The organism is Pseudomonas sp. NFACC51, assembly GCF_900103575.1.
Lineage (GTDB): Bacteria > Pseudomonadota > Gammaproteobacteria > Pseudomonadales > Pseudomonadaceae > Aquipseudomonas > Aquipseudomonas fluorescens_Q.
This window is the reverse complement of record NZ_FMXH01000016.1, coordinates 97,459-155,129: the sequence shown is the minus strand read 5'-3', so window position 1 is coordinate 155,129 and position 57,671 is coordinate 97,459. Positions and strand designations below refer to the sequence as shown.

At 59.3% G+C, this 57,671-nt stretch carries 46 protein-coding genes (1 of these 46 running past the window's edge); 21 read left to right on the top strand and 25 right to left on the bottom strand.

Translation table 11 applies throughout. From position 1 onward, the window contains the following. Both BLT00_RS25790 and BLT00_RS25785 read left to right on the top strand, forming a co-directional pair. A protein-coding gene (locus BLT00_RS25790; RefSeq protein ID WP_092142783.1) for an aldehyde dehydrogenase crosses the window boundary here: on the top strand, window positions 1–1,208 show its 3' portion. 241 nt of this gene lie to the left of the window's left edge; only the last 1,208 of its 1,449 coding nucleotides appear in the window; the start codon falls outside the window, past its left edge; it ends in the stop codon at window positions 1,206–1,208. Window positions 1,209–1,349: 141 nt separating this feature from the next. Continuing rightward, complete coding sequence (locus BLT00_RS25785) at window positions 1,350–3,227, top strand: feruloyl-CoA synthase (RefSeq protein ID WP_063325054.1); 1,878 nt, start codon at window positions 1,350–1,352, stop codon at window positions 3,225–3,227. A gap of 168 nt (window positions 3,228–3,395) precedes the next feature. On the opposite strand, the gene BLT00_RS25780 is transcribed toward BLT00_RS25785, so the two are convergent. Next, window positions 3,396–3,713 carry an ElaB/YgaM/YqjD family protein gene (locus tag BLT00_RS25780; protein ID WP_092142788.1) on the bottom strand — a complete coding sequence of 106 codons (318 nt, stop codon included), beginning with the start codon at window positions 3,711–3,713 and terminating at the stop codon, window positions 3,396–3,398. A 160-nt stretch (window positions 3,714–3,873) separates the two neighbouring features. Between BLT00_RS25780 and BLT00_RS25775 the strand changes: the two genes are divergently transcribed. Continuing rightward, window positions 3,874–4,128, top strand: coding sequence for a hypothetical protein (locus BLT00_RS25775; protein ID WP_003181187.1), 255 nt, complete (start codon window positions 3,874–3,876; stop codon window positions 4,126–4,128). Between the two features lie 3 nt (window positions 4,129–4,131). Here BLT00_RS25775 and BLT00_RS25770 read toward each other — a convergent pair whose 3' ends face one another. Further along, window positions 4,132–5,040, bottom strand: a complete 909-nt coding sequence (locus BLT00_RS25770; RefSeq protein ID WP_092142790.1) for a LysR substrate-binding domain-containing protein — start codon at window positions 5,038–5,040, stop codon at window positions 4,132–4,134. Window positions 5,041–5,126: 86 nt separating this feature from the next. Between BLT00_RS25770 and BLT00_RS25765 the strand changes: the two genes are divergently transcribed. Next, the gene (locus BLT00_RS25765) at window positions 5,127–6,050 is read left to right on the top strand and encodes a carbon-nitrogen hydrolase family protein (protein WP_092142793.1); all 924 of its coding nucleotides are present in this window, start codon (window positions 5,127–5,129) and stop codon (window positions 6,048–6,050) included. A gap of 1 nt (window position 6,051) precedes the next feature. Here the strand turns inward: BLT00_RS25765 and BLT00_RS25760 are convergent, their stop codons facing one another. Further along, the gene (locus tag BLT00_RS25760) at window positions 6,052–6,522 is read right to left on the bottom strand and encodes an LEA/WHy family protein (protein ID WP_014338133.1); all 471 of its coding nucleotides are present in this window, start codon (window positions 6,520–6,522) and stop codon (window positions 6,052–6,054) included. 330 nt (window positions 6,523–6,852) lie between these two features. On the opposite strand from BLT00_RS25760, the gene BLT00_RS25755 reads away from it, so the two are divergent. The 4 genes from BLT00_RS25755 to BLT00_RS25740 all read left to right on the top strand — a co-directional run bounded on the left by BLT00_RS25755 (window position 6,853) and on the right by BLT00_RS25740 (window position 9,894). Continuing rightward, window positions 6,853–7,569, top strand: a complete 717-nt coding sequence (locus BLT00_RS25755) for a helix-turn-helix transcriptional regulator (RefSeq protein ID WP_003202404.1) — start codon at window positions 6,853–6,855, stop codon at window positions 7,567–7,569. 51 nt (window positions 7,570–7,620) lie between these two features. Continuing rightward, on the top strand, window positions 7,621–7,962 hold the full coding sequence (locus tag BLT00_RS25750) for a nuclear transport factor 2 family protein (RefSeq protein WP_072348557.1): 342 nt from the start codon (window positions 7,621–7,623) through the stop codon (window positions 7,960–7,962). Between the two features lie 258 nt (window positions 7,963–8,220). Beyond that, entirely contained in the window at window positions 8,221–9,342 is a 1,122-nt protein-coding gene (zapE, locus tag BLT00_RS25745) for a cell division protein ZapE (protein ID WP_092142797.1), read from the top strand. Between the two features lie 57 nt (window positions 9,343–9,399). Further along, window positions 9,400–9,894 (top strand): GNAT family N-acetyltransferase, encoded by a 495-nt coding sequence (locus BLT00_RS25740; RefSeq protein ID WP_072348553.1) that lies wholly within the window; start codon window positions 9,400–9,402, stop codon window positions 9,892–9,894. Between the two features lie 24 nt (window positions 9,895–9,918). Here BLT00_RS25740 and BLT00_RS25735 read toward each other — a convergent pair whose 3' ends face one another. Both BLT00_RS25735 and BLT00_RS31950 read right to left on the bottom strand, forming a co-directional pair. Next, window positions 9,919–11,658, bottom strand: coding sequence for a phosphoethanolamine transferase CptA (locus tag BLT00_RS25735; RefSeq protein WP_092142800.1), 1,740 nt, complete (start codon window positions 11,656–11,658; stop codon window positions 9,919–9,921). 373 nt (window positions 11,659–12,031) lie between these two features. Then, entirely contained in the window at window positions 12,032–12,205 is a 174-nt protein-coding gene (locus BLT00_RS31950; RefSeq protein ID WP_170867344.1) for a DUF6026 family protein, read from the bottom strand. A 250-nt stretch (window positions 12,206–12,455) separates the two neighbouring features. Between BLT00_RS31950 and gnd the strand changes: the two genes are divergently transcribed. Genes gnd through BLT00_RS25720 form a run of 3 tightly spaced genes read left to right on the top strand, consistent with a single transcriptional unit; the run spans window position 12,456 to window position 15,795 of the window. Further along, a complete protein-coding gene (gene gnd, locus BLT00_RS25730; RefSeq protein ID WP_256572296.1) occupies window positions 12,456–13,460 on the top strand; it encodes a phosphogluconate dehydrogenase (NAD(+)-dependent, decarboxylating) in 1,005 nt (334 codons plus the stop codon). Next, window positions 13,457–14,977, top strand: coding sequence for a glucose-6-phosphate dehydrogenase (gene zwf / locus BLT00_RS25725; protein WP_092142803.1), 1,521 nt, complete (start codon window positions 13,457–13,459; stop codon window positions 14,975–14,977). Before gnd ends, zwf begins: the two co-directional genes overlap by 4 nt. Further along, window positions 14,974–15,795 carry an HAD family hydrolase gene (locus BLT00_RS25720; RefSeq protein ID WP_092142806.1) on the top strand — a complete coding sequence of 274 codons (822 nt, stop codon included), beginning with the start codon at window positions 14,974–14,976 and terminating at the stop codon, window positions 15,793–15,795. The genes zwf and BLT00_RS25720 overlap by 4 nt, the downstream gene beginning before the upstream one ends. Before the next feature lie 163 nt (window positions 15,796–15,958). Here BLT00_RS25720 and nhaB read toward each other — a convergent pair whose 3' ends face one another. From nhaB to BLT00_RS25705, 3 genes are all read right to left on the bottom strand, one after another. After that, entirely contained in the window at window positions 15,959–17,461 is a 1,503-nt protein-coding gene (gene nhaB, locus BLT00_RS25715) for a sodium/proton antiporter NhaB (RefSeq protein WP_092142808.1), read from the bottom strand. Between the two features lie 95 nt (window positions 17,462–17,556). Then, complete coding sequence (locus BLT00_RS25710) at window positions 17,557–18,846, bottom strand: hypothetical protein (RefSeq protein WP_092142811.1); 1,290 nt, start codon at window positions 18,844–18,846, stop codon at window positions 17,557–17,559. Window positions 18,847–19,029: 183 nt separating this feature from the next. After that, window positions 19,030–19,296 (bottom strand): hypothetical protein, encoded by a 267-nt coding sequence (locus tag BLT00_RS25705; protein ID WP_013693488.1) that lies wholly within the window; start codon window positions 19,294–19,296, stop codon window positions 19,030–19,032. 341 nt (window positions 19,297–19,637) lie between these two features. Between BLT00_RS25705 and BLT00_RS25700 the strand changes: the two genes are divergently transcribed. Beyond that, on the top strand, window positions 19,638–20,963 hold the full coding sequence (locus BLT00_RS25700; RefSeq protein WP_063320885.1) for a sigma-54 dependent transcriptional regulator: 1,326 nt from the start codon (window positions 19,638–19,640) through the stop codon (window positions 20,961–20,963). Window positions 20,964–21,032: 69 nt separating this feature from the next. Here the strand turns inward: BLT00_RS25700 and BLT00_RS25695 are convergent, their stop codons facing one another. The 9 genes from BLT00_RS25695 to BLT00_RS25655 form a co-directional block, all read right to left on the bottom strand. After that, entirely contained in the window at window positions 21,033–22,313 is a 1,281-nt protein-coding gene (locus BLT00_RS25695; RefSeq protein WP_092142814.1) for a transporter, read from the bottom strand. A gap of 46 nt (window positions 22,314–22,359) precedes the next feature. After that, window positions 22,360–23,106 carry a hypothetical protein gene (locus BLT00_RS25690; protein WP_063320887.1) on the bottom strand — a complete coding sequence of 249 codons (747 nt, stop codon included), beginning with the start codon at window positions 23,104–23,106 and terminating at the stop codon, window positions 22,360–22,362. Between the two features lie 58 nt (window positions 23,107–23,164). Beyond that, window positions 23,165–23,845 (bottom strand): C39 family peptidase, encoded by a 681-nt coding sequence (locus BLT00_RS25685; protein WP_092142817.1) that lies wholly within the window; start codon window positions 23,843–23,845, stop codon window positions 23,165–23,167. 236 nt (window positions 23,846–24,081) lie between these two features. Then, entirely contained in the window at window positions 24,082–25,074 is a 993-nt protein-coding gene (locus BLT00_RS25680; protein ID WP_063320889.1) for a hypothetical protein, read from the bottom strand. 59 nt (window positions 25,075–25,133) lie between these two features. Next, a complete protein-coding gene (locus BLT00_RS25675) occupies window positions 25,134–25,727 on the bottom strand; it encodes an adhesin (RefSeq protein WP_092142820.1) in 594 nt (197 codons plus the stop codon). A gap of 1 nt (window position 25,728) precedes the next feature. After that, complete coding sequence (locus BLT00_RS25670) at window positions 25,729–26,175, bottom strand: hypothetical protein (protein ID WP_092142823.1); 447 nt, start codon at window positions 26,173–26,175, stop codon at window positions 25,729–25,731. A gap of 322 nt (window positions 26,176–26,497) precedes the next feature. After that, the gene (locus BLT00_RS25665; RefSeq protein WP_092143705.1) at window positions 26,498–27,022 is read right to left on the bottom strand and encodes an AAA family ATPase; all 525 of its coding nucleotides are present in this window, start codon (window positions 27,020–27,022) and stop codon (window positions 26,498–26,500) included. Beyond that, entirely contained in the window at window positions 27,019–27,582 is a 564-nt protein-coding gene (pnuC, locus tag BLT00_RS25660; RefSeq protein WP_092142826.1) for a nicotinamide riboside transporter PnuC, read from the bottom strand. Before pnuC ends, BLT00_RS25665 begins: the two co-directional genes overlap by 4 nt. Window positions 27,583–27,840: 258 nt before the next feature. Continuing rightward, window positions 27,841–29,475, bottom strand: coding sequence for a methyl-accepting chemotaxis protein (locus BLT00_RS25655; protein WP_092142829.1), 1,635 nt, complete (start codon window positions 29,473–29,475; stop codon window positions 27,841–27,843). A 274-nt stretch (window positions 29,476–29,749) separates the two neighbouring features. Between BLT00_RS25655 and BLT00_RS25650 the strand changes: the two genes are divergently transcribed. Continuing rightward, entirely contained in the window at window positions 29,750–30,580 is an 831-nt protein-coding gene (locus BLT00_RS25650) for an undecaprenyl-diphosphate phosphatase (protein ID WP_063320894.1), read from the top strand. Further along, the gene (locus tag BLT00_RS25645; RefSeq protein WP_092142832.1) at window positions 30,577–30,996 is read left to right on the top strand and encodes a DUF1294 domain-containing protein; all 420 of its coding nucleotides are present in this window, start codon (window positions 30,577–30,579) and stop codon (window positions 30,994–30,996) included. The genes BLT00_RS25650 and BLT00_RS25645 overlap by 4 nt, the downstream gene beginning before the upstream one ends. Before the next feature lie 4 nt (window positions 30,997–31,000). Here the strand turns inward: BLT00_RS25645 and BLT00_RS25640 are convergent, their stop codons facing one another. Both BLT00_RS25640 and BLT00_RS25635 read right to left on the bottom strand, forming a co-directional pair. Then, window positions 31,001–31,351, bottom strand: coding sequence for an MmcQ/YjbR family DNA-binding protein (locus BLT00_RS25640; RefSeq protein WP_013693486.1), 351 nt, complete (start codon window positions 31,349–31,351; stop codon window positions 31,001–31,003). Beyond that, on the bottom strand, window positions 31,348–32,256 hold the full coding sequence (locus BLT00_RS25635; protein ID WP_092142835.1) for a LysR substrate-binding domain-containing protein: 909 nt from the start codon (window positions 32,254–32,256) through the stop codon (window positions 31,348–31,350). Before BLT00_RS25635 ends, BLT00_RS25640 begins: the two co-directional genes overlap by 4 nt. 129 nt (window positions 32,257–32,385) lie before the next feature. On the opposite strand from BLT00_RS25635, the gene BLT00_RS25630 reads away from it, so the two are divergent. Together BLT00_RS25630 and BLT00_RS25625 are read left to right on the top strand one after the other, a co-directional pair. Next, the gene (locus BLT00_RS25630) at window positions 32,386–32,994 is read left to right on the top strand and encodes an FMN-dependent NADH-azoreductase (RefSeq protein ID WP_092142838.1); all 609 of its coding nucleotides are present in this window, start codon (window positions 32,386–32,388) and stop codon (window positions 32,992–32,994) included. Between the two features lie 184 nt (window positions 32,995–33,178). Then, window positions 33,179–34,216: an alpha/beta hydrolase family protein gene (locus BLT00_RS25625; protein ID WP_092143708.1), complete on the top strand. Its 1,038-nt coding sequence runs from the start codon at window positions 33,179–33,181 to the stop codon at window positions 34,214–34,216. On the opposite strand, the gene BLT00_RS25620 is transcribed toward BLT00_RS25625, so the two are convergent. Continuing rightward, entirely contained in the window at window positions 34,210–35,403 is a 1,194-nt protein-coding gene (locus BLT00_RS25620; RefSeq protein WP_092142841.1) for an MFS transporter, read from the bottom strand. The two genes, BLT00_RS25625 and BLT00_RS25620, sit on opposite strands and share 7 nt — an antisense overlap. Before the next feature lie 342 nt (window positions 35,404–35,745). Here BLT00_RS25620 and BLT00_RS25615 point away from each other — a divergent pair, with 342 nt between their 5' ends. The 3 genes from BLT00_RS25615 to BLT00_RS25605 all read left to right on the top strand — a co-directional run bounded on the left by BLT00_RS25615 (window position 35,746) and on the right by BLT00_RS25605 (window position 41,904). Further along, window positions 35,746–37,737 carry a hypothetical protein gene (locus BLT00_RS25615; protein WP_092142844.1) on the top strand — a complete coding sequence of 664 codons (1,992 nt, stop codon included), beginning with the start codon at window positions 35,746–35,748 and terminating at the stop codon, window positions 37,735–37,737. A gap of 227 nt (window positions 37,738–37,964) precedes the next feature. Beyond that, window positions 37,965–40,175 carry an autotransporter outer membrane beta-barrel domain-containing protein gene (locus BLT00_RS25610; RefSeq protein ID WP_256572792.1) on the top strand — a complete coding sequence of 737 codons (2,211 nt, stop codon included), beginning with the start codon at window positions 37,965–37,967 and terminating at the stop codon, window positions 40,173–40,175. Window positions 40,176–40,410: 235 nt separating this feature from the next. Beyond that, window positions 40,411–41,904, top strand: coding sequence for a hypothetical protein (locus BLT00_RS25605; RefSeq protein WP_092142850.1), 1,494 nt, complete (start codon window positions 40,411–40,413; stop codon window positions 41,902–41,904). A gap of 44 nt (window positions 41,905–41,948) precedes the next feature. Here the strand turns inward: BLT00_RS25605 and BLT00_RS25600 are convergent, their stop codons facing one another. From BLT00_RS25600 to BLT00_RS25580, 5 genes are all read right to left on the bottom strand, one after another. After that, window positions 41,949–43,046, bottom strand: a complete 1,098-nt coding sequence (locus BLT00_RS25600; RefSeq protein WP_158265828.1) for a fimbrial protein — start codon at window positions 43,044–43,046, stop codon at window positions 41,949–41,951. A gap of 61 nt (window positions 43,047–43,107) precedes the next feature. Further along, window positions 43,108–45,615, bottom strand: a complete 2,508-nt coding sequence (locus tag BLT00_RS25595; RefSeq protein WP_092142856.1) for a fimbria/pilus outer membrane usher protein — start codon at window positions 45,613–45,615, stop codon at window positions 43,108–43,110. Window positions 45,616–45,640: 25 nt separating this feature from the next. Then, window positions 45,641–46,402: a fimbrial biogenesis chaperone gene (locus BLT00_RS25590; RefSeq protein WP_072348824.1), complete on the bottom strand. Its 762-nt coding sequence runs from the start codon at window positions 46,400–46,402 to the stop codon at window positions 45,641–45,643. 109 nt (window positions 46,403–46,511) lie between these two features. Beyond that, window positions 46,512–47,060, bottom strand: a complete 549-nt coding sequence (locus BLT00_RS25585; protein WP_063320906.1) for a fimbrial protein — start codon at window positions 47,058–47,060, stop codon at window positions 46,512–46,514. Window positions 47,061–47,311: 251 nt separating this feature from the next. Further along, a complete protein-coding gene (locus tag BLT00_RS25580) occupies window positions 47,312–52,399 on the bottom strand; it encodes an RHS repeat-associated core domain-containing protein (protein WP_158265827.1) in 5,088 nt (1,695 codons plus the stop codon). Between the two features lie 430 nt (window positions 52,400–52,829). Between BLT00_RS25580 and BLT00_RS25575 the strand changes: the two genes are divergently transcribed. Together BLT00_RS25575 and BLT00_RS25565 are read left to right on the top strand one after the other, a co-directional pair. Next, on the top strand, window positions 52,830–55,328 hold the full coding sequence (locus BLT00_RS25575) for a hypothetical protein (RefSeq protein ID WP_256572791.1): 2,499 nt from the start codon (window positions 52,830–52,832) through the stop codon (window positions 55,326–55,328). Window positions 55,329–55,611: 283 nt separating this feature from the next. Further along, window positions 55,612–57,423 (top strand): hypothetical protein, encoded by a 1,812-nt coding sequence (locus BLT00_RS25565; protein ID WP_139199602.1) that lies wholly within the window; start codon window positions 55,612–55,614, stop codon window positions 57,421–57,423. The last annotated feature ends 248 nt before the right edge of the window (window positions 57,424–57,671 follow it).

The following is a 57,671-nucleotide window of genomic DNA, read 5'->3' as shown; positions in this document are numbered from 1 at the left end:
GTGAATTCGTCGCTGCTGCCGGCGAGACCGGTGCCATGGCCAATTGGTACGGTTTCAACGTGCACCTGGCGGCGAACATGCTGCGCGAAGCCGCTTCCATGACGACCCAGATCAATGGCGAAATCATTCCTTCGGACGTGCCTGGCAGTTTCGCCATGGCCCTGCGTCAGCCTTGCGGCGTGGTGCTGGGCATCGCCCCTTGGAACGCTCCGGTGATTCTCGCCACCCGCGCCATCGCCATGCCCCTGGCTTGCGGTAACACCGTGGTGCTCAAGGCTTCTGAAATAAGCCCGGCAGTGCACCGGCTGATCGGCCAGGTGTTGCAGGACGCAGGGCTGGGTGACGGCGTGGTCAACGTGATCTGTAACGCACCGGCGGATGCGCCGGCCATTGTCGAGCGATTGATTGCCAACCCGGCGGTGCGTCGGGTCAATTTCACCGGTTCGACCCATGTCGGACGCATCGTCGGCGAACTGTCGGCGCGCAACCTCAAGCCGGCGCTGCTGGAACTGGGTGGCAAGGCGCCGCTGCTGGTGCTGGACGACGCCGACCTGGACGCCGCGGTGCAAGCGGCGGCCTTTGGCGCTTACTTCAACCAGGGCCAGATCTGCATGTCCACCGAGCGACTGATCGTCGATGCCCGTGTGGCGGATGAGTTCATCGCCCGCTTGGCCGCCAAGATCGCCACCCTGCGCGCTGGTGATCCGGCGGCCGGCGATTCGGTACTGGGCTCGTTGGTCGACGTCAGTGCCGGCCAACGCATCAAGGGGCTGATCGACGATGCCCTGGCCAAAGGCGCAACGCTGGTCACGGGGGGGCAGTTGGAAGGCAGCATCCTGCAGCCGACGTTGCTCGACGGCGTCACTGCGCAGATGCGCCTGTACCGCGAAGAGTCCTTCGGGCCGGTGGCCGTGTTGCTGCGCGGTGACGGCGATGAAGAGCTGCTGCGCCTGGCCAACGATTCCGAGTTCGGCCTGTCGGCCGCCATTTTCAGCCGCGATACCACCCGTGCGCTGGCCTTGGCCCAGCGGGTCGAGTCGGGCATTTGCCACATCAACGGGCCGACCGTGCACGACGAGGCGCAGATGCCCTTCGGTGGGGTCAAGTCCAGCGGTTACGGCAGCTTTGGCGGAAAGGCGTCCATCGAGCATTTCACCCAGTTGCGTTGGGTGACTTTGCAGAACGGTCCCCGGCATTACCCGATCTGAAACCCGTCGCATCGCGGGCGGTCGAGCCTTGAACGCCGTCGCCCCGATGCAGGCCAGAATAATAATGACAAGGCCGCAGCCTGGTGCTGCCACGCTCCGCTCGCATCGCGACCCGAGTGTGCCTTGGTGGAGGAAATGTACGTGAGTTCCGAGTCCAGATCGTCCTCCCGACCCGAGGCCGGGCGGTATCGCCAGGTATCGATTGGTCATCCTGCTGTGGAAGTCCGGGAAGAGCGTGGCATCTTGCACATGCGCTCCCTGGAGCCCTTGGCCCCGCTGCCAGCGCGGTTGCTCGAGCGCCTGGTGCACTGGGCCAAGGTGCGCCCGGAGCAGACGTTTATCGCTGCCCGTGAAGCCGGCGGTGACTGGCGTCGAGTCAGTTATGCCCAAATGCTCGACAGTGTCCGAGCCATCGCCCAAAGCCTGCTCGGTTACGGTTTATCGGCGGAAAAACCCTTGGCGCTGCTCTCCGGCAATGACATCGAGCACCTGCAAATGGCCCTCGGCGCGATGTACGCCGGTATTCCCTATTGCCCGGTTTCGCCGGCCTATTCATTGCTGTCCCAGGATTTCGCCAAGCTGCGTCATGTCTGCGATCTGTTGCAGCCGGGGCTGGTGTTCGTCAGTGAGGCCGCACCGTTCGAGCGCGCGATCACTGCCGTATTGCCGGCGGACGTGCCCTTGATCACAGTGCGTGGCGAGATAGCCGGCCGGTCGAGGACAAGCTTCGCCAGCCTGCTGGTCCAACCCGGCGGCGCCGAGGCCGAGCAGGCGTTCGCTGCCACCGGCCCGGACAGCATCGCCAAGTTCCTGTTTACCTCAGGCTCCACCAAGCTGCCCAAGGCGGTGATCACCACCCAGCGTATGCTTTGCGCCAATCAGCAGATGCTGCTGCAGACCTTTCCGGTGTTCGGCGAGGCGCCGCCGGTGCTGGTGGACTGGTTGCCGTGGAACCACACGTTCGGTGGCAGCCACAACGTTGGCATCGTGTTGTACAACGGCGGCACGTTCTACCTGGACGACGGCAAACCCACCGCCCAGGGCTTCGCCGAAACCCTGCGCAACCTCAAGGAAATCTCGCCTACCGCCTACCTGACCGTGCCCAAGGGCTGGGAGGAACTGGTCAATGCCCTGGAGCAGGACGATGAATTGCGCGAGCGATTCTTCAAACGCATCAGCCTGTTCTTCTTTGCGGCGGCGGGCTTGTCCCAAAGCACCTGGGACCGGCTCGACAAGGTCGCCGAACAGCATTGCGGCGAACGTATCCGCATGATGGCGGGCCTGGGCATGACCGAGGCGGCGCCGTCCTGCACCTTCACCACCGGGCCGTTGTCCATGGCTGGCTACATCGGCCTTCCAGCGCCTGGCTGCGAGGTGCGCCTGGTGCCGGTGGACGGCAAGTTCGAAGGGCGTTTTCGCGGGCCGCACATCATGCCCGGCTACTGGCGCTCGCCGCAGCAAACTGCCGAGGTATTCGACGAGGATGGTTTCTACTGTTCGGGAGATGCGATCAAGCTGGCCGACGCCAGCAATCCGCAACTGGGGCTGATGTTCGATGGGCGGATCGCCGAGGATTTCAAATTGTCTTCCGGTGTCTTCGTCAGTGTCGGGCCGTTGCGTAACCGGGCGGTGCTGGAAGGCACACCCTATGTCCAGGACCTGGTGATTACCGCACCGGATCGCGAGTGCCTGGGGGCGCTGGTGTTCCCACGGCTTGCTGAATGCCGGCGCTTGTCTGGCCTGGGCGGGGATGCCAGTGACGCCCAGGTTCTTGCCAGCCCTACGGTGCGCCAATGGTTCGCCGACTGGCTGCGACGCCTGAACCGTGAAGCCAGCGGCAACGCCAGTCGCGTGGAATGGATCGCCTTGCTCGATGAACCGGCGTCCATCGACCGCGGTGAAATCACTGACAAGGGCTCGATCAATCAACGGGCGGTGTTGCAGTGGCGGGCGGGGAAGGTGGAGGCGTTGTATCGCGGGGAGGATGCGTCGATTTTGCGGGCGGGACCTGTGGCTTAAAGCGAGACCTTGTGGATGTGCATAAATGGCGGACTCATCCACAAACGCCTGTGGGAGCGAGCTTGCTCGCGATAGCGGTGGCTTAGTAGCAGAGAGGTTCTCTGACACACCGTCATCGCGAGCAAGCTCGCCGCTCCTCCATGAGGTCCGGGGGCTGGTTTGTGATGGTTAACGCCGTCCTAGCAACAAACCCACCACCAGCCCGAAACCAGCGGAAATCGCCACGGTCTGCCAGGGGTGGCCGCCAATATAGACTTCAGTGGCGTCGACCATGGGGCGGGTACGCTCCCGTGCGCTGGCAACCGAATCAAGCGCTTGTTGCAGTTTCTGGGAGATCTGGTCGCGCAGGTTTTCAGCATCTTCGCCCACCAGCGAGGCACTGCTTTTGAGCAGCTTCTCCGATTCTTCGATCAACGCCTTCAGTTCGCTGAAGGCTTGATCCTTGATTTGCTCTCCATTCGCTTGCACGGTGCTTTTACGGGCCATTGAAGTACTCCTTGCTGATGATGGCATTGATCAATGGAGTGCTGCGCTTGTGCAAAAGTTGCAACGTTTGGCCTTGTCGGCGCAGCCCATCACAAATCGTGGTTAAGACGTTTCCCTGCAAGGTGTAAGATGGCGCCTATTTACGCAACAGGTAATTCCCATGAGCTTCAATCTGGCTGACAAGCCCCTGGCCGAGCGCGCCGCGCTGGAAGACGAAAAATCCCGACTTTTTGAACTGTGGCAAAACAACCTGGGCAAAGCCAAGGGCGATGCTGCCCGCTTGTTCGGCGAGCGCTCCAAACGCAAGGGCAAGTGGGCCGAGTGGGTGCGTGCCGAACTGGACGGCATGTCGCCGCCGGAGTACGCCAACATGGTACGCAGTGAAGTCAATCGACTGATGGCTGCCAACAAGTAAGCCTTAGGTGAATGTTGCCGTAATGGCCTCGCGAACCTTGAGCATTGTCGGCTCCATTTGCGTGTGGGTTCGCCATCCCAGTTCGATAGGGTAGCGGGGCAAGGCCAGGGGGCAGGGCAGCAAGGCCAGGCCGCTGAGGTCGGCGATGGCCCGGGCGGCATGGGCCGGAATCGTCGCCACGGCTTGGCTGCCCTTGAGCAGGAACGGCAACGCGGCAAAGTGGGTGGTCGAGGCACAGACTCGCCGGCTCAGGCCAAGCCCGGCCAGCCCTTCGTCGGTGATACCGATGAAACCACCTGAAGACACCAGCAGATGTTCACGGGCCACGAACGCCTCCAGGCTGAGGGATTGTTGGCCCTGCGCCAGGCTCGCCGGGTCCAGGAGGCAGGCGTAATCGCCTTCGCCCAACACCTGGCGGCTGAGCAACCGCTGGGCGAAACCGCCCGCCGTGATCGCCAGGTCAAGTTCGCGCTCCATCAGGGCCCGGCCGACGATCTGGCTGTGGGTCTGGCGGAAAATCAAGCGCAGGCCCGGCGCTCGGTCGGCCACTTCTTCGATCAAGCGTCGCCCATGGGCAATCTCGAAATCATCCGACAGGCCGACGATGACCGAGCGGCCTTCGTAATGGCTGGCATCCGGGTCGACCATCGCCAGGCTCTGGCGGCATTTATCCAGTGCTTCGCTGATCACCGGCTTGAGCTGGTTGGCCCGCAGCGTCGGCGCCAGGCCCCGGCCGGTACGCACGAATAATTGATCGTCATACAAACCGCGAAGCCTGCGCAGCGCTGCGCTGATGGCCGACTGGGTCACGCCCAGGCGTACGGCGGCGCGGCTGGCGCTGGATTCGTCATGCAGGGCTTCGAAGGTCTTGAGCAGATTGAGGTCGATATCGGCGATATTCATAAGACTCATATCATTTAGCAGTATTCGGGGCTTTATTCATGATCGGCCGCTGCTTGAGAATCGGCAACACCTGATGATCGAGGAGTTGAAAAACCATGCCCAAATCCATTGTGGCTGCCCTGCAGATCGGCTCGTTGCCTGGCGGCAAGGGCGAGACCCTGGCACAGATCCTTTCCTACGAAGAAGCCATTCGCGAGGCTGGCGCGCGCCTGGTGGTGATGCCAGAAGCGCTGCTGGGTGGCTATCCCAAGGGCGAAGCGTTCGGGACTCAACTGGGTTACCGGTTGCCGGAGGGACGCGAGGCGTTTGCCCGCTATTTTGCCAATGCCATTGACGTGCCCGGCGTTGAAACCGAAGCGCTGGCCGGGCTATCGGCGCGTACGGGGGCGAGCCTGGTGCTGGGCGTCATCGAGCGTGTCGGCAGCACCTTGTACTGCACCGCGCTGTATTTCGAACCCGATGAGGGCCTGGTGGCCCGGCACCGCAAGTTGATGCCCACCGGCACCGAGCGGCTGATCTGGGGCAAGGGCGATGGTTCGACCTTGCCGGTGATCGACAGCCAGGTCGGTCGGGTCGGCGCGGCGGTGTGCTGGGAAAACATGATGCCGCTGCTGCGCACCGCGATGTACGCCAAAGGGGTGGACGTCTGGTGTGCGCCGACGGTGGATGAGCGGGAGATGTGGCAGGTGACCATGCGCCATATCGCCCACGAAGGTCGCTGTTTTGTGGTCAGTGCCTGTCAGGTCCAGGCCTCGCCGCAGGCCCTGGGTATCGAGGTCGCGCACTGGCCGGCCGAGCGGCCGCTGATTGCCGGAGGAAGTGTGATTGTCGGCCCCATGGGCGATGTACTCGCGGGGCCGCTGAAGGACACGGCGGGGCTATTGATTGCCGAAATCGACACCGATGAGCTGGTGCGGGCGCGTTACGACTATGACGTGGTGGGGCATTACGCCAGGCCAGATGTGTTCGAGTTGGTGGTGGATGAGCGTGCCAAGCCCGGCGTGCGTTTCACGGCGTGATTCACCAGTTGGCGGCGGAGCCCGGCAGGTCGAGGGTTCCGCGGTCAACGAAGCGCAGGGTGCCGAATACGCCGCCGGCGAGCTTGCCCTTGAGCACATAGGGCAGGTTGTCCAGGCTTTGGGTCTGGCTCAGGCCCAAGGTCTGGCGCAACACCGAAAACGCCGAAATGCTCACCGGGACACTGAGGATCGCCTCGGAAAAGCGCGGGATCGAACCGCTCTGGTCACTGACCCCCGTTGCCAGCGTACGGCCGTTGACCTCCAGGTCCAGCGCCACGCCGTTGTAGTCGATCGCGGTTTCGTTGGGGTTCTGCACGCGCAGTTTCACGGCGAAACGCACCTCCAGGCCCTGGTTGGGCAAGGGTTCGATGCCGACCACGTTGATGTTCAGCGGGTCCCGGTGCGGGAAGAGGGCGCAGGCACTCAGGCTGAGCAGTATCAGGAAAACGGAAAGGCCGAGGATTCTGCGCATGGATTGACTCTCAACGAATGAAAAAAACCGGAAGCGATTGAGCACGATACCCCACAGGTGCCCCATGGCAACCAACGAACCCTTGGATAGGGCGCTTTTGGTGGCGAGGGAGCTTGCTCCCGCTGGGCTGCGTAGCGGCCCCAAGCTTTTGCGGTTGCTGCGCAACCGAGCGGGAGCAAGCTCCCTCGCCACAAAAGCCACAAAAGCCACAAAAGCCACAAAAGCCCATGCCACAGCGATGTATGCGAGACATGGCAAGAGGGCTCCTGACAGTTTCTGACACCAGCCTCTGCTAATCTGCGTCAACTTTTTTCTTCTGGATAGCCCATCGTGTCGCGTACCTCTCGGTTGCTCACTTTGCTGCAAGTCTTGCGGGGCAAGCGTTGCCCGGTTACCGCTGCGACATTGGCGGGAGAACTGAACGTTTCCGAGCGCACCTTGTACCGCGACATCGCCGAACTCACCGCCCTTGGTGCGCCGATCCAGGGTGAAGCGGGCATTGGTTATGTCTTGCGCAGCGGACTGTTCCTGCCGCCACTGATGTTCACCGCCGATGAAATCGAGGCCATTGTGCTGGGCTTGCGCTACGTCGATCAGCGCGCCGACGAGGTGTTGGGCAAGGCAGCCGCCGACGCCCTGGCGAAGGTCGCTGCAGTGCTGGCCCCCGATGTGCGAGACGCTTTGCGCAACCCCACGGTGCTGCCCGGCCCACCGGGTTATGGCTATCCGCAGAACACGGTGGAACTGAATGTGTACCGCCAGGCCATTCGCGCCCAGGCCAAGCTGCACATCGATTACGCCGACGTGAACAAGACCCCGAGCCAACGCTTGATCTGGCCGCTGGCCCTGGGCTTTTTCAATGAGGCGCGGGTGGTGGTGGCCTGGTGCGAATTGCGCGGCGCCTATCGGACTTTTCGCACTGACCGGATTGCCTCTGCCACCGAGCAGGGCGAGCGCTATCCGGGCCGCCGCAGCGACTTGCTGCGCGACTGGTTCGCGCTGATGAAGCTGGACGAAACCGGACGGTTCACTCCTGACAAAAACTGACACAACGCTGTTCTAGCATGGTGCCAGATCGATAAAACAAGGAGCCGTACCATGTCCAATCCCGTCTCTTCCCTGGCCCCGGCCATCGCCGGCTACATTGCGGCGGCCAATGCCCGTGACAGCTCGGCGGTGACGCGTTTCTTCGCCGAGGATGCCAACGTATTCGATGAAGGCCAGCACCGTGTTGGCACCCAGGCCATCGCCCAATGGATGGAAGACACTGCCCGGCGCTTCCAGCCGCGTGTGGAAGTCCTCAATGTGCAGCAACGCACTGGCAAGGTGTTGGTGCAGAACCTGATCTCCGGGACATTCCCCGGCAGCCCGCTGGAGTTGCGCTACACCTTCCGGCTCGATGAGCAGGGCAAGATCAGCCGGTTGGATATCTCGATTTAAGTTGTTTCAACTTAAGAAGGCGAGCGCTGTTGTATAGGAAATGAATGCAGTTGTGGCGAGGGAGCTTGCTCCCGCTGGGCTGCGTAGCGGCCCCAAGCTTTTGCGGTTGCTGCGCAACCGAGCGGGAGCAAGCTCCCTCGCCACACAGGCTTGGCGTTGAGTCAGAGGGTTTGGCATTGAGTCACAGGCAGGTGAATGACTCATCCGCCCCCGCTGTCATGGCATACTCCCCACCTTCGTATTCCGGACCCGGGCCGTATGACTTTCGACTCCCCCTTGAGTGCCTGGCAGCATGCCATCGAACACCACGGCTTCGTCCAGGACGAGGCCCAGGAACTGGCCATCATGACACTGGAGCAATGCCACAAGGCGTTGCACGAAGGTCGCAAGGCGATCAAGGGCGTTTATCTCTGGGGCCCGGTGGGACGTGGCAAGACCTGGCTGATGGACCGCTTTTATGAAAGCCTCAAGGTGCCGGCCCGTCGACAACACTTCCACCATTTCATGGCGTGGGTGCATCAGCGTTCGTTCCAGCTCACAGGGACGCCGGATCCTTTGCAGGCCCTGGCTCGGGAATTGAGCGCTGAAGTACGGGTGCTGTGTTTCGACGAACTGTTCGTCAACGACATTGGCGATGCAATCATCCTCGGACGCCTGTTCCAGGTGATGTTCGAGTTGGGGATGGTAATGGTCAGTACCTCCAACCTGCCGCCGGAGGAGCTCTATGCCAACGGCCACAACCGTGAGCGTTTCCTGCCGACCATCACCGCGATCAATCGATATATGCAGGTCGTGCCGGTGAACGGCTGGCAAGACCATCGCCAGCACCCAGGCCAATTACAGCAGCGTTATTGGCTGCGCGATCCCGGGCAACCTGATCCGCTGGGTGACGTCTTCAACCAGTTGACCTGCGGGCAAGCGTCGAGCAGTGCGCCGATCGAGGTCGGTCATCGCCTGCTTGAACCGGTCCAGGCCAGCGACAGCGTGCTCTGGAGCCGTTACCCCGACCTGTGCGAGCAACCGTTCTCGGCGCTGGATTTCATGGCGCTGTGCGACCGCTTCAGCGTCATCCTGCTCAGTGACGTGCCGTGCCTGAGCGCCGAGCAGCGCGAAGGGCGCATTGCCCGTGGCACCGAAGACGGCGTCGAAAGGGTCGAGGCCGGTGATCGCGAATTGCCGCAGTTGTCGATCCATGACGATGGCGTACGGCGCTTCATCGCCCTGGTCGACGAATGTTATGACCGCAAGGTGCCGTTGTGCCTTTCGGCTGCGGTGCCGATGGATGAGTTGTACACCGAGGGCTATCTGCAATTCCCGTTTCGCCGTACTCTCAGCCGCCTCCAGGAAATGCAAATGCAACGTTTTGGTCAGCAAGCCTGACCTGTATCCCGCCGACGGCGTCGAGCCAGCGGCACTAACGAAGTGAGATGGAAGGTCATGGAAGAAGCCAAGGACATCCTTGTACTGCAAGCCAGCTACACCAACCCGGTCCACGCTGAAGCGATCTGTCATGTGCTCAATGGCTATGCGCAGGACCCGATGGGCGGGGGACATCCCTTGCCGGCCGAGGTGCTGCTGCACCTGCCCGAGGAACTGGCCAAGCGCCCTCATGCCTTCAGCGTGTTGGCTTTCGTCAACGGCGAACCGGCGGGGCTGGTCAATTGTTTCGAAGGTTTTTCAACCTTTGCCTGCCGGCCACTGGTGAACATCCACGACGTGGCGGTCATGAAGGATTTTCGCGGCCTCGGGTTGAGCCAGAAGATGTTGCAGAAGGTTGAGGACATCGCCCGCCAGCGTGGTTGCTGCAAGATTACCCTGGAAGTGCTGGAGGGCAATGCCGTGGCCCAGGCCAGCTATGCCAAGTTCGGCTTTGCCGCCGGCATGTTCGACCCGGCCCACGGGCCTATGGAATTCTGGATCAAGCCCCTGTAAAAGCGGGCTTCTGATGGGTTTCGGTTATTTCTGCACGACTGCGGTCGTCGGTGCCTTGGGCTGCATCAGGCTGAAGTCGATCAGGGCCTTGCGTGGGGTTTGATAGGGGTCGCCGATCAGCAGCGGCCGGGCCTTGAAGTCATCGCTGACCAGGCTCTTGCTGCGGTCCAGCTCGTCAAAACTCAAGCCTGCCAGGTCTGCCCAGGTGTGAATCAGGTGCGAGCTGCTGTAGGGACGCGACAGCTCGCCGGCAAAGTTCCAGTCATGGCTTTCGCGCCACTTGGGCGAGGCCCAGGCCATGAAGGGGATGGTGTACATCGGCGCGGTCGGCTTGCCTTCGTTACGGCCCAGTGTGTCGTGGCCGGCGGAGTCGAACACGTCTTCACCATGGTCGGACAGGTACAGCAGGAAGCCGTTGGGGTCGGTCTTGGCGTAGTCCTTGATCAGGCTGGACACGACGAAGTCGTTGTACAGCACCGCGTTATCGTAGCTGTTGTAGGTCGGGACCTGATCATCACGCACGCCTGCCGGTACGCCTTGGCGATCGGTGAACTTGTTGAAGGTCGGTGGATACCGGTACTGGTAGCTCATATGGGTGCCGAGCAGATGCACCACGATCAGCTTGCGCGGGGCGCTGTCGGCCAGGGCTTTGTTGAACGGCTCGATCACATCGCCATCGTACTGCGCGGCATTCTGATTGCGGTTGTTGTTCAGGTACACCTGCTCGTCGGCCTGCTGGGAAAACGTCGTGAGCATGGTGTTGCGCTTGGTCATGGTCTGCTGGTTGGTGATCCAGAAGGTCTTGTAGCCGGCCTGTTTCATCATGCTCACCAGCGACGGGGTGCTCAGGTACAGGTCCGGGTTCTGTTCGTCGGCGAACGTCAGCACCTGCTGCAGCGCTTCGATGGTGTAGGGGCGTGGGGTGATGACGTTATCGAACACTGACAGCTGGTCCTTGAGCTTGTCCAGCTCAGGCGTGGTTTCGCGCGGGTAACCGTAGAGGCTCATGCGCTGGCGGTTGGTGGATTCACCGATCACCAGCACCAGAGTGGCCGGTTGGTCGGCCATGGCGTCCTTGAGGTTGCGCAGTGGCGCGATCTTGCTGGCGCTGTGGAGCATGCCTTGCATGTTCTCCAACTGTTCACCGTAGCGACGATAGGCCACCAGCATCTGCCACGGGACGGCCGGCTCGATGCGATTCTCGAATTTCTCCAAGCCACCGGCGAAACTGCCGGTGCGCAGGGTTTGCTTGACCAGCGGATAACCGGCCACGGCGAGCACGATGACGGCTGCGGCGACCATGGCCTGGCCCCGGGGCAGGTACACCGGGCGCAGGCGGGTCCAGAGCCAACAGCCGACGGCGGTGTGGGCCAGGAACGCCGCCACCATCCACCAGGCAAAATACTGTGTCAGGTATTCGCCGGCTTCAGACACGTTCGATTCGAACATGATGAAGATGACGCTCTGGGAAAACTCTTGCTGGTAAATGAAGAAGTAGCCCAGGCTGGCCATGGAGCAGGCCCACAGCACCACGCCGATCAAGGCGGCGAGCACGCGCGTGCGGGCGGGGAAGAGCAGCAGGGGCGCCAACCACACCGCGCTCATCACGAACGCTTGGCGAAAGCCGGTGAAGCCGGAGGTGTCGCTCAACAGAATGAGCAGTTGGGTGATGCCAGAGAAGTACCAGAAGAACAGAAACAGCCAGCCAAGCCCGGCCCAGTCGAAACCTTTCGCAGTCGTTTTGCTGCGTTTGAACAAACTCATCAAGCGCTCCAGCCTTTGTCGACGAAGCTGTCGGCACCGGATTGGTGACCGCAGGCATACGCCGAGCAACCTTAAAGGCGGAGAGTATTACGAGTCGGTTGTGAAAACTTTGTGAGTTTTTCGGATACAAAACGCACGTGAGGTGCGAATGCACCTGTGGCAAGGGGATTTGTCTCTAGGGGCGGGACCTGTGGGAGCAAGGCTTGCCCGCGATAGCCGCGCCGCGGTCGTACCGCTGAACCGCGTTATCGTTCATCGCGGGCAAGCCTTGCTCCCACAGATAGAATTCTCGCCGCAAGTGGGCACGGCAGGACTACATGGAAGTGACACTGTTTGACCAGCGTCACTTCTTCAACCGTGCCTCCGGGGACGGTTACCGAGCCAGGGACTGGTTCTGGTGGGGCAGCTGTGCGTATTGCAACTGCATGCGCAACTGCGTCACTTCATCAAGCAGTAGATCGCGTTCTTCCTTGAGTAGGCGCAATTCATCGCGACGAATGGTCACATAAAGGGTTTGGGGAGGACGTGCGGTAACGACAGGGCCCATTGCTCACCTCGCAAATGGCGTACATCAACTATAGAGATGTCGCCAGTATTTGGTCGACACCTCTACTATCGGCGCCGATTCTGATTTCTTTTGCTTGTGATTGGAACTTTTTTATTTTTCATGGTCGCTGTGTCTTCGGCCGGATCTTGAGCGTTATCCCTTGTGATCGCTCGAATTACCCGGAAACTATGCAGCAATGCTCTGGACTAACCTCCACGTGTCGTACGAGCTAAACCTTTGACTTACCTTTATTTGTAGTAGGGAGCATCAGCACATGCAACTCGGGATCATTGGACTGGGCCGCATGGGCGGCAATATTGCGCGGCGCCTGATGCTCAATGGGCACACCACCGTTGTCTATGACCGCAATGCCGCTTTTGTCGAAAACCTGCGCCAGGATGGCGCCACGGGCGTCGCGGACCTGCCGGCACTGGTCGCCGGGCTGGAGAAACCACGGGCGGTCTGGGTCATGCTGCCAGCCGGCGCGCCCACCGAAGACACCATCAACGTCCTCAGCGAGCTGTTGGAGCCGGGCGATGTAATCATTGACGGCGGTAACACGTACTACAAAGACGACATCCGTCGCGCCCAGGCCCTGTCGGAAAAAGGCCTGAGCTACATCGATGTTGGCACCTCCGGCGGCGTGTGGGGCCTGGAGCGCGGTTACTGCATGATGATTGGCGGCGATGCCGAAGTGGTGAAGCGCCTGGACCCATTGTTCGACAGCCTGGCCCCAGGCATGGGCGACATCCCGCGCACCCGTGACCGCAAATCCGACGATGACCGCGCCGAACGTGGCTACATCCACGCGGGCCCGGCCGGTTCGGGGCATTTCGTGAAGATGATCCACAACGGCATCGAATACGGAATGATGCAGGCCTTCGCCGAGGGCTTTGACATCCTCAAGACCAAATCCAGCGAAAGCCTGCCAGCGGAGCAGCGCTTCGACCTGAACCTGGCCGATATCGCCGAAGTCTGGCGTCGCGGCAGCGTGGTGTCGTCGTGGTTGCTGGACTTGACCGCCGATGCGCTGGCCAGCGATCCGAAACTGGACGGCTTTTCCGGCGAAGTCGCCGACAGCGGTGAAGGGCGCTGGACCATCGAGGCGGCCATCGAGCAAGCGGTGCCGGTTCCGGTCCTGTCCAGTTCGTTGTTTGCCCGTTTCCGCTCGCGCCAGCAAAGTACGTACGGTGACAAAATGCTCTCGGCCATGCGCTTCGGCTTTGGCGGCCACGTGGAGACGCCGAAAAAATGACCTCGATCGGCAGCAAATCCAAGGCAGAACCCGCGCCGCCGACCACGTTGTTTCTGTTCGGCGCCCATGGCGATCTGGTCAAGCGTCTGCTGATGCCGGCGCTTTACCACCTCAGTCGCGACGGTCTGCTGGGCGATGGGCTGCGCATCATCGGGGTTGACCACAACGCCATCAGCGATGTGGATTTTGCCAAGAAACTCGAGGACTTCATCCGTAACGAAGCGGCGAGCAAGGGCGGCGATGCCGACCGGGCGCTCGATCCGGTGCTGTGGGCCAAGCTGGCCAAGGGCATCAGCTACGTCCAGGGTGATTTTCTCGATGAGAGCACCTACCAGGCGCTGGCGGCGAAAATCGCCGCCAGCGGCACCGGCAACGCGGTTTTCTATCTGGCGACCGCGCCACGTTTTTTCAGTGAAGTGGTCAGCCGCCTCGGTGCGGCAGGGCTGCTTCAGGAGCAGGAAGGGGCCTTCCGTCGCGTGGTGATCGAAAAGCCGTTCGGCTCCGACCTGCACACCGCCGAAGCGCTGAACGCTTGCCTGCTCAAGGTCATGAGCGAGAAGCAGATCTATCGCATCGACCATTACCTGGGCAAGGAAACGGTGCAGAACATTCTGGTCAGCCGTTTCTCCAACAGCCTGTTCGAGGCGTTCTGGAACAACCACTACATCGACCACGTACAAATCACCGCCGCCGAAACGGTCGGCGTGGAAACCCGTGGCAGTTTTTATGAACACACTGGCGCCCTGCGGGACATGGTGCCCAATCATCTTTTCCAACTGCTGGCGATGGTGGCCATGGAGCCGCCAGCGGCGTTTGGTGCCGACGCCGTGCGTGGCGAAAAGGCCAAGGTCGTCGGCGCGATCCGGCCCTGGTCGGTGGAGCAGGCCCGGGCCAACTCGGTTCGCGGCCAGTACACAGCCGGTGAAGTCGGCGGCAAGGCGGTCAACGGTTATCGCCAGGAGGCCAACGTGGCGCCCGACAGCAGCACCGAGACCTACGTCGCCCTCAAGGTCATGATCGATAACTGGCGGTGGGTCGGCGTGCCGTTTTACCTGCGCACCGGCAAGCGCATGAGCGTGCGGGACACCGAGATTGTCATCTGCTTCAAGCCCGCGCCATACGCGCAGTTTCGCGACACTGAAGTCGACGAACTGCAACCTACGTACCTGAGAATCCAGATCCAGCCCAATGAAGGCATGTGGTTCGACCTGTTGGCCAAGCGGCCGGGGCCGGCACTCGACATGGCCAATATCGAATTGGGATTTGCCTACAAGGATTTCTTCGAAATGCAGCCATCCACGGGTTACGAAACCCTGATCTACGATTGCCTGACCGGTGACCAGACGCTGTTCCAGCGCGCTGACAACATCGAAAACGGCTGGCGCGCCGTGCAGCCGTTCCTCGATGCCTGGCAGCAGGACGCGGCATTCCAGCCCTACAAGGCCGGCGAAGATGGCCCGGCGGCCGCCGATGAATTGCTTACTCGCGACAGCCGCGTCTGGCATGGCCTCGGATGAGTGATCAGTTGATGCATCCCATCCGCTTTTTGCTCAGTGACATGGACGGCACGTTGTTGCTGCCCGACCATAGCCTCAACCAGCGCACCATCGAAGCCGTTCGTTCATTGCGTGAAGCTGGCGTGCTGTTCAGCCTCGCCACCGGGCGGCCGCCGCGGGCGATGTTGCAGTTCATCGAGGCGTTCGGCGTCGACCTGCCCACGGCGGCATTCAATGGCGGTACGCTGGTGCATCCGGACGGCAGTTTCCTCGCCGTGCATTACCTGCCGCCTGAGGCCGCGCTGACCACGCTGGCGTTGTACGCCGATCAACCCGGTATCGAGGTCTGGGTATTCGCCGACGGCGACTGGCTGGTGCGTGACGCCAACGGTCCGATGGTGCCGGTGGAAACCCGTGGCCTGGGTTATCCGCCGGTGCAGGTCGACAGCTTCGAACCCTACCTGGAGCGGATCGACAAGATCGTCGCCACCAGCGCCAATACGGATCTGCTGGTTGAGCTGGAGGCTCGCTTGCACCCGCTGCTCAAGGGCCAGGCCCAGGTGTCGCGTTCGCAACCGATCTACCTGGACGTGACGGCGATGCAGGCCAACAAGGGCGAAGCACTCTTGACCCTGGCGAAGTTCCTGGATGTGCCACTGGAGCAGACAGCGGCCATGGGCGACGGTGGCAACGACCCGGCGATGTTCCATCGCGCGGGCTTGTCGATTGCCATGGGGCAGGCGGAGGAGGCGATCAGGCGTCAGGCCGATGTCATCACTGCAGCCGTTACCGAAGACGGCGCGGCCCTGGCGATCGAACGCTACATCTTGCCGCGATAAGCTTTGGCCCTTTGTGGCGAGGGAGCTTGCTCCCGCTGGGGCGCGAAGCGCCCCCCTGTACATGCCTGACACACCGCAGTGTCAATGCTTTCTTGGGGCTGCTGCGCAGCCCAGCGGGAGCAAGCTCCCTCGCCACAGGTTTTCCTTCTGCTCAGCAATACTTCTACAGCCAGTAAGTCACCGCATACCAGCCCAAGCCACCCATCACCACGGTGTAGGGCAGTGCCATCCAGACCATCCGGCCATAGGACAGGCGAATCAGCGGGGCGATCGCCGAGGTCAGCAGGAACAGGAATGCCGCCTGGCCGTTGGGTGTGGCGACGCTCGGCAGGTTGGTGCCGGTGTTGATGGCCACCGCCAGGGTCTCGAACTGTTCGCGGCTCATGTGGCCGGATACGAAGGCCTGTTTGACCTCAGTAATGTAGATGGTTGCCACGAACACGTTGTCGCTGATCGCCGACAGCAGGCCATTGGCAATGAACAGCATGCCGGGCTGCTGGTCGGCGGGCAGGGCCAGGACCCACTGGATCAGCGGCGTGAACAACTGCTGGTCATGAATGACCGCCACCACTGCAAAGAACACCACCAGCAGCGCGGTGAACGGCATGGCGTCCTTGAACGCATTGCCAAGCCTGTGCTCGTCGGTGATGCCGGTGAAGGCGGTAATCAACACGATGACCATCAGGCCGATCAGGCCGACTTCGGCAATGTGCAGGGCCAGGCCCACGATCAGGATTAGCGCGGCAATACCCTGGACGATCAGGGCGGCGCGTTGCCGTGCGGTGCGTTCACGATTGTCCTGCTCGGCATAATCGGCCAGCACGGTGCGTACGTTGTCCGGTAGCAGCGTGCCATAACCGAACCAGCGCAGTTTTTCCAAGGCTACGCAGGTCACCAGCCCGGCCACCAGCACCGGCAGCGACACTGGCGCGACTTTCAGGAAAAAATCGACAAAATGCCAGTCCATTTCATGGCCGATCAGCAGGTTCTGCGGTTCGCCTACCAGGGTGCAGACGCCGCCCAGCGCCGTGCCGACGGCACCATGCATGAGCAGGCTGCGTAGAAACGCCCGAAACTGATTGAGATCTTCATGATGGCTCGACGGCAGATCATGGTCTTCATCGACATTGCTGTCCTGGCGCGGATCGTTGCCCGACGCCACACGGTGATACACCGCATAGAAGCCCACGGCGGCGCTGATGATCACCGCGGTGACGGTCAATGCGTCAAGGAACGCAGACAGGAACGCCGAGAGAAAACAGAACATCAAGGACAGCAGCGCCTTGGAGCGCACACCCAAAAGCAGGCGCGAGAACAGGAACAGCAGCAGATCCTTCATGAAGTAGATCCCGGCCACCATGAACATCAGCAGCAGGATGACCGGAAAGTTGTGCAGCAGCTCATCATATAGCGCCTTGGGCGTGGTCATGCCCATCACCAGCGCTTCGACCAGCAAAAGGCCGCCAGGCATCAGCGGATAGCATTTAAGGGCCATGGCGAGGGTGAAGATGAATTCCACCACCAGCATCCAACCGGCAACGACCGGGCCCAGGGTCCACAGCACCACGGCATTGAGGATCAGGAACGTGATGACGCACGCCTTGTACCAGCGTGGGGAATGCCCCAGAAAGTTATGCGCGAAAGCTTGAGCCATCGAACCGGACATTGGCTGCTCCTTTTATTTAGAAGCGCGCAACTTGCCGTAAGAAATAAGGAATATCAAGAGTAAGAATAAATACCGTCCACTCGCGACAATCCTGCTCAGGCCCAATACCGCGCAACCACCGCTCGATAATGCCCCTGGAGCGAATAGCCGCCTACCAGAATTCTTCCATCAGCTTGCATAGCCAGGGAAGTGGCGGTGTCCAGGCTGTAGCCGAGCCGAGTGCGAACCCAGCCCTTGCCCTGGCCGAAATCCGGGTCGAGGCTGGCATCCGGCAGATGTCGGGCAAGTACGAAGTCGGCCTCGATACCGCCGATCGTGGCGCCGGCGGTCACCAGTTTTCCGTCCGCTTGAAGCTGGGCGGCGGTCCACTGACTGGCAGTGCGCCCGATCGCCATGAGTTGGCACTGACCCTGGTTGCAATGACGATCCGGCTTGCCGTCGGGGCGCACTTTCAGGGACAGGCTATGCATCGGATCACGGCTGCTGCCGAACACCTGCAGATCACCGGCCGCATCCTGAACGATTTGGCTGACCATCACGCTGTGCCCCTGGGCCAGGATGGACAGGAAGCCGTTCTCGCCAAAGCTGTCATCGAGTTGGCCGCTGCTGTCATAACGGGCAATCAGGCCATGCTGGGGCAAGTCGATGGCGCCGCCGACGACAATATGGCCGTCAGCCTGGAGCACCAGGCAGCCGAGCCAGGTATTTTTCAACAAGCGTCGGACCATCACGAAACCGCGACCGTTGAACGAGGAATCCAATGCCCCATCGGGCAAGAGCCGGATCAGTACGCCGACATGGTCGGAGAGTTGATAGTGGTGATTGGCGAGCACAAGGATCCGGCCATCGGCCTGCACTTGCATGTCGCAAGCCTCAAGTCCCGGCACGCCGGGCGGTAGCCAGGGGTCGCGCAGCCCTTGGGAGAGATTGCCGCAAAGCCTGATGATGTGCCGGCCGGCATTGCCGAAGCTTTGAACGGCGCAACCTTGCTGGTCGAACAGCGCCAGGGCGGGAAGGGTGTGGTCGTTGCTTTCATAGTGCAGGCCGGACAGCAGGATATGCCCATTGGGCAACACGATCACCTTGCCCGCCGTCGCTTCGAAACCGTGTTCAAACGCGCCGATCACGTAGCCGCGGGTGCCGAAGTCCGGGTCAATCTCACCGTCGTGGCTGAGTCGCGCCAGCCCGAACCGACTGCCGTGGGCCGTCTCGATCCTGGCTGCCACCAGGATTTGTCCGGCATGATCGAGCGTCAATCCGGTGGTCAGGCTCGAGGTACTGTCTTCGAAATGAACCCAGGCTTTGCCGTTGGTGGCAAAGCCTGGGTCGAGTTGTCCGGCGTGGGCCATGGCCCTGGGGGACACAAACGCGAACTGATCGAGCATGCCTGCCTCTCCTTGCGTGTCGAGCAGCCCGAAAGGGCGACGACTGCATGAGGGCAACATTCAATCCCTGAATGTGACAATGCACAACTGTCATGTTCTACGGATACAGCGGCAATTCGTGCCATAACGATGGCTTTACAACCCAGAGCCAAGCCTGCAATGGATAACAGGCTTTACCGGTGGTTATTCAGGCATCGACCAGGATTGCAATGTATAGCCTTCCTGGCTCAGTTCGGCACGGGCCTGTTTCAACAGATCGGCCAGTTGGACCGGGTCGGTATAGGCGCTGCTTGGAATTTGGGTGCGGCCAATATGGGTATTGGTGCGGTCGATGACGGTCAGGCTAAGTTCACCGTTACCGTCTTGTGGAGCCCAGGCCACGCATTGGAAAGGACGGAATGCGCGGTCGGCAATCAAAAGAGCTTCGTTGATACGGAGCGGGGCGTTCATGGCGTTTTCTCTTAAGTGTGCCCAAACAAATGATGTGCCGTCGGTTGGGCGTACCGTGCGGCTGGTTACTTGTACTGATGTCCCGAACCCGCAGGCGGGTCACACATTATTTAAATAAATTTCGATTTTCTTTCAGACCAGGCTTTTGGGCTTTTGTTTGAAAGCACCCTGAAACAAACAGACTTGAGATAACTAACCAACCGCCTGCTTATAACCAGTTTGAAGCGACCTCGATAATCAATTGATACAAGGGGGCGTCAACTTCTTGCTACTGTTACATGCAGGTTTGCCAAACGACTGTTTCTAATCATATTTCCTTATTTTGACGCCAAGGATCAGTCATGATCGAAGCCAGTACGTCACGTCGTCTGCTCGTGGTTGATCCCTGCGATGATTGTCATCGCCTGTTGCCAGGTCTGCGCACCATTGGCTGGGATGTGGACAGTTGCTCCCTCGAACACGCCAGCGATCGGACGTGCGACGTCGGCCTTTTGCGGTTGCAGCCTTTTCATCTGGAGCGCCCGGAAGCGGTCAAGGAGTTGATCAGCCGTAGCGGCACCGAATGGATCGCCGTGCTCAATCAGGAAGTGTTGCGCCTGAAAAACGTCGGTGATTTTGTCTGCGAATGGTTTTTCGACTTCCATACCTTGCCCTTCGACGTGTCCAGGGTCCAGGTGACACTGGGCCGGGCGTTTGGCATGGCGCGCCTGCGGGGGCAGGGCTCGATCCACATTGATCAACCCGAACATCAACTGCTGGGCGACAGCAAGCCGATTCGCGAGCTGCGCAAATTGTTGAGCAAGCTGGCGCCCGCCGAGTCGCCGGTCTTGATTCGGGGGGAGAGCGGTACCGGCAAGGAACTGGTGGCGCGTACCCTGCATTGTCAGTCTCACCGGCGCAACAAGCCGTTCATCGCCATCAACTGCGGTGCCATCCCCGAGCACCTGATCCAGTCCGAGTTGTTCGGGCATGAGAAGGGCGCGTTCACCGGGGCTCACCAACGCAAGATCGGGCGGATCGAGGCGGCCCACGGCGGGACGTTGTTTCTCGATGAAATCGGCGACCTGCCGTTGGAGCTACAGGCCAATCTGCTGCGTTTCCTGCAGGAAAAACACATTGAGCGGGTCGGTGGCAGCCAGCCGATCGCGGTCGATGTGCGGGTCTTGGCGGCCACCCATGTGGACCTTGAGGCGGCCATCGAGCACAAGCGGTTTCGCGAGGACCTGTATTACCGCTTGAACGTGTTGCAAGTGGTGATGGCGCCGCTGCGCGAGCGTCATGGTGACCTGGCGATGCTGGCCAGCCACTTTTCCCATTTCTACAGCCAGGAAACCGGTCGCCGTCCTCGCAGTTTCAGCGACGACGCGCTGGTGGCGATGGGCATGCATGACTGGCCCGGCAATGTGCGCGAGCTGGCCAATCGCGTCCGTCGCGGTCTGGTGTTGGCCGAAGGGCGTCAAATCGAAGCCCGGGACCTCGGCCTGGCCAGCCACCAGGGCGTCGCGGCGCCGATGGGTACGCTGGAGGACTACAAGACCCGCGCCGAGCGCCAGGCCTTGAGCGATGTGCTCAACCGTCACAGCGACAACCTGAGCGTGGCCGCCAGAGTGCTGGGCGTGTCCCGGCCGACATTCTATCGCCTGCTGCACAAGCATCAGATCCGCTGACTCAAGCCCGCTCCCACAGGGGGGGGCATTGCCCTTGGGATATGTGCCCGTCACATATCCCTGAGGGCATTAGAAGTAGTACGGGAATTTCAGGCTAAAGGTGAAATCCGGTGCGTCGTCGGTCAGCCCGATGGACAGGTTGGGTACGATGGTCAGGTTGTCGGACGCGGCGACGGTCATGCCGATGTTGAAGTAGCCGGCGTTGGCGTCGCTGGAGGTCACCGACTCCCAGTCGCCACCGTCCTGTTTGAGCTTGCTTTTCTTTTGGATCAGGTCAGAGACCGAGAACGACATGCTCATCTTCTCGTTCAAGGCAAAGGCGATGCCCGCGCCGAGCTGGAAGCTGTCGCCGATCCGCACCTTGCCTGGGACCTTCTGGTTGACTGTGGAGCTGATGTCGTCGAACGATTCTTCGAAGTTATGGGTGTAGGAGAGGGTGCCGAACAGCACCGCCGGATCGAAGGTCTTGACCAGCGAAAGCCCGGGCGTGATCGACCACACGCCGTTGCCGGTGGGCAGGTCATCGGGCACGAACAGGTTGGTGTTGGCCTGGGATTGACGTAGCTTGATGCCAAACGGGTCCTTGCCGGTGGGGGCCTTGACCCGCAGGGTGACCACCGCGTCTGGAGCGTTGATCGACTCATCCATGAACTTGTAGGCGATGCCGAAGTTGACGTCGCCGATGGTCGGGTCGCGGGTCACGGTTTCTTCGCTGGTGACCCCGGCCGCGCCGTTGTTCGCGCCGCCTGACTGATACGTGGATTCGCGATAGACCACCGGCACGTTGAGGTCGAACTGCCAGCGATTATCGAAGTTATAGCGGCCGGTTAAGTCCAGCGTCCAGGTGTCGGCCTTGATCCGGTCGAGGTTGATGTTGCCCAGGAAAATCGAATCCAGGGCCAGGAAGCCGTTGAGGATCAGTTGCCGCGTGTCGTAGCGTGAATAGGTCACGCCGGTCTCGAAACTGAACTTGCCGCCGCCAAAGAAGCCGCTGGCCTCGTCATAGAGGTTGGAGACACTCTGGGCCGGTTGGGAATCATCGGCCAGGGATTGCCCATAGCCGCTGCCGCCGGTCGTTGTCGCGCCGCCGGCCACGGTCTGGTTGCCTTTCATGTCGGCCGGGGATTTGGCCAGGCGCTTGGGCTGTGGCGTGGCGGGTTGATCCTCCACCTGGCGAACCCGCTGTTCGAGCACCGCCAGGGCTTTCTGCTGGACCTCGTATCGTTGCTTGAGCTCAAGAAGTTCCTGTTTCAGCGCCTCGATGTCTGCATCCGGGGCCGCGTGCAACACCGCCGCCGGGAACAACGTGCTTAAACACATCACAGCGCGTAACGATACGGATCGATACATGAAATATGCCGTCCCTATTTGCCCAATGATCGGAAAACAGCGTAGTTCAATAACCGAGGTTACGGAGGCCGCGCAGTTGGGTCAGATTGCAGTCCAATGCCCCGGCACTGGGGCCGTTGTTGTTCAGCACCACGTTGAGCTGCGTCATGTTGTTGACCAGGTTGCTATTGCCCAGCAGGCGAGTGTTTTGCAGCAAGCCGCCCTGGGCCACTTGCTGCAGGGTGCCGCCCTGGTTGTGGCTGGCCTGGATCGCCATTTGCACGCCATTGCCGGTGGCGGTGACCGCGACGCTGCCGGCGGCGTTGCTGCCGCTGATGGTCTGGCCCTTGGTCAGCAGTTGGCCTTGGGAGGGGACGAGCGCAGGCGCCTGGTTGCTCTCTTTCACATTGATGTTGACGTTGTTGTAGGCCGTGTTGCCGTCGCCGGCGGCACGCACGCTCTGGGTCACGCCCTGGCTCGTGCCAAGGCCAGCACCACCGGTAATGTTGCCGCTGCCCTGTTCCGGAGCGCTGCCGTTACCGGTCTGCTTGATGGTCGAGACGTAGAATTCGGGTTTGACGGTGGCGGCCTGGATCTGCATGGTGCTGGTGGCGCCGATCAAGTCGCCGCTGGCGTTGCGCCAGGTACTGCTCATGACGATGCCGAAGCTGATGACTCGGCCAGGCATGACATAACGACCGCGCAGCTCGGCAAGCTCCTGGTCCTTGACTTCGATGGGTTTGAAGCCGGCATGGGCAAAGCCCGAGGCAGTCGCGAGCAGGCAGGCCAGCGACAGCCAGTGTGAGGTTTTCATGTGCTGCTCCCGGAGCGTCCTGCTCCTTTTTGTACTTATTGTTGGCAGTAATCGGCGATTAGAAAAAGTCGCTCTGTATGAAACCGAAGTCCATCAGTTCCGCATCCCTGACCGGGTTGAAACCGTCCAGCTTGTTACGGGCTGTCAGGGGTTGAGGAGGGCTGCGTAGTGCATTGGTCTTGTCATAGCCCGGGCCGACGATCGCAAAGACGATGCCGTTCCAGCCTTTGACGAACTCATCGTGGGCGTAGCGCTTGTGCCCCAGCACCGGGTCGCCGATGTAGACCCATTGCTTGTCGGCCCGCTGCAACACCACGAAGTGCTTGTAGCCGCGTATCTCCATCAGGACCACCACCGGGATCGTCACCGCTTCGAGTTTCTCAGGCGGTATCCGGTAGCCTCGGGCGCGCATGCCGATGGTTTCCACGTAGCGCTTCATGTCCAGCATGGAAAACCCTTGGGTGCGAACCAGGTTCTGGTCGGCATTGACCAGCATGCCTTTGATGACGTGCTCTTCATCGACGTCAAGCCAGTAGGCCTGGCGCAGCACCGTGGCCAGCGCGGCGGCGCCGCAACTGAAATCGGTTTTCTGCTCGACGATGTCGCTGAATTTGCGTTCGCGTATGCTTTGCACCGGTTTGTAGACCAGCATGCCGCCAGGCAGGGCGGCGACCGGCATCTGCGCCGCTTCGGCCACGCAGGCCAGGCAGAGCAGCAGGGAAACGGCAGTGACACGCATGATCAATACGCCTAATGAACATCCAGGGAAAAAAAGCCCCTTTGCGTGTCATGTCGTTCATTTCAAAGCGTTGAACTGAGTCCGTGGCGAGGGAGCTTGCTCCCGCTTGAGTGCGAAGCACTCATAACCAGTGGGTCTGCTTCGCAGCCCAGCGGGAGCAAGCTCCCTCGCCACAAGAATCACTCACGTCCTGAGTGGACAGCATTACCGTTGCCGGGGCTTCGTTTCATGCGCGCTTACATGCAGGCTTTGCAGCCGGCAGCGATGGACAGCGAGTTGCTCTGCTGGTTGCCCACGCCTGCCGACACGTTGGCGCCGCCGTTACCGGAGAAGCCGTTCATGGAGTTGGTCATGGTGGCGTTGTTGATCACAGGGTTTTTCCAACCGTCACGGGTCAGCACCTGCTGGGTGTTGCTGCCGGCCAGCTCGAAGGTCCCCACGGCGGAGAACTTGAACTTGTCGTCATCGTGACCGCCGCCATAGCCGCCGCCTCTGTTGTCCCAGCCGCCGTGATCGTTGTCTTCGGCGGTACCGGTACCTTTGGCCTTGAACGTGCCGGAGGCGCTGTAGGTGCTGGTGAGGGTGTCGGTCTTGTAGGTCCGCACGCCTTTGTTGTCGACCACTAGGCCGGTGGAGGACTGGTCAGCCGCGGCAGAGGCCTGTGCGACACGGCCCCCGGATACAGCGATGGCCAGGTTGTTTTTCTGTTGGTTGAAGTTCCCGGCGGTCACGTTGATGCCGATGTTGCCGGAGCCACTGTTGCCTGCATTGGTGAGCGAGGCGTTGTTTTGCGTCGAGTTGTTCTTGACGTAGTTGTTGTTATTGACCTGCGTGGCGCTGGAGGCGGCGACAGCCGAGCCGAAGATAAAGCTTTCGTCGGCGGTGGCCAGGGCGGCGGCGTTGTCCTGCTGGTTGCCGTCGCCGCCGGCAATGTTGGCGCCCATATTGCCGTTGCTGCCATTGAGCGAGTCAGTGGCTTCAGCGGTGTTTCTGGTGGCCTGGTTGGTCACCACGTTACCGTCGCTGTTCTGCTCATCCAGCACCGTAGCCCCAGCGCCGGCATTGATGGAGAGCAATTGATCCAGCGTCGGCCCTTGCTGATGGCCATTGCCGTGACCGTGACCATTGCCATGGCCATTATTGTTGTCGTTTCCTCCAGCCTGTGCCGCCATTGTCATGACCGCGGCGAGAGCGAAAACCAATGGTTTGAGTGCCATTGTAGGTTTCATGGTGTTTCTCCTTGCGTGTCGTTGGTTAAGTGTCAGTACTTTCTTATGTAGCCTCCGGGTCAATCCGCGACTCGGATGCTCAGGGTGTTAGCCATGCGGTTTCCCACCCCTGCGCTCTGGTTCACCTGGATTACCCCTCGGCTGCCGGTGAAGGCCTGGTCGCTGGTAACGACCTGGCGACTGCCGGTTGGGGCGCCAGTTGTTCCTGAGTTCGGTAGCAACGCCACGTTCTGTTGAGACAGGGCGCTGTCGTCAATGCTCTGCGGATGGGCACTGATGCCCACCCGCATGACATTGGCCATCTGGTTGTTGGCCCCGGCGGACTGGTTGACGCCCAGCACACCGTTGCCGTTGGTGAAGGAGTGGCCGCCGATACGGGCGGTGGCGGTCATGGAAGGGTCGGCCGGCGTGTCGACGCGTTGCTGCACGCGGGTGCTGGCCTGGGCGTGGCTGCCAATGGCGATGGCCCGGGTGTTGGTTTGCTGGATCTGGTCGCCGGCGGCTTGGTTGACGTTGAAGTTGCCGGTGTAATGGCTGCCGGAATCCTGCAGGTTGGCGTTACTGACCACCGCAACACCTGGATCGGCAAATACGGTGAAAGAACTGAGCAGGGAAAGCATGAACAGGGCGAGCAGAAACAGCACGGGCTTCATATCACTGACCTCCCGCCAGCCGACCCAGCGGGGCCAGGCCGGAACTCAGCGAGCGGTTGATGGTGCCGGAGATCGCGCCGCCGCTACCGCCACCGTGACCGGCATTCATGCCCGGCATGCCGTTGGGATTGGTCACGACGTTCAGACCTTGCACGCCAGTATTCGGGTTGACGGTGTTGCGGATCGACGAGCCGCTGGCCACGCTGGCAAATTCGCCGTCACTCAGTTCGGTGCTGGCGGTCGCCTGGTTGATTCGTTCGGAGGGGTTGGCATTGACGGTGGTTGGATAGGGGTCTTTGCCACCGTTGCGACCAATTGCGATGGGCTGCACGTCGCGGTTGAGCACAATGACGCCGTTGCCCTCGGCCTGCGCCGGCAGACTGAGCGTTGCGCTGGCGGCGCAGCCGGTTAACAGCAGGCACGTCAAACTTTTCTTGAAAGTCCCCACGGCATCGATTCCTTCTTCGGTGGGCTGGCCCTTGTCAGCGTTGCGAAGTGGGAGAGCATGTGTTGTGCCGTGTTTTGAAATGACTTGTAGTTCAAAGGGTTAGAGTTTTTTTGTATGACCCGCCGGTCGAATCTGTTTCATCCGTGAGACAACCCTGTGGCGGTTAATGGCCGTGCGCTATCGTTTGGCTATGGATCCAGGCTGTGGGAGGGGAGTGTTTCAAGAAACTAACAGTGAGGATGACAATTGTGTGAAAGGGCGCTGGGGCAGGGTTTGAGGGGGGCCAGGTGTTTCAAGAACGCAACACACCCCTCGCGATACGTCAGATGTCGAGCAGTCGGGTCACGGCGGCGAACACCTGGTCCCGACGTTGCGTCCAATCGCCTTCAATCACTTGGAAATGCCGTTGATGCCGAACCAGCCAACGCTCGATCGCTTCGAAGAAATCCATGCGTTCTGCCAGTTCGGGTTGGCAGCGCAAACCGTCGCCGGTCCATTCGACTTGCTCGGGGCTCAGCAACAAGTGCAGGTCATAATGGCGGGCCAGCAGGGCCGGCTCGAGCCAGTCCGGGCAGTCGCCGAACAGGGTCTGGCTCCAGAGGATGTTGCTCAGCAGGTGCGTGTCGAGGATCAACAGCGCCGGCCGGCGGGCACGCGCCTCATCTTCCCAGGCCAATTGGCCGGAGGCGATGTCGGTGATGTCCGCCAGGCAGGTGTCGCGTTGGGTCTGCTCCATGAAATGGCGTACGTACTCATCCACCCGCACGCCACCAAAATGTTCCTGCAATTGCGCCGCCAGCCAACTCTTGCCGCTGGATTCCGGGCCGGTCAGCACCACCACCTTCATGCGCGCAGGGCCGGGTCGGCGCGCCATTCCCGCCAGCCTTGCACGGCCAACAGGGTGAACAGGGCATAGAGCGCGGCAGTCAGGTGCAAGCCTTTGTAGATGAACAGGCCGACGAAGATCACGTCCAGGGCAATCCACAGCGGCCAGCATTGCACGCGTTTCTGCGCCATCCACCACTGGGCCACGAGGCTGAAACCGGTGAGCGCGGCATCGAGCCAGGGCTGGGCGGCATCGGTCCAGTGGGCCATGGCGGCGCCCAACAGCAGGCTGCCTGCCGCACCGATAGCCAGGCCGGACAGCACTGACGCCCCACCGAGACTGCTGACCTGGCGTCCATCATGATTGTGCCCGGCACGGGTCCATTGCCACCAACCGTAGAGTTGCAGCACTGCGTAGACAACCTGCAGCAGCATGTCCGAGTACAACTTCACCTCGAAAAAAATCCAGCTGTACAGCAACACCATGACCAGGCCTATCGGCCAGCACCAGGGGTTCTGCTTGACGGTCAACCAGACAGCGATCACGCCGAGGGCTGCGGCAAACAGTTCAAGCCCGGACATGGCGGTTCCTTGGGGAATAGAAGAGGGCGGCGATTGTAAACGCTATGGCGTGGGCAGCTCCAATACCAATGTTGAATGTGCCGTCGCTATCGCGAGCAAGGGATTACGTTCGTTCCCACGCTCCTGCGTGGAAATGTCGCCAGGGACGCTCCACGTTCCGCTTCTGGAGGTGACGCAGAGCGTCACGGGATGCATTCCCACGCGGAGCGTGGGAACGATCTAATCCAAAGCCCGCTCCCACAGGGGGGCTACCGATCTTTAGACCCGGAACTGCGTGAGCAACCCGTTCAACTGTTCACTCAATGCCTTGAGGCGGGTGCTTGCCTGGCTGGATTGTTCGGCGGCCATGGCCGTGCTGTGGGACAGGCCGGCGGCCTGGGTGACGTTCTGGTTGATGTCTTCCACCACATGGGCCTGTTGCAACGTGGCGCTGGCGATGGAGGCGTTCAGGTTGTTGAGATTGCGCAGGGCCTGGCCGATGGCGTTGAGGCTGGCACCGGCCAGGCCGGCCTGTTCGATGGTCAGTTGCGAAGCACGGCTGCTGTCGCCGATGACTTTCACGGCGGCTTCGGAATGGGTTTGCAGGCGCTCGATCATCGCCTGGATCTCTGCAGTGGACTTCTGAGTACGCTGGGCCAGCAACCGCACTTCATCGGCGACCACCGCGAAGCCCCGGCCCTGTTCGCCGGCGCGGGCGGCTTCGATCGCGGCGTTGAGGGCCAGCAGGTTGGTCTGCTCGGCAATGGAGCGAATCACCTCCAGCACGCTGCCAATCTGGGTGCTTTCACTCGCCAGGGTGCGGATCACTTCCACCGCCTGGTCGATGGTCTGGGACAGGCGGTCGATCTGCTGCAAGCTGCCATCGATGTTGACCTGGCCTTGCTGGGCCTGGGATTCGGCGTCGCGCATCTCATTGGCCGCGTGCTCGGCGTTCTTGGCCACGTCCTGCACGCCATAGGTCACTTCATTGATCGCGGTCGCCACCAGCTCCATTTGTTGCGACTGCTGCTGGCTGCGTTCCTGGGCCTGCGCCGCGTCGTTGCCCAATTCACTGGAGGATTGCCCCAGCGCACTGGCCGAAGCTTGCAGTTGGGTCACCACTTGCCGCAACTTGGCGGTAAAGGCGTTGAAATGCCGCGCCAGTTGAGTGACTTCGTCCTGGCCGTGGGTGTCGAGGGTGCGGGTCAGGTCACTCTCGCCGCTGGCGATGTTGGCCATGGCGTTGACCGTTTCCTGCAACGGGCCGACGATGCTGCGCACGATCAGGGTCAACAGCAGGCCCATGAGCAGGGTGATGACCAGTCCAACCACCGAGGCCTTGATCACCTGGGATTGAAACTCGGCCTGGACGTCATCCACGTACACGCCTGAGCCGATGATCCAGCCCCAGGGCTCGAACAGTTGGACGTAGGAGGTCTTGCCCACCGGGGCCTCGGCGCCCGGTTTCGGCCAGAGGTAATTGATCATGCCGGCGCCCTTGGACTTGGCGATGGCAACCATCTCGTTGAACAGCGCATAGCCGTTCGGGTCACGGATGGCCGAGAGATTCTGGCCTTCAAGCTTCGGGTTGGTCGGGTGCATGATCATGACCGGCGTCAGGTCGTTGATCCAGAAATAATCAGCCTGGTTATAGCGCAGGCCACGTACGGCGCTGAGGGCCTGCTTTTGCGCGGCGTCACGGGTAAGGGTCCCGGCAGCTTCCAGGCCTTGGTAGTAAGTCAGCACGCCGCTGGCGGTCTGTACCACATGCTGGGTTTTCTGCACCTTGGCTTGGTAGAGGTCGCTGTGGATCTGTTTAAGCATCAAGGCGCCGAGCGTGAACAACATCACGATGGCCACGACCAGGATGAGCCACAAGCGTCGGCTGATCGACACACTGCGCAAGCTATTCATACGCTGTCACTCCGGTTTTTTTATTCTTGTCATATCGACGGCCGGCACTGTAGCGCCCGGCCGCTATCGGTCATTGACCTGAGTCACAACGCGGCAGCGTTATCAGGGCTCGTCTGATAGGATTTCGGCCCCGCAGCGCAAAACCTGAGCCGGTTCTCATTTTTCATTGGTTTTTTTTGAAAGGTCGCGGTTATCGTGCACCCGCTGCGGGGGACCTGCATGACACTTGAATATTGATAAGACCTGCATGAACAGCGTCTTTTTTGGGGGATGAATGGATTTGTGGACCGCCTTTTCGGCACTGATTCTTGGCGTAGTAGAAGGCTTGACGGAGTTTCTGCCGATTTCCAGCACGGGACACCAGATCATTGTCGCTGACCTGCTCGAGTTCGGCGGTGAGCGTGCGATGGCGTTCAACATTATCATCCAGCTCGGCGCGATCCTGGCGGTGGTCTGGGAGTTTCGCCGCAAGATCTTTGACGTGGTGCTGGGCCTGCCGACGCAGCCCAGCGCCCGCCGCTTTACCGCCAACCTGCTGATCGCCTTCCTGCCCGCCGTGGTCTTGGGCGTGCTGTTCGCCGACTGGATCCACCACTACCTGTTCAACCCGGTCACGGTGGCCACCGCGTTGGTGGTGGGCGGCCTGGTGATGCTCTGGGCCGAGAAGCGCCAGCACCAGGTGCACGCCGCAACGGTGGACGAGATCTCCTGGAAAGATGCCCTGAAGGTCGGCCTGGCCCAATGCATTGCGATGATCCCAGGCACCTCCCGTTCCGGCGCGACCATCATTGGTGGCCTGCTGTTCGGGCTGTCGCGTAAAACCGCTACCGAGTTTTCGTTCTTCCTGGCGATGCCGACCATGGTTGGCGCGGCGGTCTACTCGGGCTACAAATACCGTGAACTGTTCGTCCCGGCGGATTTCCCGGTGTTCGCCATTGGCTTCGTCACCGCGTTCATTTTCGCCATGATTGCGGTCAAGGGCCTGCTGCGATTCATCGCCAGCCACAGCTACGCCGTGTTCGCCTGGTATCGAATCGCCTTCGGCCTGTTGATCCTGGCAACCTGGCAGTTCGGCTGGGTGGACTGGACCGCTGCCAAGCCATGAACCAATCACGCAGCCGCAAACACGCCGGGCGCAATGCTGAAGGCACCGTGCAGCACCTGCGGCTCAAACTGATGGTGTTTGCGCTGCTCTGTGCCTTGCCGTTGTTCGGTTCGCTCCTGTTGGGGCTGCGGGCGGTGTCGTGGGTGCCGATGGTGGCTTATGGCGGCGTCAGCGTGGTGGCATTCCTGCTGTACTGGAGCGACAAGCGCAAGGCGCGCGCCGACACCTGGCGCACCCCGGAGAATGTGCTGCATGCGGTGGAGCTGGCCGGCGGTTGGCCCGGAGCCTTGCTGGCCCAGCAGCTGTTTCGCCACAAGACTCGCAAAGTGTCGTTTCAGGTCGTGTTCTGGTTCATCGTGCTGTTGCACCAGGTGTTCTGGATCGACCAGTTGTTCCTGGGCAGCTATCTGTTCTGAATGACTAGAGCAACAAGCCCACCTGGGTGCGCTTGGGCAATTTGCTGACCACCAATTGGTGTGAGCGTTGCAGCAGGCCACGCAACTCTTCGGCCCCCAGCGGGTAGGGCACTTGCATGATGACCCACTGGGCCCGCGCCAGGTAAGGCGCGGGGTGAATGCCCGGTCGGTCGCAATGGCCCAGGAACAGATCCTTGTCGACCTTGAACGCCAGCGAGTCGCCTCGCAGGCCCTGCAGGGCGAACATCTTGTTCCCGGCAATGGAAAACACCCGCACGCCGCCCCATTTGTAGTCCTCCCTGGCGCCGGGCAGGCCCAGGCAAAACTGCGCGACATCCTCTTCGCTCAACCTCATATCGTTCTATCTCCACAGCCCTCGAAGGCTTCCACCAAATGATCGATCCATGCACGCACCGCTGGCAGCACGCCACGCCGATGCGGGTAGACCGCCTGGAGCCAGCCATCGGGCGATGACCATCCAGGCAAGAGTTCCACCAGTGTGCCGTCCTGCAATTCCTGCTCGCAATACATGCTCGGCAATAAGGTGAAGCCCAGGCCGGCGAGGGTGCAGGCCCGTCGCACAATGAAGTCGTCGATGCCCAGGCGGGCTTCCAGGCTCAGTTCCACCCGCAGCCCATCGGCGCTGACCAGGCGCAGGTGCACCTGGCGATCGGCTTCCAATGCCCCCAGCACCGGCAGTTGCTTGAGATCGTCCGGGGTTTCGATCCGCCGTCCTGCGACAAAGGCCGGGCTGGCAACCATCATCAGTCGCGCCTGGCGCAGGCGCCGGGTCATCAGCAAGGGATCCTCGTCCCCCAGATCGCGCACGCGCAACGCCACATCGATGCCTTCGCCGATCAAGTCCACCCGCCGGTTGAGCAGGGTCATATCCAGTTGCACCAAAGGGTATTTCACCAGGAAGGTTTCGATTATCGCCGGCAGGAACTGGTGGGCCAAGCCCACCGGACTCGACACCCGCAGTCGGCCGCGGGGTTCGCTGGACATGCTCGCCACTGCCTCGTCGGCCATCTCGGCCTCCAGCAACATGGCCTGGCAATGGCGCAGATAACGTTCGCCGACCGCGGTCAATTTCAATTGGCGGGTGGTGCGCTGGAGCAACCGGGCGCCGAGGCGTTCTTCCAGCTCGGCGATACGCCGCGACAACCGCGACTTGGGAATGCCCAGCGCGCGCCCAGCCGCCGCGAAACCGCCGGCTTCGACGACCTTGGCGAAGTAGTACAAGTCATTGAGGTCTTGCATGTTGAACTCGATTGTCCTGTCAATGGGACAAACTATCGCATTTATGCTGACTTATCGATCATTGGTCTCATATGTAGGATGGTCGCCAATTGATCGCCCGGTTGCGGTCCTCATTTGGAGAGCATTGATATGAAACTACTGCACATCGATTCGAGCATCCTCGGTGACAACTCCGCTTCCCGCCAATTGAGCCGTCAAGTGGTTGAAGCCTGGAAAGTTGCCGAGCCAGGCATCACCGTTACTTACCGTGACCTGGCCGCCGACGCCATCAGCCATTTTTCCGCCCAGACGCTGGTTGCCGCCGGTACCAGCGCCGAATTGCGTGACGCTGCGCTCAAGTACGAAGCCGACCTTAGCACCGAGACAATGGCAGAGTTCCAGGCGGCGGATGCGCTGGTCATCGCCGCGCCAATGTACAACTTCAGCATTCCGACCCAACTCAAGGCTTGGATCGACCGCATTGCCGTGGCCGGCCAGACGTTCCGCTACACCGAAGCTGGCTTCGAAGGCCTGTGTGGTGGCAAGAAGCTGGTGATCGTTTCCACCGCCGGTGGTTTGCATGCCGGGCAGCCAAGTAGCGTGGGGCACGAGGAATACCTGAAGGTGATGTTCGGTTTCCTGGGCATCACCGACATCGAATTCGTCCGTGCGGAAGGGCTGGCCAAGGGCGATGACATGCGCAATAAGGGCATGAACGAAGCCCAGGCGCAGATCGGCGAACAGTTCGCCGCTGCGTAAAACCTGCGTAAAGGCAGCAAGCGCTTCGGGCAACCTTCGTAAAACCCTGTATTCTCGTCGTCATTGGATGGCCGGGATGCAGGGTTTTACTGCATTCGGCGCCTGGATTTCTGGCGCAGGTTATGCACGGCCAAAACTGCGAGCGACGGGGCCTTCCCGTGCGCTGGTGAAGGTGGATGATTCGATGATACGTTTTGGTGCGGCGCTGCTGCTTTGCTTGTTTGCCAGTCTCGGTCCAGTGCAGGCCGCACCGGGCCCACATCCGCATTGGAGCGCCGGTTTCCATGAGCTGAGCTTTCTCGATCCGCTGGATCAGCAGCCGATGCACGCCATTGCCTTCTATCCGTCCACCGACCGAGAACAATCCAGCCTGCTGGGCGGCTACCAGATCGATGCCGCGCCGGACGCCCAGATCGCCATCGGCCGCTTCCCGCTATTGATGTTGTCCCATGGCAACACCGGCACGCCGTTGGCCCTGCATGACCTGGCCACCTCGCTGGCACGCAAGGGGTTTGTCGTGGTGGCGGTGATTCATCCCGGCGACAATGCCCAGGATCACAGCCGGCTTGGCACCCTGAGCAACCTGTACGGGCGGCCGATCCAGATTTCCGAAGCCATCACCGCAACGCTCAATGATCCGATGCTGTCGCCGTTCGTCAACGCCGGGCAGGTTGGGGTGATCGGCTATTCGGCCGGTGGTGAAACCGCGCTGATCCTGTCCGGTGCGACGCCGGACCTCAATCGCCTGCGCCGCTACTGCGTGGAACGGCCGGACGATCGTGACGCCTGCAACACTCAGGGCGAACTGATTGCCGACCGCGATGACCTGCAACCCGTGGCCGACCCCAGGGTCCGGGCGCTGCTGCTGATGGCACCGTTGAGCCTCAAATTCGGTCGTCATACGTTGGCCGATGTCCATGTGCCGGTGTTGCTGTACAGCGGCGATGGCGACAAAATCGTGGCTTTCGACAAGAATGCTGCCGCTCTGGCCCGCAAGCTGCCCACCGCACCGGACTTCAAGACCCTGGCCGGCGCAGGCCATTTTGTCTTCCTCGCACCCTGCACCGATGAGCAGATCGCCGCGATGCCCGCGCTCTGCACGGACGCTGACGGTGTCGACCGCAAGGACATCCACCGCACCATGATTTCCGAGGCCAGCCGCTTCTTCGGCGAGGCCTTGGGCAAGCCAACCCGGGCGGGGATGAGGACGGCCGATCAATAAGGTGCGTTTATAGCTCGGCGACGCAGCAGCAGAGTCAGGCCCAGTCCAGTGACGGACAACAAGGCGGCGCAGAAGAAGATCGACGAATAGCCCAGGTTCAACGCCACCGCCCCCATCAGCGGACCGGCAATCGCCAGCGCCAGGTCAAAGAACACCGCATAGGCGCTCAAGCCGGCGCCCCGGCTGGTATTCGGCACTTGCTTGATGGCCTCCACCCCCAGCGCCGGGTATACCAACGATAGCCCGAAACCGGCCAGCCCAGCACCGACCAGGGCGAACGCGGTGGACGGCGCCAGCCATAGCAATACCAACCCGAGGGTTTCGATGCTCATGCAGGCAATGGCCGAGTTGAAGCCGCCGAAACGGGCAATGCTGGAAATGAACAGCAACCGCGCGAGGATGAAGCAGACGCCGAATACCGTCAGGCACCACGCCGCGCCGGTCCAGCCGCGACTGATATAGAACAGTGTGATGAACGTGGTGAGCGTGCCGTAGCCGATCGACGCGAGGCTCAGGCCCGCCCCGAACGGCGCAATGCGTCCAAACACCGCCCAGAAAGGCAAGCGCTCGCCACGAATGACCGGCACCGACGGCTTGTTGCGAATGATCAACAGCGCCGCCCCGGCCAGCAACGACAACGCAATACCCAGGCTGGCAAAACCCAATTCACTGACCATCACCACCCCCAACGGCGCGCCAATAGCGATGGCCCCGTAGGAGGCGATGCCGTTCCAGGAAATCGAGCGGGCGGTGTGCTCCACACCCACCTGGCCCATGCACCAACTGATGGTGCCCACGCCAATCAGCCCTTGGGCCACGCCAAGCAGCAGGCGCCCAACAATCAGAATCAATAGGCTGGGCAGGGGATAGCTTTGCAGCAAGGTCGAGAGCAGCGTCAGCACGCCGCTGAGCACAATCCCCGACAGCCCGTAGACGATCGCCCGCTTGGTGCCGACGCTGTCCGACAACCGCCCGGCCATGGGACGGCTGAGCAGGGTCGCCAGGTACTGTGAACCGATGGTCAACCCGGCCACCACCGCGCTGAAGCCCAGCTGTTCGTGCACATACCCGGGCAGCACGGCAATCGGCAGGCCGATGCAGAGAAAGGCGATGAAGGTGTAGAAAACGATGGAGACGATCTGCAGGGTGACCGATAGGGAACTGGGAGCAGAGGAGGGCGTGGGCATGGGGCTCGTTCGCGGGCGGCGGTAAGAGAGCCTCATCATGGCGCGAGGTGAGGATAAAAGAAAGCAGGCTAACTAAATGTGCTGGCACGGGATGCGGCCCGGGCTTGGCGAATTGTCCCTTGGTTTGAACCCCCGGCTTTTCTGGCGGGCAGTCGCTGCTTGGGCTCTGTAAAAGGACGACCTGTCAACTCTGACAGTATCCAAGATATGAAAGAGGGCGTTCAATCAGTCGCAGGCCCTATTGGTCGATGTGAAACGCTTCGAGATGTCCATGGGCATTGTGTGCCGAGCTTTACGGCGGTAGCTCCAATCACGACGGTCTGAATATCAGGAGAATCGGATATGGCAAGCGTGGACAAGAAAACCAGTGCGGCGCAGGCTCGTATTGACTACCTCGCGCAGCGACGTGAACAGCATTCAGGGCCCAAGGCTTTGGATCCTCCTGAGCTTCTGGCCAGGGTGGTTGATAGCACAGACGGTACGCTCCATGGTGAAGATCTGGATAGGGATCTGCAAGTCAAATTCTTGGGTTTCTCTGACTTGCCGGCACTTCCGAATGATGAGTCGATCATGTATTTGCAGTTCGCTTCGGGTGCGACGCCTGATGAAGATGACTATGAAGACGTTGCTGAAAGAAGCTTTCCTTATCCGGTCGACCCGCAAACCGCTTTTCCGTTTGAACTGACCCTTGAGCGCAAGCACTTTGCCATCGATGGCGTTTATACATTCAGAGCGTATTTAGATAGTTACAACCACCAGAAAGACAAGTCACTACCTACCACTCGTATTTTCGATAGCACGCCCCCCTATAACCATAAGGAGCCCGAACCGTTAACCATTACGTCTCCCATTACCGATGCTGTTTTGGCGGCTAATCCTACTGGGGTTCCGGCGATCCTTGACGAATATGACGACCGCGCGGCAAGCGATGAATATTTTCTGTATTACGGAACACTCCCGTTGCCGGATAACCTGCCCGGTACCCCGCCTACGGTCACAGGTTTTGTACCGAATGACCTGACATTACGGATACCTGTCGACGTCATTCAGAGGGTGGGGGATGGTGGCTGCTATGCGGTGTATGCACTGCGCGACAAAGCGCAGAATCGCACTCCGCTGTCTGACCTAACCCGCTTGGGCGTGGCCTTGGGCACTTGGCCGCCCCCTGATCTTCAAAGAGTCGAAGTACCGCAAGCGACATTCAAGGGGTTCCTCGATTTTCAAGATGCTCTGGATGGCGTGGATGCGGTCGTCAAAACCTATACGGGGCGAAAGGGGACCGATTACATTGAGGTGACCTGGGGAACGACAGTGCTTCCTTTGGAAACCATGGGTTTGGCCCCAACCAAGAGCATCCGCATCGACCCCGACGTGCTGCGAAGCGAATACGGCGCTGCGACCGGGCCGATTAGTATTCAAGTAAGTTATCGCGTATTGCGAGGCACGGTGCCTTATGGTTCGGACATCGAAACAGGGATTACGGTCGTGACCAATTTTTGGCTACCGGGGCCCACGCCCATCGATCCTTGGCCTGATCCGATCAATGGTGACATCCCATTGGGTGACGTCTTTGGCGAGAATTCAACAACGCCTAACGTTTTGACCCGAGCGCACAATAATAAAAATGCCAACTTTGTATTTAAGTTGTACCCGAATGTGCAGGCGGACGAAATCGTAAAGATTTACTGGAACGGCGAGCACGTCGTCGAAGCCGATTATACAGTCTTGCCCACTGATAAAGAGGGCTATGAAAAAACGCAAATCATTCCGTGGCCCTACATCCAGAGGGGCGGCAATGGCGACGAGGTGCCGGTGTGGTACTGGATCAATTCTCCCAACTCTCCCAACCGCCAACGTTCGGACGACACGCCGGTCGAGGTGAACGCGGTCATCTTCAAGCCCGCTGCGCCGACCTTTCCCGATAAAAGTGGCCCGTTCTTGAATTGCGATTCGCTCTATGGTCCCGACTACGCCATTCGTGTGCAAGTGCCTGATCTATCGGGCCCGCCTTACAACTTGGGTATCGGGGATGTGGTGACCCTGCACTGGGTCGCGCTGGCGGGTACTGCTGGAGAAACGCCGATCGATGGGGCCGAGAAGAATGAACCGGTCACCCTGGATGATACAACCTGGCCGGTGACAGGCTTCATCTGGCTGGTACGACCCTACGCAACGCACCTTCTGCCCACGTATGACCCATTTGGTCCGGGGGGCAGTGAGGGGCGAGGGCGAATCACCTACTCCTATGTTGTAGATGGAGAGACGATTACTTCTGAGGAGAGCGAGGCGCGGGTGACCATGTTCCTAGGTCACGGCTCGTGCCCACTCCCTTGATCATCATCACGTATCCGGCGGTGAAGGTGCGACCCCTTTGCCGCTGGAGTTAGGTCTGTTTACTTTTGCGTGATCAAAGAAGGAGTTGTCGGTAGAGAATCAGAAAAGTCCTACATATGCCCACAGGGCTAATCTATAGACTCGCCGGCCGTATTAAGTGTTGCCCGGCGAGTTGCTAGCCTGGATATGACACTTGGAATTAACTTTCCTTCTCCAGGGAATCGAGCATGATATTTTCCAATTGCACGTTTGCATTAAACCCTATATCGCGGTGTCTTGCGCTGGCCTCCGTTGCCCCGTTTATCATGGTCTGTCAATTCACTCAGGCCCGTACATTGACGGACGAAGACCTGACCATTGGCGCTGGGGGCCGTCCCGACAATTATCAGCTGTTTGGTAACTCCACCCTGACCGCCAATGGTGCCTCCACCAAGGATATTCAGGTGGCTATCGGTGGCACGGTCAATCTAAATGGCACGACAGTCACAGGTGGATCCAGTAACGGCGTGGAGTTGGTCGATAGTACTGCAAACATTGCCGCCAACAGCACCGTGACCAGCAACGGTATAGCGCTGGCCTTGACGGGCAATGTGTTGGGGGCCAAAGCCACGGTCACGGACAGCTCGCTCATCGGCGGCGCCCGCGGCGCCTCCCTCAGTGCTGCAAGTGAGCTGACGCTGAGCAACGCCACGGTGACTGCAACGGGTGCCACGGGCACGGGTATCGTCAGTTTCGGTGGCACGGTCCAGGCCAGCAACAACACCCGAATCACGGGCGGTCAGAACGGTGTTGTCTTGCGTAATGACATCTCTTCGGTAAAGGGAAACCAGCTGACGCTGGATGCCAGCCATGTCGAAGGCCTGAATGGTGCGGCCATCGTCGTGAGCAGCGTTGCCGGACTCCCTGATCGCGAAGCGGTGATCGACGTGAGCAATGGCTCGACCCTCAAGGGCAGCGATGGTGTGATGCTGCAAGTTACGAACGATGGCATGGCGGCGCTGAATGTCGATAACAGCGTTCTGCTCGGTGATGTGGTGGCTGAAACGGGCAGTATCGCGAAGGTGGCCTTGAGCAACTTCGCCACCTTGACCGGGCGCCTGGAGAACGTCGATACCCTGGCGGTCAATAGCTCGGGCAAATGGGTCATGGTCGAAGACAGTCAGCTAAAGAATCTGTCGATGGCAGGGGGGGAGGTTCAGTTTGGTCAGCCTGGCAGTTTCTATACCTTGTCGGTGGAGAATCTCAGCGGTAACGGCAACTTCATCATGCATGCGGACTTTTCCAACGGGCAAGCCGATTTTCTGAATATCACGGGGACAGCAACCGGTACTCATACGCTTGACGTGGCCAGTACCGGTGTGGAACCGACGCTGACCAACCAGCGCATCCATGTCGTCCACGCAGCTAGCGGCGATGCTGCGTTCTCGTTGATCAATGGCCGGGTAGACTTGGGTACTTATTCTTATGATTTGCTCAAGGATGGCGCCAATGACTGGTATCTCGATGGTGCGAGCAAAACCATCAGTCCTGGTACGGCCTCGGTGCTGGCGCTGTTCGATGCCTCGCGTACGGCCTGGTATGGCGAACTGAGCACGTTGCGTTCGCGCATGGGCGAAGTGCGGATGAACCAGGGGCAGTCTGGCGGCTGGATGCGGGCGTATGGTAACCGCTTCGACGTTTCTGCCGACTCCGGAATGGCCTATAGGCAAACCCAGCAGGGATTGGCTTTTGGTGTGGATACCCCCGTGCCGTCAGTTGGGGATGGACAGTGGGTGTTTGGCCTGATGGGTGGTTATAGCCGGTCCGACCTGGACCTGATTCATGGGACCTCGGGCACGGTCAACAGCTTTTATGTCGGTTCTTACGCCACTTGGCTGGACGCCGAGAGCGGTTACTACTTCGACGGCGTGCTCAAGTTCAACCGCTTCCAAAATGAGTCCAAGGTCAGTCTCAGTGACGGGGCACAGGCCAAGGGGCGGTACAACACACATGGATTGGGCACCACGCTGGAGTTTGGTCGGCATATCAAGTTGGACGACGGTTATTTCATCGAGCCTTTTGGGCAAGTCTCGGCGCTGGCGGTTCAGGGCAAACGTTACCAATTGGATAATGGCATGGCTGCCGATGGCAACCGGAGTTATTCCTTGCTGGGCAAAGTGGGTGCAAGTGCCGGTCGGGATATCGACCTGGGTAATGGGCAGATGCTTCAGCCTTACCTCAAGGCAGCGCTGGTCAACGAGTTCGCCAAAGACAATCAGGTCAAGGTCAATAGTACAAGCTTCAACAATGACCTTTCTGGTTCTCGCCTGGAGTTGGGAGGTGGCGTTGCCATGAAAGTCGCGGATAAAGTGCAAGTGCACGCCGACGTCGATTACAGCCAAGGCAAAAAGATTGATCAGCCATGGGGAGTAAACTTCGGCGTGGAATACAAGTTCTGATCAGCTTTGTTTAAAAGGTCAGCTCCGTGGATTGTTTTCACGAGACGGCATGAGGGTTAGTCAAACGAGCAAGGACCGTAACGGTCCTTGTTTCATTTTTCATGAACTCTTTTTTGGAGTCTGTCAACTGAGCAGTTCTGTTAGTACTCAACGGTTTGGTTTTGGAATCTAATGGGCCTCTCTGGACAGTAGTGGCTTTGGAGGCGTGGTTACTCATGTGTTGATAGGAGGGTCCATGATGTCAAATTCGAAAAATTCCAGTACGTTCGGCAAAAACCAAGTCCCGATTTACGATCCGCCTACGGTCGTGGCGTTGCCAAATATCGACGGAGGCGAAACCAATCTGCTGCATAAGAGTGCCCTGGTAGCGCCCTTGCCCATCACTATTCCCAAGTGGTTGAATTCCTGTCCCAAGCCCCATGAGCCGGAGTGGGTCACGCTGTATTGGGGAGGCGATGATCTGGAAACAAAGACCTGGACCGCCCAGGTGCCCGATGCGGATCGGGTATTTTATGTTCCGGTCCATTTACTCATCCATGGTGAACATTCACTTTATTATTTTCTACACCTGTACAACCTGGCCGAGGCTGACTCTTTTGATCTTACCCTGACCATCGATACCCTCAAGCCGCTGCTCAACCAGACCGACGACCTTGCGCAGTTTCCTGAAGCGGTCCTGACAGGTGGGGTAACGGCCCAGTATCTAGAGCAGAACAACAATCAAGTGAAGGTCGGTATCCCCCGTTATGATGAGCAGCGGGGTGGTCCCAAGGTCGGCGATATCATTACCTTGTATTTGAACGAAAAAAACGGAACCGGAGAGCCAGATCAGCTAAAGGTCGGTGAATTGACTGTTCCGCACCCGGTACCCAACGTTCTTGAGGGCGTGTATGAGGGGCAGGCGTTTCTCGACTTTGGCGATCGTGTGGGGTATGCGCGATATCGTGTCGAAGACCGGGCGGGAAACATCAGTGAGTTGTCGGGGCGGGTTGAGCTGGATGTGAAGGCTGCACCGACACCGCGTGATCTGTCCTATCCATGGGTGAGAGAAGCCACCGGCACCCCGCAGGCCAGTCGGCTCGATCCGAACCTTGCGGCTGTCGTCAATAATGGCGTCATTGTTGCCATCCCTCAAAACGCGATCATCTCGGATACGGAGACCGCCGCCGTACTGTTTGGTGAAGAAGGTGGTTTCGGATTCTATCGCGCTGACACACCCATCGTCACAGGAGGGCGGGAGTACCGCATTCCCAAGGAGTATGTCGCCCGAAACCTGCGAAAAAACATACCGATAATCTTCGAGGTGACCGGTCCCAATATTCCCACACCGCTTGTGTCTCAGACGCACAGCCTGACGATCTCCAGCCTGAGCGGCGGGTTGCCGGTCCTTCAGTCCACCAGTTTTAATGCGACGACGTTGAGCTTGGCCAACATTCCCGAGGGCGGGGCGGCTGTTCTCAGGCTGGGTAGCTGGAAGTACATGGCGACGTCACAGTTCCTCAGGGTCGAGATGAGGGGATTGCTGAGTGCGGGAGGCGCTCACACCGTGACGATTCTCGATGCTCAGCCTGTGACTTCGGTGGGTGAAATGCAAGCAGGACAGATACTCAAGACGGAGCTTCGCAGATTTCAAATCGGTGAAAAGCTCACCTTCATCGCGAAGGTCAGCTTTGACAATAAGCAGACCTGGCACGACTTTCCAAGCATAGATCCTCAATTAACCAACTGACCCTTGAGCATGAGGTATTACCGTTTCAGCGATGCGCCTCGCGCTCATTTGTAGGTCATGGTGAAGTTCAACGCGCCTTTGGCCACACCGGGACCGACGTGAGGCGCTAACTGGTAGAAGCGTGCGTTGAAGTCCAGCACCGTCGTGCCGGATGTGATGGGCACCAGGGGAACCTCCATACCCAGTGCGACAGGGGTCAGGCCGTCGCCCCTGAGTATCTGAACACCTACGCCCGATGCTCCAGAGTCTGCGGTCAGGCTGAAAACGCCGTTGTTTTCATCGACGGGGACGGACCCCAGAACACCATCGAGCTTGATCGTTGCGACGGCGATATTGCCATCTGACGGGTCGGCTTCGCAGGCGCTGAGCGTGATGGTAAAAGGCGCAAGGGTTGTGCCGAAGCCGGGGCCTGTGAACTCGGAGGTGTCCCAGGTCCCTAGTGGCACTGGATTGACGCTTACCGGGTTGCCCGAGATGCCGCAATGAGCCTGAATCACCGTGCCCACGGGGCCTACGCCGAACCCTTTGCCGACGCCGGTAAAGGTCCCGCTGAACAGTTCGCGGCCATCCAGTGGGTTGGGACCGGTCGGAATGGGGCCGGTTTTGATCAGGGTGGTGTAGGTCCGCAGGTTGCGCAGTGTAAAGCGTATGAACGTGGTGATCTGGTCCTGATAGCCATCGAAGGGCACGATCGGGCGATAGGTCGGTCCGCCGATGGGGATGAAGGTGTTGTTGCCGCTGCCATCGAAGGGAAAATCCAGGCGGATCAAGGCGCCCACGCCGGGAATATTGGTGTTGAATACCTTGCCGTTCACATCGAACCCGTCAACCGGCGGCAACTGGCCGGCGAACAGCGGGGCGGTTGGCTGGGCCTGGAAGTTGAGGATGGTGCCGGGGGTATCGATGCTGCAGTCCAGTTGCGAACCACCGCCGCTGGTGAAGGTGTGTTTGTTCAAGGTGCCGATGACACTTCCTACGGCAGCGTCCCGAGGGACATAAAGCGTGCCCAATTGAGGCTGGAAATTCAGGGGGCCACTTCCGGCCTCCCACCAGCAAGTATCGGCGGCGGCGAATGCGGATGAAGTCGGGCTGCCGGTGACCAGCACCAGGGATGTCAGCAGCAGTCGTGTCGATTGTTTCATGGTGTTTCCTGTGGGATCGGGCATGACAATAGGCTGTTTGCCAGTGGCTGGGTGGCGCGTGTCAATGGCATGTCAGCGCCTGAATGCGGTAGCCCTGCACCTGCTCCATCGTCTGCGGATTGACGTCCAGCCGGCATTGAGGGGCGTCGCCCGGTGCCCAGCGCACGTTAAGTTGTTGTGGCTCGGGCCCTACAGAGAGCAATACCTGGCCGGCCTGGCCCACGGTACCCAGAACAGTGCCCTGGGCATCGCTGACCTGAGCCCCGAAAGGCAGGGCCTGGCCGTTAGCCGTCTGCCCGCTGATCAGCAGGCGATTGATGGTACGCGCGGTGAAGGTGGTCTTGACCACGGCCCCGCGGCGTGGGACGACTTGCGCTGTGCCATTGTCGATCTCGATTTCAGGCCCCAAATCATCCGTTTGCAGGGACACCTGGTTCATTCGATAGGGCCGCAGGTAAGGGACCAGCGCGAAGCCTTGGGCGTTGGTTTTCACGCCTGTCGCGTTCTTGACTCCCACACCGGGGATATCCGGTACTTCAACCAACGCCAGCGTTTCTCCCAGGTACGGGCCGGCTTCAATACCATCGGCATGAAGCAGCAATGCGCCGCTGGCGTTCAGTGAGGTCGTGCGGTAGTGGCTGCTTTGAGTGATCCCGGCGCCGACGCTGCCAGTGGCCCCTTGATAACCTAAAGCCAACTCGGCTGACTGTCGCTGTTGCGAGTCGTGGCTGATGCTGGTTCGATAGTTGAGCCGGTTCTCAAGACTGTTACCACTCAGGCTGGCCCTCTGGCTATGGCGTCCGGCGTTGTTCTGTACGTCGAACGTGGCAGTGCTCGAAGGCATGAAGTCCAGCGGCAATGATACGCTCAACCCCATTTGGCGCTGCTCGCTCATGTTGCGTTTGTCGTTATCTCTGAGCGATTGCAAGGCATAGACGTTATAGGTCACGCCTTTGTGTTGGGTATTGAAGTTGAACTGGAACTGGCGTTGGGTGTTATTCGTTTGCCAGTAATCCTGGTGCGAGAATGTCAGGTTGACGGAGCTGTGTTTCCCGATTTTCTGGTTGATTGCCGCTTCGAGACGGCTGCGTCGGCTGCCGAAAAAACGGACGTCGTGCTCGCGGTCGCGCACAGCTTCGTCGAAATCGCGGTAACCCTCGGTGGAATAGCGATAGCCAGCGAAACGCAGCTGGGTCCCGCTTTGGAATGATTTGCCGTATTTGACCGAGTAACTCTTGCCTTGCACGTCCTGGCTTGCCTGCGTATCGGAGTGACTCAGGTCCAAGGCCAGGGCGCCCAGCGCACCCAAGTCCCGGGAGGCCCCCAATGTGACGGCCCGATAAAAGTCGCTGCCCATCGCGCCGCCATATAACGTCGTGCTCCAGCCGAGCCCCCAGGCCAGCGTACCTTGCCAGAGCAGAGGGTGGTCACCCTCGCTGATGGCGTTGTAATTCCCGACTGTCGTGCTGTAACGCCAGAGACCTTCGCGCAAAAGATTACTGAGTGTGGCGTAAGGCTGCGTGTAGCGATGAACCTGGCCATCGGCTTCGGTTAATACGATTTCCAGTTCACCGCTGCCGCCCACGGTAGTGAGATCATCGATTTCATAAGCGCCGGGGCTGACATAGGTGGAGTAGATCGGGTAACCGTTTTGCAGGACTTCGAGCTTGGCCCGCGTCTGGGCCACGCCTCGTATGACAGGGGCATACCCCTGAAGGGCATCGGGCAGCATGTCTGGGTCCGAGGCAATGATTGCGCCCTTGATGGGCAGGCTCCTGAACACATCGCCCCGGGTAAAGGTTTCACCCAGGGTCAGATTGGCTTGCAAGCCGGGAAGATCGCGCTGGGCATAGGTATAGGCGCTGCTCCACTCGCGTTGGTTCTGTTCGTTGCGGCGTAACGTCTGGTTGCTGCGCAAACGCCAGGCGCCCAGATTCAGCCCACTGTTGAGGTACAGGTCATCACTCTGGCTGGAGCCGCCTTGTTGATGATTGCTCTGCTGCGCCGACACCTGGTAATTGATAAAGGCCGCGTTGATTCCGTGATCCCAGCGCTCGGGGTCGGCATAACCTGACTGATTCCTGCGCATGGCGATCTGGGGAACCGAGAGTGACAACCACAGCTTGGCGCCTTCGAATTCGATATTGGCCCCGGGGATTACGCTGGCCAGGTCGATGCAGTCGGTGTTCAGCGCTTGGTTGTCGGCCAGGCCGTCGAGACGTACGCCCAACTCTTGAAGCAAATCGGACGATAGGCAGGGCAGCAGGTCGCCCTCGGGGCTGAGGCTGAAGTCGAGCTCACGCAGGCCAAAGGAGCGCCGGTTGATTTGAAGTTCGACCCGATAGCGCCCCGGTCCAAGGTCCTGACTTTGGCCCAGCGCACTGAGTGCCAATGCCCCGGCATCGCGGGTGTATTCCGGATGCTGGCGCAGGAAACCGGATTGGAATTCAACCGTCGCATCGGCCAGTGCGGGTGTGATATCGAGCAGTGCCGTACTGGCACCCAGGGCGACCCAGTGAGCCAGGCGTGCTTCGCCGCCGATACCCGAGCGTTTCAAGAGTCGAGTCATTAAAAGTGTCCGAGAGCGCATGGCGTCACAGTGTTGAAGGGAGCTGCACGGGGGCGGTCAAAGGCGCGCTGAAAGCGCCGTAGTCATTGACTGTGGCGAAAGTGACCTGCAAGCCGGCTGTCGGTTTGATCCGGCCCAAGGCAAATGTCTGGCGTTGCAGCGGTGCCGACATGGCCGGGTTATTCAGTTCTTCGGATTGGCGCTGGTCGCTGACTTCAAGCCGGCTGAATGAGACATGGAAGGGGGTTGGGTTGTAGACCACCAACTGCGCCGAGCCGTTGACCTGCTCAATCGACCACAGCAGATCCTTGAGGCGGGCTTGCGGGTTGTCCTTGATTTGGCTGGGGCGATAGAACAGTTTGATCCGGGTGCGCAGGGCGATATTCAGGGCGTTGGCGTGGCTGGTATCGGCCTGGGGAATTTCCTGGACGTTGAAATAGAACAGCGATTCACGGTCCGTCGGCAAGGTGTTGGGGAGTGCATTGATCTGCACTTGTTGCTCCTTGCCGGGGTTGAGCCGGAACAACGTGGGTGACGGCATGAAGGGGACGGCGGTGGTGGTGTCGTCGGCAGCGGTGTTGACCCAGGTTTGAACGGCAAAAATATTCTCGCTGGGGTTGGCGATGATCAGCGAAACACTGCGTTTGTCACTGTCGAACACCACGCGGGTGCCGCTCAGGCTCAGCGCCGCCTGACTCTGGGCACTCTGGAAAAACAAGATCGACAGTGCCGCGCAGGCACCTAGAATTGACCGCGCGGCCCCAGGCTGCTTGATGAACGTGAACATAGAAAAGTACCGGTGGATCAGGCGCGGGACTGCGCCTGAGGTGCAGTGCGCTTGCGCCATGGGGAATCCGGCGTACAAGCCGGCAACTCATGGCGTGCGCGGGCGGAAATCAGATGATGTTCACAAGGAACATGATGTGCGCCGAGGCAGGTCCCGGCGTTACCGTGGCAGCGGTCGAGCGATAACGGGCATGGAAGAGCATGTCGGTTTCGCCGCCGGCGACCAGGTTGTACGCGACGGAGCTGGTGCCGGGTGCGATGGCGGCGCCCGACTTGTCGCGGATCGCGATGGACACGCCCATCGCATGGCCCGGTGTCGGGGCAACGGCAAAGTAGTCGCCGCTGCTGTCGGCGGCGCCGTTGAAGGTCGTGGTGGCGGTTTGGCCAGGGGCGATCACACAGCCTGAGCCGCCTTTGACGCGCAGGACAAAGTCCTTGCCCAGCAGTTCATCCCCGACCTGGGTGAAGTGACTGGCATCGACACTGCCCATGTAAACGGTATTGCCGATGGTGCCATCGCCTGGGTTGACGACTTCGATGGGGCAGGTGCTGGCGGTGATTTCACCTTGGAAGTGGATGGTACCGGTGTTGGCAAGCGCCGCGGTGCCTGCCAGGCTGGTTGCCAGGCCAAGGCACAGGGCGAGGGAAGTTTTTTTCATGGTGGGAATCCAGTGGACGCAGTGCTCGGCATTCAAGGCGTGAGACCGGACGGGGCGCACTGCGATTTGGCCGGTGTCGATAAGGTCTCTCTGGATAAGTTTAAGAAGCGGCGTGGGGGGCGGGATATGAGAGAGTTCTCATTGTGAGCGTGGGGTGTCCGGGAGGTGGAACAGAATGTTTCGGGGGGCATGCACCAACCGAGACCGAGGTGTTCTCGGTCAGGTTGGTGTTCAGGTGAGTGAGGGGGGAGTCACGCAATTCTCAAATTTTCATTGATCAACTCGATCAAAAATGTGTTCTTCAGATGTTTCGGTGCTCCGCTGGCCCCCAATATTGTTTCGAATGTTTTTTCACCGTGCATATTTCCCGCGTTAGCAGCGGCGTTAACGCTGGCTCCTTTTCTTTTTGCTGCCACTGCGACGGCGAGCTGGTCCTGCGCAGTTGCAACGGGGCTGTTCTGAGGACCGCCGGTTTTATTGAGTGTTACCCCCTCTTTAATCTGCTCTAATAAAGTTCTTTGCGGGTTGCCAAGCCCATGTGCTTGCGGCTTCGGCGAGGGAGGGGGAGCGGGAGGAGAAGGGGGCGCTGCAGTTTGTCCTGCCGAACTCACCTTGGCTGAATTGCGATAGTAAGACAGGTTACGCCTCAGTACCGCTCTGGGTATTTCCACGGGCACGGGTGTAGGTGGGAGTTCCGCGGCCCCGCTCATGACGAGCGCGTTGGACCACTTAGACGTCTGGTTTGCTAGAGCGCGTCCTATAGTGTAACCACCGACAGCGCCAACCAAGCTAATTCCCATGCCCGCGTAGTCCAATATCTGGCCCACCAGCAAAGCGTCCTCATTATCATCGGGTGTTGCCGCTTTGATCACCGTAGTAACGAACCCCAAACCTACGGCAGTCACTGATGCTACGTTAGCAATCACAGCGGCAGCCAATGCCAGGCCACTCAGACCGCCTGTGGGGACCCAGGTAATGACAGCAAAGATTGCCGCAACGACAGTCACGGCGGCGCTGATAGCGACAGTGACCCAGTTTTTACTTCGTTTGTACGCGCCCGGAACCCGATCCTCATCCGGGTGTTTCATGCGCGAGACCGAACTCACATGGCCAGTCGGGTCCTTGAAGCGAATCGGGTTACCCAGGCAATAGCAGTAGGGGTTGACGCCACCGGCACCGAAAGGGCTGAAGGAGTCCGGGCTGTGAAAGCGCATCAGCACCGGGTTGTAGGCGCGATAACCGTTGCCCAGCAGGTACCAGCCACTGCTACTTTCCCGCACCTCGCCATTGAAGGCCCGAACGCTCAATAACGGTTCTTCGCTGCTGCGCTCGCCGTAGGCGCTATAGATAGCGGCGCGTAACGCGGCACCTTGGCATTCGCCCAGTACACTGCCATTGGCATCGGTGAACAACAGCAGGTTTTTCGACGGATCACCCGGTTGGTGTTGGCCCAGGACCTGGTCTGCGGCGGTGAAGAAGTGGGTCTGTGCGGCGCTCTGGACGGTATAGCTCAGTTCGTCACCCTGGTAGAGGCGCAGGGATTTCGCCTGGGTACCCTCCTGGGAACTGATCAGGCGATCATGCCCATCGTACTGGTATTGCATGACCGGTTGCTGGCTGACGGAGCGCACTTCCAGCAGGCGGCTCTGGCTGTCGTAGCGCAGCAATTGCCCCTGCTCATCGTTACGCATGTTGCCATTATCGTCGTAGTCGAAGGTCTGTTCCTGCGTGGGGCCTCCATCGAGGCTGCGGGTCATCCTGACCAGGCGACAGCGGTCGTCGTCGGCGTAGAAGTATTCGTTGACCTCGCTGGCCCCTCCCGAAAACTGGCTCACTCGTAGGGTGATGTTGTCCAGGTCATCGAAAACGTACATTTGTTGCTCGATGGCGCGACCGGCTTCATCCTTGGGCAAATCCCGGCCCGAGCAGGTATGGACGCTCAAGCGGCCACGGTCGTCGTAGTCGAACGCCTCCAGGAGCAGGCTGTTCAGAAGGCCTGCCTCCTCGACTTGCAGATGACGTGACTTGAGCTGCCCGTCGGGATACCAGACCTGCTCGATGGTCCGTGTCGAATGCCCCGGCAATGTGATCGTCCGCAGGATTTCCTGATCCTGATCGTCATACGTCAACTCGGTGATGAGCGTGGTGTTGGCGTCAGTATCAACGCTGGTGGTTTTGCTCAAGCGACTGAGAGCATCGTATTCGAATGTCGCCTCCAGGCTACCCTGAACGCTGCGCGTAACGAGTCCCGCGCTGTCGTATTCGTAGACGTTTTCGACGGTGTTGAGGTGGTTGATATCCAAGCGCTTGCGCAGTTGTCCGCCCGATGTGCTGATGTATTGGGTTTCCCAGGACAATCCCTGCTCATCGACCCATTGCTCACTGCGCACCTGGTTGGTGATGTCGTATTCGTAGTGACGCGAACCTTGCTCGTTCTGCGCCTTGACCAGACGAGCCGAGACCGGGTGGTAGTCAAAGGCGCTCTGTGCATCGGGCGAATGAATGGCGGTGGGCTGATCGGTCAGTTGCAAGTTTTTGTATTCATAGGTGATCACCGCGCCGGCGGCGGTGGTTCTCGTGTTGGGTTGCAACTGATCGTCGATGTAGCCGAGCGTTTCGCTGCGCATGCCGGTCTGGGTTTCGGTCAGGCGTTCCAGGCCGTCGAAGGTCTGGGTGCCGATCAACACGGGGGCGGGTGAACTGCCGGAGGCGGGTTTCACCCACAGTGCCGTGGGCAGTTCCGAGCGGCTATGGGTGGCATACTCGCGTGATACCACACACTGGTCCGGCAAGGTGGTGGTGACCATGCGGGACCAGGGGTCATAGCTGTAAAGCGTCTTGCGTTTGAGTTCGTCGACCTCTTGTGTGCAGTTACCCTGGCCATCGTACTGGTAAGTGCGGGTGGCAAGCACCTGGCCCTGTGCATCGAGGCTGGCTGTCTGCGCCGGTTTGTCCAGCGAGTTGATGCGGGTCTCGCTTTTGCCACTGATCATCGGAGAGTGACCAGGGCCTTGCCGCCAGCGGGTCTCCACCAGACCGTTCCAGGGAGATGGGTGACCGACGGCGATGCCGATGGGGTTGAATTCGGTGTGGGCCTGCACACCGTCAGGGCCAGTGACACAGGACTGTTCGCCCCAGTCGTCATACTCATAGGTGGTGGTGTAGGCGAAGGAGCGTCCTTCAAAATAATCGTAGCGGGTTTCTTCGATCAGCTCGCCCAAACCGTTGTAACGAGCCTTCCAGGTTTGTTCAACGCGCGTGGGGTTGGTTTCGCTGACATTATCGCGCTCTTCATAAATCTGGCGTCCCAGTCCGTCAATTTGGGTTCGGGTGGTGATTCCACGTGTGTTGACGGCATCTCGCCCACTGAAGTGCCCCACGCCGGCAGAAGGGAAATACCGATAGGTGCGTACAGCCTTGAATTCGCTGCTTCGGGGCGCCGTGGTTTCACGAACCAGCCGTCCTAGTTTGTCGTACTCATAGCTGATTTCCATGTCGCTCGAGTGCAACAACAAGAGCTTTCCGGTCAGTGCCGAAGTTTGCTCGATATTGACTTTCTTGACACCGTCGAAATCGGTACTCAAGGTCGTGGTGAGCTGGATGGCGGGTTCGGGGAAGTCGACGCCGAAGAGTCTTTTGTAATCAGTATCAGTGTAGGTGGTGGCGCCATTGAGGCGTACAGCCTGCCGCGACAATTGACCATGACGTAAAGGGTCGTTCAGGTCAGTCCAGTATTGGTAGGTGGTGCTCTGCAACGCCTCCTCTCGTTCCTGGGGGGTGCCGGCATCATGCACTTGAACCAGAACTTGCTCGTCGAGCGTGACGGGCCTCGCGAGCGGGGTCCTGGCCAGTGGAGGTATTTCGATGTAGCGGTAGTGGGTCCGCACGGTCGGGGCCGGCTCGTGGTCCGGTGCGGGCGTCACCGTGCTGCTCTTGACTTTGCAGACAAACCCATAAGGGTTATCGGGGAAGTCCTCTTCGCCAGAGGCGCGATAGTAGACGTTGGTGGTGGTGATGCCACTGGCCTCAACGTGGGTCAGTTCATTGCCGGAGCTGTCGTAGGTGTAGGTCTCTGTTTCTGCGCGTTGACGTGTCGGGTTGCTTTTAAGCCGCCAGCGATTGATCACCTGCGTAGGCAACTGATAGGTATTCGGTTGATCCAGCACCGAGCCGTTGCGCAAAGGGTAAACGGTTTCGGTTTCCTGGATGTTGTCACCTTGTGTCGTGGTCTGGAGTATGAGCGAGTGGAAACGGTTGAACGTGCGTTTGACACTGCGCACAGCTTTTCCCGCCAGGTAATGGGTTTCCACGGTGCTGTAGTCGTAAGTACCGCTCTGATAGATCAGCGGGTCCTTGTTGTCGGTGCCCCATTGGATCGGCAAGGTGTTGCCCAGGAAGTTCTTATCATCCGGATAGGTGTATTCGACTTGCACCTTGTCCGGGTTGTCAGGGGCGCCATCGGGATAAATCTCGTGACGGCTGACACGTGGCAGGTAGCGGCCTGACGGGCCGGGGAAGCTATGTTCGCTGTCATAGACGATCAGTTCACTACCGCCCAACGGGTTTTCCACCTTGGTCACCACGGTGTGCCCATGTTTGATCTCGTAGTCGAATCGCCAGTAACCCCGTTGGCCGGATTCATCGGCAGGCAGGGCAATGGTGCGGGCATATTTCAGCTCGCCCGAGTCGAAAGTCATCGTATAGCGCGCCCGCGCAGGGAGCGCCTCATCGACATTGGGGTAGAGATCCAGATCCAGTTTGCCGGCGTCGCGCCGCACGCTCAACAAGGGGATCCCCGCGTCGTCGTTGACCGATTGCAGCAGCGTGTGTCCGTTGAATGAGGTATAGGCAAGGACCAGCCTGTGGCCCAGGGGGCTATAGATTTCGATCGGAACGGCGACGCGGTCGCTACCCATGCCGCGCTCTCGCAAAAATTCCACGGTGCCGGTCTTGTGCACCAGCATGAACTGTTTCTTATCTTGAAATGGCGTGTATTCGAAGAATCGGAAACTGTCGAGTTTTTTGGTCTCCATCAGCAGTTCCCCGTCCACGCCATTGGCGGTCACGGTGTGGCGTTCGCCTGTGCTCGTGGATAAAACCTGCTTGTTCATATCGTATTCGGACAGCTGCACATTCCAGCCGATGCCATAGCCGCTGTCCGTTGTGTTGAGAGCGCTGAAAGCCAATGCCAGCGAAAACCCCGGGCCGCGCAAATCGTTGCCCTTGAGTTCGGGTAAGTCGAGGGATATCCGGTATTGCCCGGTACGTGGGTCAACGCCACTTTGCAGCGACTGCATGAAGTTGAATGCGTTGGAGGGAACGGAAGTATCGGCACTCATGGGGGCACACCTCAATGAGTCATCGAAAGCCATAATGAATGGCGCCTTTTAACGGCAGGGCTACGGCGAGTTGTCGATACGGTAACAGTCTGCAGAGCGCCAGTAACCTAACAGTTCTGATAGTGGTCGGCGCCATCGGTCAGGGGTAAAACGTCTTTATCGCTGCATGAAAACTCAACGAGGGTGGCGAACCGTTGGGGGAAGAGTCCCTGCGTCTGTTTTTTATGTGGGCAAGCGCTTATGGCGCCTTGAACGCACTATTTTTTTGATGGAAAGACTGATTGTCGTTGAAGGACACGGTTCGGTAATCGCTTTTTGCTGTTCTGGCGATCAGATGGTTTTGTGACGTTTATCTCGATAGGAGGCGCTCAGTCGTGAGTGTGCGAGACGGCTCGGCTCACCGTTGATTTTGACATTTGAGGGTATGGCAATGGCAACTACCTATACGTTGGCAGAGCTTCTGAGCTGGATGAAGGATCAGGATCGCATGAGCAAATGGGATGCGATTGTGGCCATGGAACGCAACAAAACCAATCTGCTGCTGATTCAAAACTACATTGATAAGTTCAATTTGGGCAGCTATATCCCGGCCATCACCGGAACCATTGCAACAGGTGGTATTGGTGGCAGTTTTCGGGAATATATTCAAGATTTTGTAATGGATGTACCTCGTTTGTATTTCGAGGATACCGGTCTTGATAGTTCGAAGGCCAATCTGCGGATGGCCGTTGTGGCCGGTCATCAAGTCTCCATCGAAAAAGACGTGACGGTGTGGCATGCCACGCGCATCTTGGATTATGACCCGCTGGACGGGCCGAGCTTATTCCTGGACCTGTTATTGCCCGAGGTGTCGGGAGAAATTGCCGACAATGGGAATATCCGCCTGGACCTGAGCAAAAGCGATAACTTTCGCTTGACGTTTGCCGAAACCCAGACCGAACAAGAGCTGGCCGGCAGAGTTTTCAAGGCCTTGTTTAATCGATTGGATGAGAAACAGCGTGTCTGGACCTTGGGCACGATTAAGCGGGGCAGCAACCCCATGATGCAACCGCGTTCTTTCGGCTTGCGCACGCAGCGGGGTGGCCAGGAGGGCGAGGGAGCGATGCTTGCCTTCGTGCGCATGGAGGGTAGACATGAGGGAGCCTTTCCTGGTGCGAGCAGTGGTTTTCGTTACTTGATCCCGAATGACGCCGGAAGAGATTACTCTGCCACTGTATTGGTAGGGCGAGGCCGAGTAGTTATTGCTGAGTTGGTTCGATCGCTGGGGGAAATGATTGATCACGATGATTTTGATTATGTTTTTGATGACGATAACAGAGATATTGTCGTGACGGCTAAAGGGGGGGGGATTAAGATTCCGCGTGGGACATTTAATCATCGTTTGGAGATGACCACCCTGTTGGGTCCAATATGGGCGGATCTTGAGGTTAGTCATCCTGAATTTCTTCTGGCGGCCAGTGAACGTCTGAAGGTTGAGCTGCATGGGCAACAGATCAGCGTCCGGTGGCTATGTGCCGGGACTGTTAGAGCTAGCATGAATGTCGTAGCAACTAATTATGAGGGGCTTCAAGAGCTCATAGATATATATCCGAGCAAGAGCTTGTATTACCATTTAACCGTCACGGCGTATTACCAATTGATTGATGATGGTGCCGGTGGCACGTTGAAAAGAATAAGGTATGATGTTGAAAGCAATGTAGATCCTGAGTCGGGTGTTGATATTTTTAAGTTTGGTGATGCCGTTAAGCGTAAGTTGAGTTTGGCAGATCCAGTAGATCCTATAGCGGATTTAGTAGGCAAGCTGTTAATTTTAATGGGGCTGTTAATGGTACAGGCTGCTGAAGTTTTACTTAATTTGCTGGCGACGGATGCGTCGGGGATGATTGCGGGTGCAATCAAGGAGCAGTTCCCTACGGGCCGCGTTGTGTCGGGATTTATTGCGGAAAATCTTGCGCTTAACTACGGCGAAACCATTCAGATGCTCAATTTACAGTCCCCTTATGATGTCGGCCTGTTCGGTCGGATCAATCCCGCTCAAACAACGTTCGCCATCACCACGCCGGAACCCCGCATTGCCGCCGGCACACCGCACTATGCTTTTGAGGTTTTTCCTGAAAGAACCGGCCTGAAATGGACTGTTGGAGACCTGCAGCGTCGTGCTGTCAGCGCAGGTACGATCGATGAAAATACAGGGGTCTACACACCTCCGGCAGCGAGTCAGATCGAGGGGCGTTTCACCCGTGTACGGGTCACCGCAACCGACCCTGTTACCCAGTTCAGCAGTTCTGCCTTGGTGACGGTAGTCCGCTCGCGCTTGACGATCAATCCACTGATTCAGATTTGCAATTTAGACGAGCGTGTACCGTTAAAGCTTGGCTATCTGAAGGACGAAGAGGACAGCCCTGCGCCTACGGTGGTCATCAACAACCCGGTTCCAGGGGAGAGCGGTTCTATCGAATCCAATAATGGCGTTTACACCTATGTCTCGAATAAAGAAGCCGTCGAAGAGAAAACCTATGTGATGGATGAACTCGTGGCGACTTATAAAGGGTATACGGCGTCGGTTTACATGGTGGTTACACAGACAAATCCCGGGATAACCATTCAAGCCCCTGGCAGCTTGAAAGGTTTGACAGAAGTCGCTTTAAGAGCCATAGCCAATAACAGGGATATTACCGAACACGTTGAGTGGAGTATTGAATTCAACGGCCCCGGCTCATGGCACAGCGAAACCCCAGGCGTCTATAAGGTTGACGAAATGGCCCCGCAGGCTTTCGTGTTCATCAGAGCGTCCTGGGACTCGGTGGTCATAGGTGTTCTTGAAGGTCATCTACTGCTCGCGCTGCCCTTGCTCGATATTCCCGATGTGCCGCTGAGTGTTGCCGAGACTGATGGCGAGACTGATGGCGAGACAGGCCTGGCTTATTGATCTGTATAACGACTTGCTTGCAACCCATTTATTAAAACTCCCCATGGGCTCGACGCCTTGGTGCAACGCAATAGCATTGTAGTCGACATAATCGTCGGTCATGACATTGCCGCGATAGCCATAATGAACGGCGCTTTTTAACGGGAGGGCTACGGTGAGTTGTCGATACGGTAACAGACTGCAGGGCGCCGGTAACCTAACAGTTCTGATAGTGGTCGGCGCGATCGGTCAGGGGTAAAACGTCTTTATCGCTGCATGAAAACTCAACGAGGGTGTCAAACCCATGAATACAAAAGATGCCCCGCCGGCTCCCCACATTCCGCTACTCGGTCGCGATAACGTGATTGATCTGGATGTGTTGGGAACAGACGACTTGTTGACCTATGTGCAGTATCCAGGACTTGCAATAGGTCATGGGATCGAACCCAACTGGCGAGGGCGCAGCCCGTTGGGCGAAGCGATCGATGAAACCAACTACCAGGATGTCGATGACCGTTTGGAACATGACGAGAATGGTCATCCAAGAATGCCGATAGTGATTGAGAACGCCAAACTCATCGGCCTGGATCAGGGCGAAGTGTTTTACTCCTATCGGCAATCGGATGGCGGACCGCTGGGGGAAGAGTCCCGGCGTCTGTTTTTTTATGTGGGCAAGCGCGTCGGTATCCTGAGCTTGCCTGTGGCGCAGATGAAGGAATCTCACGCATTGTGCGTGGACCCAAGCGCCATCGCCGGCCCCGCGCTCATCTCCACCGCGCCTTATCAGGCGATGGCCGAAGGTGATGAGCTTACTTTCACCTGGGTGGCCCATCGCGCTACCGGAGGGACCCCTACGACCCATACGATACGCCGGACATTGAGCGCCGATGACGTGGGTAAAACCCTGGAGTGGTCTTTGCCCAAGGCACAACTCACATTGATCCAGAACGGTGGTCATGGGGTTATGCAGTACCAGGTGCAGTACGCCGATCCACAGGATCCGCTCACGCCCGAATCAACTTCCGCCGAACAGACCATTACGGCAGTGGACACCCTTGAACCGTTGTTGCCCGAACTGATTGTCGCGGGTGCCGACAGTGGCTCGATTGACCCGGCACGACACCCCGATGGCTTGCCCGTGCAGGTGCCACTGTATGGCAGCCGGCAGCCAGGTGACGTGGTGACGGTATATGCGCAAGGCGACACCAACCTGCTCGCTACCGCGCTGCTAGATGTGTCGGCGGTCGAGAGCGGGATCATCACGCTGGTCCTCGAACACCGCTGGTTACAGGAGAACAACGGCAAGGTTGTCGAGCTGCTTTATCACTATGCGCGGGCAGGGGCTTCGTTCAGCTCGCGCCCGTTGACGCTGATGGTTCGGCGCCCCCTTGAGCTGTATGCACCGAATGTGGATAAGGCCAATCTTTACGATGACGACGGGTCGGGCGTGGTCAAGGGGTGGGTGAATGCCGCTGATGTGCTGACCGGGGCCGTCATCGATATCCCGCAGGACTCCGTGATTGGCAACAATGACAAGGTCAGCATGATCTGGGACGGCTTTGGCGATCCGCTGGTGGTGACGACACCCTCGATCGGCAACGACAGGCGATTCAACATTCCCCGTACGGCCGTACCGATGAATGTGGGGAAACATGTTGTGATTCATTACGAGGTTCTGCCGCCAGATGAAGCCGTTCCTCACGCTTCACCGTTTTATGATCTGGAAATAAGAAACTTCGACAGTGGTTGGCCGCGGATCCAGGCGGAAAGGCCGAAACTTAGCGGTGGCTCTATCAAGTTGAGCGAGATCACCGACCCGGTCATGCTCTTTAAATTGGAACGCTGGTATTTCATCGCAGAAGGGCAACTTCTAAAAATTCAGGCAAGCGGCGTATCGTCAGCGACAGGCCAGGTAGTGACTAATACGATGCGTGACGAAACGCAGCCCCTTACCGACGATGAATACTACGTTGGATATATATTGCCAGCGCTTGATAAGGGCTTTTTAGATTCGCTGGTAATGGCTGAAAAACTTTCTGTCTTGGTTCAGTTGAGCTACGACCAGGGCAGCACTTATAAGAAGGTGGATGAACGGCTGTTTCTTCTGGCGCCCTGAACGCACTATTTTTTTTGGATGGAAAGACTGATTGTCGTTGAAGGGTAAGGTTCGGTAATCGCTTTTTGCTGTTCTGGCGATCAGATGGTTTTGTGACGTTTATCTCGATAGGAAGCGCTCAGTCGTGAGTGTGCGAGACGGCTCGGCTCACCATTGATTTTGACATTTGAGGGTATGGCAATGGCAACTACCTATACGTTGGCAGAGCTTCTGAGCTGGATGAAGGATCAGGATCGCATGAGCAAATG

Excerpts from the sequence above, each read along its gene's own strand:
- BLT00_RS25780 (WP_092142788.1), bottom strand. The coding sequence starts at position 3,713 with ATGGCCCGTAAAAGCACCGTGCAAGCGAATGGAGAGCAAATCAAGGAT.
- BLT00_RS25775 (WP_003181187.1), top strand. The coding sequence starts at position 3,874 with ATGAGCTTCAATCTGGCTGACAAGCCCCTGGCCGAGCGCGCCGCGCTG.
- BLT00_RS25770 (WP_092142790.1), bottom strand. The coding sequence starts at position 5,040 with ATGAGTCTTATGAATATCGCCGATATCGACCTCAATCTGCTCAAGACC.
- BLT00_RS25765 (WP_092142793.1), top strand. The coding sequence starts at position 5,127 with ATGCCCAAATCCATTGTGGCTGCCCTGCAGATCGGCTCGTTGCCTGGC.
- BLT00_RS25760 (WP_014338133.1), bottom strand. The coding sequence starts at position 6,522 with ATGCGCAGAATCCTCGGCCTTTCCGTTTTCCTGATACTGCTCAGCCTG.
- BLT00_RS25750 (WP_072348557.1), top strand. The coding sequence starts at position 7,621 with ATGTCCAATCCCGTCTCTTCCCTGGCCCCGGCCATCGCCGGCTACATT.
- zapE (WP_092142797.1), top strand. The coding sequence starts at position 8,221 with ATGACTTTCGACTCCCCCTTGAGTGCCTGGCAGCATGCCATCGAACAC.
- BLT00_RS25740 (WP_072348553.1), top strand. The coding sequence starts at position 9,400 with ATGGAAGAAGCCAAGGACATCCTTGTACTGCAAGCCAGCTACACCAAC.
- BLT00_RS25735 (WP_092142800.1), bottom strand. The coding sequence starts at position 11,658 with ATGAGTTTGTTCAAACGCAGCAAAACGACTGCGAAAGGTTTCGACTGG.
- BLT00_RS31950 (WP_170867344.1), bottom strand. The coding sequence starts at position 12,205 with ATGGGCCCTGTCGTTACCGCACGTCCTCCCCAAACCCTTTATGTGACC.
- zwf (WP_092142803.1), top strand. The coding sequence starts at position 13,457 with ATGACCTCGATCGGCAGCAAATCCAAGGCAGAACCCGCGCCGCCGACC.
- BLT00_RS25720 (WP_092142806.1), top strand. The coding sequence starts at position 14,974 with ATGAGTGATCAGTTGATGCATCCCATCCGCTTTTTGCTCAGTGACATG.
- nhaB (WP_092142808.1), bottom strand. The coding sequence starts at position 17,461 with ATGTCCGGTTCGATGGCTCAAGCTTTCGCGCATAACTTTCTGGGGCAT.
- BLT00_RS25710 (WP_092142811.1), bottom strand. The coding sequence starts at position 18,846 with ATGCTCGATCAGTTCGCGTTTGTGTCCCCCAGGGCCATGGCCCACGCC.
- BLT00_RS25705 (WP_013693488.1), bottom strand. The coding sequence starts at position 19,296 with ATGAACGCCCCGCTCCGTATCAACGAAGCTCTTTTGATTGCCGACCGC.
- BLT00_RS25700 (WP_063320885.1), top strand. The coding sequence starts at position 19,638 with ATGATCGAAGCCAGTACGTCACGTCGTCTGCTCGTGGTTGATCCCTGC.
- BLT00_RS25695 (WP_092142814.1), bottom strand. The coding sequence starts at position 22,313 with ATGTATCGATCCGTATCGTTACGCGCTGTGATGTGTTTAAGCACGTTG.
- BLT00_RS25690 (WP_063320887.1), bottom strand. The coding sequence starts at position 23,106 with ATGAAAACCTCACACTGGCTGTCGCTGGCCTGCCTGCTCGCGACTGCC.
- BLT00_RS25685 (WP_092142817.1), bottom strand. The coding sequence starts at position 23,845 with ATGCGTGTCACTGCCGTTTCCCTGCTGCTCTGCCTGGCCTGCGTGGCC.
- BLT00_RS25680 (WP_063320889.1), bottom strand. The coding sequence starts at position 25,074 with ATGAAACCTACAATGGCACTCAAACCATTGGTTTTCGCTCTCGCCGCG.
- BLT00_RS25675 (WP_092142820.1), bottom strand. The coding sequence starts at position 25,727 with ATGAAGCCCGTGCTGTTTCTGCTCGCCCTGTTCATGCTTTCCCTGCTC.
- BLT00_RS25665 (WP_092143705.1), bottom strand. The coding sequence starts at position 27,022 with ATGAAGGTGGTGGTGCTGACCGGCCCGGAATCCAGCGGCAAGAGTTGG.
- pnuC (WP_092142826.1), bottom strand. The coding sequence starts at position 27,582 with ATGTCCGGGCTTGAACTGTTTGCCGCAGCCCTCGGCGTGATCGCTGTC.
- BLT00_RS25655 (WP_092142829.1), bottom strand. The coding sequence starts at position 29,475 with ATGAATAGCTTGCGCAGTGTGTCGATCAGCCGACGCTTGTGGCTCATC.
- BLT00_RS25650 (WP_063320894.1), top strand. The coding sequence starts at position 29,750 with ATGGATTTGTGGACCGCCTTTTCGGCACTGATTCTTGGCGTAGTAGAA.
- BLT00_RS25645 (WP_092142832.1), top strand. The coding sequence starts at position 30,577 with ATGAACCAATCACGCAGCCGCAAACACGCCGGGCGCAATGCTGAAGGC.
- BLT00_RS25640 (WP_013693486.1), bottom strand. The coding sequence starts at position 31,351 with ATGAGGTTGAGCGAAGAGGATGTCGCGCAGTTTTGCCTGGGCCTGCCC.
- BLT00_RS25635 (WP_092142835.1), bottom strand. The coding sequence starts at position 32,256 with ATGCAAGACCTCAATGACTTGTACTACTTCGCCAAGGTCGTCGAAGCC.
- BLT00_RS25630 (WP_092142838.1), top strand. The coding sequence starts at position 32,386 with ATGAAACTACTGCACATCGATTCGAGCATCCTCGGTGACAACTCCGCT.
- BLT00_RS25625 (WP_092143708.1), top strand. The coding sequence starts at position 33,179 with ATGATACGTTTTGGTGCGGCGCTGCTGCTTTGCTTGTTTGCCAGTCTC.
- BLT00_RS25620 (WP_092142841.1), bottom strand. The coding sequence starts at position 35,403 with ATGCCCACGCCCTCCTCTGCTCCCAGTTCCCTATCGGTCACCCTGCAG.
- BLT00_RS25615 (WP_092142844.1), top strand. The coding sequence starts at position 35,746 with ATGGCAAGCGTGGACAAGAAAACCAGTGCGGCGCAGGCTCGTATTGAC.
- BLT00_RS25610 (WP_256572792.1), top strand. The coding sequence starts at position 37,965 with ATGATATTTTCCAATTGCACGTTTGCATTAAACCCTATATCGCGGTGT.
- BLT00_RS25605 (WP_092142850.1), top strand. The coding sequence starts at position 40,411 with ATGATGTCAAATTCGAAAAATTCCAGTACGTTCGGCAAAAACCAAGTC.
- BLT00_RS25600 (WP_158265828.1), bottom strand. The coding sequence starts at position 43,046 with ATGAAACAATCGACACGACTGCTGCTGACATCCCTGGTGCTGGTCACC.
- BLT00_RS25595 (WP_092142856.1), bottom strand. The coding sequence starts at position 45,615 with ATGACTCGACTCTTGAAACGCTCGGGTATCGGCGGCGAAGCACGCCTG.
- BLT00_RS25590 (WP_072348824.1), bottom strand. The coding sequence starts at position 46,402 with ATGTTCACGTTCATCAAGCAGCCTGGGGCCGCGCGGTCAATTCTAGGT.
- BLT00_RS25585 (WP_063320906.1), bottom strand. The coding sequence starts at position 47,060 with ATGAAAAAAACTTCCCTCGCCCTGTGCCTTGGCCTGGCAACCAGCCTG.
- BLT00_RS25580 (WP_158265827.1), bottom strand. The coding sequence starts at position 52,399 with ATGAGTGCCGATACTTCCGTTCCCTCCAACGCATTCAACTTCATGCAG.
- BLT00_RS25575 (WP_256572791.1), top strand. The coding sequence starts at position 52,830 with ATGGCAACTACCTATACGTTGGCAGAGCTTCTGAGCTGGATGAAGGAT.
- BLT00_RS25565 (WP_139199602.1), top strand. The coding sequence starts at position 55,612 with ATGAATACAAAAGATGCCCCGCCGGCTCCCCACATTCCGCTACTCGGT.